Here is a 57671-nt window from a genome sequence, read left to right on the forward strand (position 1 = left end):
CCATTGGGACCCCCTTTCAATTCTTAATTAACTCTTGCAGTTGCCAGACCACAAGACGTTTTTATCAAATTGAAAGGGGTTATATAACTGACTTATAGCTGTAAGCTTTACGGAACCCCCAGCCTAGCTGGGGGTTTTCTCTATACAATAAAAAACCGGTGCTCAATAGCACCGGTTTTCATTTATATCGTTTAATCGGCTACGCGATTAGATATTGATGAAGTTCGCTTCAACTAATGGATTCACATCAGCTTCATAGTCAACGCCATCTACACCAAAACCAAACAGTTTTAGGAATTCTTCTTTATATTCAACGTAGTCAGTTAACTCTTTCAAATTTTCAGAAGTAATTTGCGGCCACAATTCACGACAATGCTGTTGAATATCATCACGTAGTTCCCAGTCGTCAAGACGTAGACGATTTGATTCATCCACTTCTGCGACACTGCCATCTTCTTTATATAAGCGTTGGCTAAACATACGGAAGATTTGCTCCATACAGCCTTCGTGAACGCCTTGCTCACGCATTTTCTTGAAGACCATTGCGATGTACAAAGGCATAACAGGAATGGCTGAACTTGCTTGAGTCACAACTGATTTAAGAACAGCAACGTTTGCACTACCACCAGTAGCGGCTAGTTTTTCGTTCAAAACAGACGCTGCACGGTCAAGGTCCATCTTCGCTTTACCAAGCGCGCCATCCCAATAGATTGGCCACGTTAGTTCAGTACCGATGTAGCTGTAAGCTACTGTTTTACAACCGTCAGCTAATACACCAGCTTCAGATAGAGCGTTAATCCAAAGCTCCCAATCTTCACCACCCATAACGGTAATGGTGTCTTTGATTTCTTCTTCTGTCGCAGGCTCTACGCTTGCTTCAATAATAACGTCTTTGTTGGTATCAACCGCTGTAGAAGTATAAGTTTCACCAATCGGTTTTAGTGAAGAACGGATAACTTCACCTGTTTCTGGCATCTTACGCACTGGTGAAGCCAGTGAATAAACAACCATGTCAATCTGACCAAGATCTTCTTTAATCAAATCAATCGTTTTCTGTTTCGCTTCATTAGAGAACGCGTCACCATTTAGGCTTTTCGCATATAACCCTTCTTCATGAGCTAATTTCTCGAAAGCAACTGAATTATAAAAACCGGCTGTACCTGGTTTCTTTTCAGTTGCTTCTTTTTCAAAGAAAACACCGATCGTTGATGCACCGCCACCGAAAGCTGCTGCAATGCGAGAAGAAAGACCGTAGCCACTTGAAGCGCCAACAACAAGTACACGCTTAGGTGCATTTTTAATTGGGCCTTGTGCTTTAGTGTAAGCAATTTGTTCTTTTACGTTCGCTTCACAACCCACTGGGTGCGTAGTGGTACAGATAAATCCACGAATTCGAGGTTTGATGATCATATTCAACTTCCTTTAAAAATCTTCGCTAGGATAAAAGGTTCATTCGAAAATCGCATCTAATTTCTTTAAAAATGCGTGATAAATGCAAGTGGTTGGAGCTGTTTTGTAATTTTAAGCCATAAAAACAACAAAAGCTCCCCGAGGGGAGCTTAGACAAAATAAATACTTTAAGTGAGATTGTTAATCTTACGCGACACTATTAAGTTTAGGTTTAGCGCTATTTGATGTTCTAACTTCGCTAAAATCATGACTAAAATCATCTACCTGTATTGCTTGATAGCGAAGTTTGTCCGCAGCCATTACTTGTTCGCATTCTTGCTCGGTTATCACGCCTTCCTTAATTGCTTGCGCTAAACGTTCAGACAGAATGCCTTTGCGGGCCACTTTCCCCTCTTTTGCTGCTCGCATAAGTTTACGCTCAATCCCTTTCACACCATACATGGCGAGAAATGCACGCTCCATCAAACCGACACAATCATCCTCTTGGTCGCCGATATAACACAAGTGAGTTAATCGATCTCGATGTGCTCCTGGCGTCATTAAACTTTCCGCCAAACGCACGCTAAGATCATCGCTTGGTTTATCAAAATGATTACCCAATGGGAACACCAACACTTTCAAAATACGTCCAACTGATTTGTGTGGATAATTGGTAAACGCTTCTTGAAGAGATTTTGAACCTTGATGTAGACAGTGCTGAACAGCGTAATGCACATAATCTAAATCTTGTTGTTGACGGCCCTCATCCTCGTACTTTTTCAATGCCGCAGACGCCATGTAAAGATACGCAAGCACATCACCTAAACGCGCTGAGATCATCTCTTTTCGTTTCAAATCCCCGCCTAAAGTCAACATGGCAACATCTGCACTTACTGCCAACGCTCTGCTCAAACGCGTCATATCTTTATAGTAACGCTTCGTTGGGCCACTCATATCAGCTTTAACGAAATAAGAACCGGTTAATGCCGCGCCCATCGCACCAAAAGTATTTTTAGTGGCGTGAGAAATATGCTTAAACAGTAATTGATCAAACTCTTTCGCACCTTGCTTTGAATCTGGATTTGCCGCGGCTTCCATCTCTTTTAAGACATATGGATGACAACGCGTTGCCCCTTGGCCAAAAATCATCAAGTTCCGAGTCAGAATGTTTGCGCCTTCAACGGTAATCGCAACAGGAATGCCTAGGTAATGTGATGCTAAGTAGTTCATCGGACCATCTTGAATCGCTCTTCCTGAATGAATATCCATTGAGTCGTTTAAGATAGTTCGCGCCATTTCAGTCATGTGGTATTTTGCAATGGCGGTAACAATGCCTGGCTTTTCTTTCAAATCAAGTGAAGTCGTTGTCAGAGTTCTTGTTGCTTCGAGAAGATATGTCATGCCTCCGATTCGGCCTAAAGCTTCTGCAACACCCTCAAACTTACCAATAGACATACCAAACTGTTTACGAACATACGCATATGCGCCTGTCGTTCTTGATGTTAAATGGCCGATAGCCGTACCTAATGCAGGAAGAGAGATACCACGACCTGCTGATAGGCATTCAACTAGCATTCGCCAACCTTTACCTGCGTACTTTTGTCCACCAATTAGCCAATCCATCGGAATAAAGACATCTTTACCTCGAGTCGGGCCATTCATAAAGGCAAGGCCAAGTGGGTCGTGTCGCTCGCCAATCTCAACACCTTTGTGATCAGCGGGGATTAATGCACAGGTGATGCCAATATCTTTTTCGTCACCAAGCAAACCATCTGGATCATGCATTTTAAACGCCAATCCAAGTACTGTTGCTACAGGGGCTAGTGTGATATATCGCTTGTTCCAATTCAGACGAATACCTAATACTTGTTCGCCATCGTGTTCACCGTAACAAACAATACCTTGATCGGGAATACCACCAGCATCCGAGCCAGCTTCAGGCCCCGTCAAAGCAAAACACGGAATCTCTGTGCCATCGGCAAGACGAGGAAGCCAGTAATCTTTTTGTTCTTGAGTACCATAGTGAGAAAGCAACTCTCCCGGCCCCAATGAGTTTGGAACCATAACCGTGACCGCTGTACTGATACTGCGCGTGGCAATACGAGACACAATTGTCGAATTAGCCAATGCAGAAAACTCTCTACCACCATATTCTTTAGAAATGATTAAAGAGAAAAAGCGCTCTTGACGTAAATAAGCCCAAACTTCTGCGGGTAGATCACGATCTTGTTTAACAATTTTGTGATCATCAAGCATTTCAAGGAGCGTCTCTAACTCGTTATCCATAAACGCTTGCTCTTCTTTCGTAAGCGTTGGTTTCGGATACTGGTGCAGCTTTGAGAAATCAGGCTTACCAGAAAATAACTCGCCATCCCACCAAACACTCCCCGCTTCCATCGCTTCCTTTTCCGTTTCAGAAAGAGGTGGCAGCACTTTTTTAAACATTTTAAAAGCAGGATCGCTAATCCATTTTTGTCTTAGAGAGCTCATATTCAGATCCTTTTGTTCACATATGTAGCTTATTCACTATACGACTTCTGTCGCTAACTCGATCTCGGGGTTAACCCGTTGTCGTTGTAATTTAGTTCACTGGTTTCAATTCATAGCCAATCAAGGCTGTCGTTACGCAGATGAGCGAACGTCAACACCGGCAGACAGATATGGAATCAGTTGACTTATCAACCCATTCGCATCCACCTTGCTGCCGTAATCACTTTCCGCGATATCGGCTAATGCTTGGCTTGAAGCCATGGTGAAGACACAGGCGCCCAAGGTAAAATGAAGACGCCAAAACAAATCTTGTTGGGTTAGTGAGGGATTGGCTTTCATCACCGAATCAGTAAATAACCCCAATACATCTTGATAACGAGTGGTAATGAACCAACGTAAATGCCCTTGAACGTCGGTATACCCTCGACCAATCAGCAACATAAAAAGATGTGCTCCATTTGGACGGATTTTATTCAAACCAATAAGCGGTTCACGTAACGCCTCAAACACCTCTTCCATCTGATAATTTTGATTCATATTTAAATTGATCAGTGCATCCTGCACTGCGGGCATAAATGCCTCGAGGTAACGATTCAGAACCGCTCTTACCAGCGTTTTTTTGTCACCAAAGTGATAATTCACAGAGGCAAGGTTAACACCAGCTCGACTCGTGATGGCCCGTAGAGAAGTATCGTTAAAGCCATGCTCCGCAAACAGAGTTTCTGCCACATCGAGAATCTTATTCTTGGTACTACTCTTGGTCAGCATTTTAATCGCCCGTATTAAACACCTGTTTGAAAATATACATCTAGCACAACAAATTAACAACCGCGCAACATCACACTTCTTAACCTCGGTTAGAAATCGCACAATCTATGGGCATCAACTCTTTGTTTTTTAGGATATTTAAAAAAATAATGAAAATATTGGGAACTGTTTTGAAATTCATGAGTCTGAATTATTGTAGTTACAGAGCTTTAAGAGTTTTTCGGGCCGTCAAACTTGTTTCCCACTGTTACTACAGCAATGCTGCTTTTTCTTATTAACTCCTATATTTGTATCCGCCCAGAGCGCCACTTTGCTCTGGGCTTTTTTATGTGTGTACTATTTGTTTGTGCGTATGTTATGCGCATGATTGTTTACGTACGCAATAATTGATGATCTAGTTTTTTGGTAAGTGGTTATCAGGGAACACCCAATAACAACTCAGTGCATAGTTGCTCAACATCCCAACCCCAACCCCTAATATCAAAGCGATAAAGATGAAAATCCCCTCTGTGCCTAAAATGCTGGTTGTAAACTTGAACACAACAAAATTTGGGAATCCTGACAGCATTGCACTGCACATCGATTTTCCCCACTGACGCAGCTTGGCCTGTTGAACCTCTAGCACAGCAAACGTCAAAATACGATTTCCATACCACGTTGTTGTTGCTGCGCAAAGAAAGGCCACGATGCGTGAAAACATCAATGGTCCTTCCATTCCATAATAAACAGCACTAAATACGCAAGCATCGATGACAAACCCGATTCCACCAATCAATGCGAAATGAGCCAAATGAGTAAAACGTCTGTTTATGGCGAGTCGATTCATAGCGAATGATGACAACGGTATAAAGAACGCTGACTCTGAGCGGTATATTCAATAACACAGCTTAATTTATTTTGTTCTACTAAGCTGTTTACTTCTTGGCGAACACCTACGAGTTGGAACTGCTCAAATTGCGAAAGCACCTGTTGATCCACTAATGGCGTCGCTTTACCATAACTGTAGAATTGCCCAGAAAATGGTCGGTGTCCTACATAGTAAGTGGGTAAATTTTGATTCGCATGACTGAAGATCACCCTATCACTTTTGCGATCAGCAGTACCAAATTGCAGATATATGACGGCACCAATCAATAGAACGGGAACGACTGAAGATGCGACCTTAAACCACTTTTGATTTTGTGAACTTCCTGGCATCAATAAACTGATCAATCCCCCAAGCGCTGGAATTCCTGGCAACACATAGGCTGGTAAAATATTACCCGACAAAGTAAAGAGAACTAAGGGAGAAAGCATCCACAAAAATAGTAAGCTAAGTACACCTTTAGGCGCTTCATTTTGTGACCCATTTGTCTCTCTATCTAAGGTACTTTTTTGAATCAAGGAACCTTTTCGAATGTCATGACGTTTTTTCCACAACAGAACAGGCAGTACAACCGACCAAGGTAACGCTGAATACAGCCAAAATAGCCAGATGGTGCCACGCGGTTCATTATGAGCTGAACCATATAAGTCCCCCTCCCAACCACTGACTAAAAAGCGATTAATATGTTCACCAACCAGAAAATAATCTAAAAAACCTGGTGTCGCGTGTTCAGCCATGATGTACCAAGGAGCTGCAATCATCAGCATCAACGCTGAACCTGAGATTAAGGGGAAACGGCTCCAAAGCACTTTAAAACTCGTTATAAAGCCATGTTGTATGATCAGCCACGGCATAACGACCAGGCCTACTAAAACGATAATTAGCGGGCCTTTGGCAAGTAAACCAACAGCTAGGCCGATAAATCCAACATACCCCCATATTCGAGAGCCTTGCCAACAGAAATAAAACCCTATGATTGCCAAAGTCATCCCTAGCGTAAGAGCCATATCTGTCATAACGGCACCTGACGATATAGAAAAAATTCCACATGTTGCGAGTACTAGCGCTGTAATGAGCGCGTTCATCGCCAATTTTCGCGAGAAATAGCTCATCAACCCTATGACGATAACGCCTGCTAACCAGTGTGGCACGCGCACCGCAAATTCATTGATACCAAATGATTCAATTCCTAGCGCGCTCATCCAAGTAAACAGTGGTGGCTTCCCCCAAAATGGGATTCCATAGTCAAATTGCGGCGTCAACCAATTTGATGTTTCAACCATTAAGCGTGCCATTTCACCATATCGCGCTTCTGTCGTGTCCATCAGAGGATAGGCGCTTAAAGACAACAACCGAATCAACAGTGCAGCACCGAGGATTGCCCACAGATACATACGATGACCATTCATGCTCGTTTCTCCATTGGACGTTGTGTTCCATAGTCTCTACGATGAAGATTGGTAGCTTGAACGGCTCCTTGTTCGGTGTATTGAAATCTACCCCGTTCTTTTTCGCTAATAGATTGCACTAAATAAAGGGGACGCTTCTTCGTTTCAATAAAAATTCGACCAATATATTCACCTAACAAGCCAATACTGAGCAGTTGAATACCCCCCAAAGCCAGTAGAACCACCATCATCGATGGATACCCTGATACTGATTCACCAAATAACACGGTTTTTATCACGACGAACACACCAAACCCAAACGATCCTGCTGCAATAAGTGCACCAAATAGCGTTGCTAGTCGTAGTGGTCGAATGGAAAATGAAGTAATTCCGTCTACCGCCAAACCAAGTAGCTTTAAGTAATTCCATTTCGTCTCTCCGCAGAAACGCGCATCACGATCAAATTGAACAATCGCTTGTTTATATCCCGGCCAAGAAAATATCCCTTTCATATAACGATTACGCTCAGGTAAGCGATTAATATGATCGACAACTTCACGGCTAATTAACCGAAAATCACCGACATTCTCTGGAATATCGGTTTGCGCCATTGCGTTCATTAAGCGATAAAAACAAGCCGCTGATTGTCGTTTAAACCAAGTTTCACCATGCCTATGACGACGTTGCATATTGACGACATCAAATCCCTCACGCCATTTATCGAGCATTTGGGGAATAAGTTCCGGGGGATCTTGAAGATCCGCATCAATGAGGATCACAGCCAGACCTCGGCTGTATTCAAGCCCCGCCGACATCGCCGATTCCTTGCCGAAATTGCGGCTTAATTGAACACTTCGTATTGAGCTCGAACTTTGTCGGAAAGCAGCCACGACAGAGAGGCTGTCGTCTTGACTACCATCATCAACATAAATGATTTCGCTGCTATCAGGTAAACGATCAAGCACTGCTGCCAACCGGCGATGCAACTCAGGTAACACATCTGCTTCATTAAAATAAGGAACAATAACGGACAATGTCACAACAGGCAGTGCTTCACCAAACAACGGCTCTTTGATTCCAGATTCTTGAGATACGACTTCTTTAGAGAATGCTTGTGTCGAAAAAAGACGACTTTGGGTGGAATGATGGCGATTGATTAAATGATCTTTGCTAGTTAAAGGGCTCACTCGGTTCATAAGATACTTCTCTATTTTGAGTGTCTGGTTCCCGATGGTTATCCATCGAGAACAAAAAACGAATATCTGAACCTTATCGCCCTCGATGTGAAATCTCTGTTGTCGACATTTTTTTCACACGATTTCTGTTGCTATTGACCTCATGTTAAACTGCTCACCAACCAATACCGATTCGATATCGCAGTGTAATTCGTTGCCATCAGATATCCCCTGCGCTTCTTCTTAAGCACTCATTGAGTTAAGTGTTAAACAGCTGAAATGCAAGCTGGATTATTGGATCGCACTATTGTTGAGAGAAAAATACGCGTCATGAATAAAATATTACTGATTGAAGATAACCGGGAAGTAGCTGGTATTCTGTTTGACTACTTTGAGTGCTTAGGCATGGAACTGGATTACGCTGACAATGGTGAATTGGGGCTGCAATTGGCGCTTGCTGGAAATTTCGATCTTATTTTGCTCGATCTCATGCTACCGCGCATGGATGGCTTAACCGTCTGTAACAAACTTAGAGCAGCAGGCAAGGTTACACCCATTTTAATGCTAACCGCATTAGACAATCGTGAAGATATGTTGAATGGCTTTCAACACGGTGCTGACGACTATCTTACTAAGCCTTTTGACCTCGATATCCTAGAAGCTCGGATGCGTGCACTTATCAAACGTTATCGTGGACAAACCGCTGAGACCATTTTGACTTTTGGTAGCTTAAGCATCGAACAAAAAACTCGCCAAGCTCATCGTCATGGCAAAAAACTGGCTCTCAACCCCACCACTTATACCATTTTAGAGCTGCTTTGCATGCGTGCTCCAGACATCGTTACACGTCAAGAACTAGCCGAAAAGTTATGGCAGGAAGATGAACCCAATAATGATGTGTTACGTAGCCATATCTACCAACTGCGCAACCAGCTCGATAAGCCATTTGCTTTCCCTATGCTTAAAACCATACCGAAAATTGGATTTCGTTTAGAGGAAGAAGCGTGATCAATCGATATTTGGCTAAAACCCCATCACTCACAGGGCGACTCGCTGTTTTCTTTACATTCGTTTCCTGCATCGTTGGTATCGTGACATTTTTGATTTTCTATACCGCAATACAGTGGTCTGAAGATCGTGTGGGTGAAAGGCGGATTTTAATCGACAAAGACACAGCGATAGAGCGCTTTAGTCAAGGAGAACAAGGTGAAATTCGAATCGATGCTCTCACCGTCGCTTATAACGACCTTTCTTTAGTCCCTAAGCAATATCAGCCTCTTATTGCAAAGCACGACCATTATTTAGGGGAAGTTGGACTTGCGTTTGATCCTTTATCCCACATGGTGTTTAAAGGTCAATATACCGATCAAGGGATCATTCATGATCTTGTCTTGCTCTCTTTGATCGATAAAGTCGAATTCAATAATGAAGAGATTGTTTACTCCGGAGTGATTGTCATCGGCTTTGTGTCGATACTGATGTTTATTTTTGGCACCGTCCTCCATCGCCTGTCCAAACGACTTATTGAGCCATTAAATAGCGTTGCAAAACAACTTGAAGATCAAAGTGGAGATACGGTAACCGAATTTACAATATCCCCTCAGGCATCAGAAGAGTTCCAAATCTTAACGCAGCGATTAAATACCTATCGTCACGATGCATGTCTTTCTCTCAAACGAGAGCAAGCCTTTGCTCGTTACGCCAGTCACGAATTGAGAACACCACTCACCATTGTAAAAGGGGCGAGTAAACTGTTATCAAGAGGTGAGCGCTCTGAATTTCAATCACGACAAATCAATAGAATTGATGACGCAACACGACAAATGGTAACCATGGTTGATACCCTCATGAGTATTGTTCGTTATGAACGCAATGTAGACGATGCGCCGCTACGCACGATTCATCACCATGAAATCTCCCAGATTATCGCTGCGAACGCCCAACAAGCTCAGGATAAACAGATTGATATTGAACTGATTGTTCAGAGCGAACCACAACTTCGCGCGACACAATCCGTACTCAATATGATCGTCGGTAACCTCATCCGTAATGCAATTGCAGCAACATCTCAAGGCAAGATTACCGTTCAAGTAACGCAATACAGCATTGAAGTCATCGATGATGGTTGCGGAGTCAATCTCCACCAGCAAGATCATCAACTCACTAGTCAAGGACACGGGCTAGGATTACTCATTGTTGATGACTTAAGCCAACGCTATGGTTGGTCATTTACACTGACTAATCATCAGGAACGTGGCGGTTATGCCAAAATATCATTCGATAACCAAGAGTCTTGAAACGACCGTTATGCGGCAATTTTAGTTAACCACGACAAAGCGATATGACGGTATGAGTAATAAGTATAGATGGCAGGTATAACCGTTAAAGAAAATCAGGATATAATCAAGAGCTAAAAGCTCACTCTATTCTGACTCAATCCTAATGAAATTGACCAATACACCAGTGACAGAGCATCAATTTGACGACATCGCTTTCTTTTTAAAAAGAGATGACCAAATGCACCCTCAGTTTTCAGGTAATAAAGCGCGTAAATTTATGGCGTTACTTGATCATGATGATCCTAAGATCACAACCTTAATCGGTTATGGCAGCCCTCAAGCCAACTCTCTATATTCGATGGCAGCACTTGCCTCACTGAAAGGCTGGCAATTGGAATTTTACGTTGACCACATCCCAACTTGGCTCAAAAGTAATCCCATTGGTAACTATCGCGCTGCATTAGAGCTTGGCGCGGACATCATTGCTGTCAGCGAGTCAGGGCTGCATCCACACGAATACATTCACACCATTCGAAAACCTAATGAAGATTCTCTTTTCGTACCTGAGGGTGGACGATGTGGGTTAGCTGAAGCGGGCGTCAAACAACTCGCACAAGAACTGATTGACTGGATTACTCAGCAAACTAATTCACAAAGTAACCTCAATTTTGTGGTTGCCTTACCCTCAGGGACCGGCACCACGGCACTATATCTCAATAAGTATCTTGCTCCATTAGGTATTGAAGTCCTAACATGTGCGTGCGTGGGAGGTAGTGACTATTTACGTCATCAATTTGCTGAGTTAAACGAGCCTAATCTACCAACAATATTAGAACTGGAATATAAACATCACTTTGGCAAGTTGTATTCACAAGATTTCATTATTTGGCAGCAGATACTTAACGAGACCAATATCGAATTCGATCTGCTTTATGATCCTATGATGTGGCAATGCTTACAAAGTTGGAAAATTAACAATCCAGACAAGCAAATCTTATATGTACATCAAGGCGGTTTGTTAGGCAATGAAAGTATGCTGCCACGATACCAACGTAAATATTCGCCACAATAGGAGTTTTCATGCCTACGCTATTAAAGCTATTCTCGATCACTGCGATGGTTTTTAGTACCAACGTTGTGCAAGCTAAAACAATTTCAACACCATCAAAGTCCATTGTTGCGACGACGACAGATAGCATTAAGCGCGTTTGTTACTATCAAGATCAAGCTTATTCAGAGGGCGCTATTTTACAGGTGGGCGATTATCTACTTCGTTGCTCTGTGAGTCATGATTATGAATTAAATGGTGCGCTAAAATGGCAAACGCTACCCTCTGAAAATTCAGCGAAGAGTACCAACTAAAAATCAATGCAACAACACACTTATCACAACTGGCATTGACATTGGATTCCTCTTCGTAATATCCAATGTCAATGTCGTCTCTGTTATTCATTACGCGTTCTTAGCTATGATCGCAGCAACAATAGGACTTTCCATCTTCAGCGGGCTTTATACATCGCTTACCGGAATCATTAACGCCTTTACATCGTTTAATCGTCACTTCGCCGGAGTAATCATACAAGATATCCTCAGGTTCAGTTTGCTTATTCGATCTGACATAAACATTACGTGTAAATGAGTGCCAATTAGCGGGCAAATGCTGGCGTCTTCGTTCGATCTGTACCCCTTTCAAGTCACGCAGGTCACGGACATAAACCTTTTGACTATCATAATGCAACTTTGATGGCAGCGAATGCTGGCTCACATTCGGGATCTGTGTTCCATTCAAATCACCACCCGAAAGACGTATGGTTATATTATTGCTGTTCATAAATACTCCTAACTGTGACGCTATCAAATCAGGAGTAGCTAAACCTATCAATCCCCTCTTGCTATAAGTTGGGCACGAGATCAAATGCTTTGATTGATAAATTTCATGAATATGTAAAATCTTATTACTTAGTTTGAAGTGCGTCCCTACAACTAATTAATGACTAAAGTTGCTCATCTGTGGCGATTAAAACCACAGTATTTACGAGGAAAATAGTGAAAATATCTAAACAACACATCATGGCCAGCTAAACTTTTTGAGCAATTTTATAGTAGACATACTATCAAAATCATTAAGTCATAAAGCAAGCCCTAAGACTTACAAATGATGCTGCCTTGCTCGAATATCGTGATAACTGCCAATAGTTTAGCACCAATGTTAAAAATGATTTTTTGTGACGAAACTAGCATATTAGTACCAGTTAGGTATATTCTTGTGGTTCAAGATATTGAATTGGTCGAATGCATTGGCAACCACCTCTGAAGCGAAAGCTCATCAACTAATCTCCTGTGAAGAGTGCGGCATCGTCGTCTCGATTCCCCCGATGGTGGCGGGACAACGAGCACAATGTCCGCGCTGCGCGCACGTCATCACTAAGCTCAATCATCGGCCTTATCAAAGTATTATCGCTATCGCGATTGCTTGTTTAACCATGTTAGTTTTAAGTATTTCATTTCCATTTATGTCATTCAGTGTACAAGGGCTATCCCAAGAAATTACCCTGCTACACGCTGCGAAAATGTTGGCCGAATTTAAAAATGTATCCCTCGGGCTTCTATTACTTGGAACTGTGATCATTCTACCGATGATTTATATCAGCTCTATTTTGTACTTGTACAGCCACGCAGCAAAATATGACAAGCTCCCCCCTACTGCGCATCAAGCTAAAATAGCAAAACTGATTTGCCGAATCATATTTCGCATCGAACCCTGGTTAATGGTGGATGTTTTTCTTATCGGTGTGCTTGTTAGCCTAATTAAAATTGCCTCTCTCGCTGATGTCGGAATGGGAAAATCTTTTTGGGCTTTTTGCCTCTACACCGTATTATTCGTGAAATGCATGTCAATGGTAGACCGATTCTGGCTATGGGAACGATTCATTCCTGTTATTGCCGTTGAGGGTATTAAAGAGGGAGATACTCATCTCACAGGCAATCATATTGGCTGTCATGTTTGCCACCAACTAAATCCCTATTCCAAAACCCGTTGTATTCGCTGCGGTAGCCCTATACATCCCTACGATCCAAAACAGAGCTTACAAAAAGCGTGGGCTTTGCTCTTTGCATCGATCATTTTTTATTTACCCGCCAATCTTTACCCCATGATGTATACGGTAAGTTTAGGTAAGAGCGAGGGTTCGACAATTTTAGAGGGCGTCGTTCTACTTTGGAACTTAGGATCGTACCCCATCGCAATGGTGATATTCTTCGCCAGTATTTTCATTCCTGTCGCGAAGATGTTTGCTCTTGCATGGCTATTTTCGCAAGCAAAGAAATATCAAGACTTACCTCCACAAGAGAGCATTGCGAAGTTAAAAATCTACCGCATGACAGAGTTTATCGGTCGCTGGTCAATGATCGATATTTTCGTAGTCGCGATCTTAGTCGCCTTAGTTCAGTTGCAAAATTTGATGGCGATCTATCCCGGCCCTGCTGCTCTCTATTTTGCAGCAGTGGTGGTTTCGACCATGTTATCAGCAATGAGTTTTGACCCTAAGATTCTATGGTCTATGCCAACAGAAAATAATCACTTAACCCCTAAACGAGAACCGCAATTATGAGTGATGAGAATAAGGTAACCGCCCAACTCACACAACAAAAGCAGATTTCAGCCATTTGGATCATTCCACTGATTGCTCTAGCAATGGGTGCATGGATGCTATTTCAATATATGACCAGCACAGGGCCAGAAATTACGTTAAAAATGCCTACTGCAGAGGGGGTTGAAGTCGGAAAAACCGAGATCAAGTCACTCAATGTAAAGGTGGGTGTCGTCACTGACGTGAAGTTAAGTGAAAACTACGACCACATCATCGTGAAAGCGAGAATGAACAAAGATGCTGAACGTATGTTGCGCGATGACACCCTATTTTGGGTCGTAAAACCTAGAATCGGCAAAGAAGGCGTTTCGGGTTTAGAAACTCTTTTATCTGGGGCTTATATTGAGTTACAACCAGGTAAATCAAAAACCGAAAAAACACGATTTGAAGTGCTCGATATCCCACCTGTTGCGCCGCCAGATGCAAAAGGGTTAAGAGTGGTGTTAACACACCGTTCAGCCGGAAAACTCAGCGTTGGCGACCCAGTTATCTACAAAGGTTTTACGGTTGGCCGAGTTGAAAAGACCAGTTTTGACGTTGAAAAACGACGTGCGCTTTACCAACTATTTGTGTTCGAACCTTATGACAGTTTGATCCGAAGTAAAACCAATTTCTGGCTGACCTCAGGGGTCGATTTACAATTATCAACTGAGGGATTTAATCTTCAGTTTGGTTCACTAGAAAGTATGATTACTGGCGGTGTCACTTTTGGTGATATTGGTGAAAGCGACCATGCTCGTCCGATCACTGAACAAATGAAACGCTTTAGACTTTATAATAACGCCAAACAAGTACGCGAGGGAATGTACGATAACTACCTCGAATTCGTGATGTTGTTTGATGAATCCGTTCGTGGGCTTAAAGCCAAAGCACCGGTTGAATATAGAGGACTACGAATCGGAACCGTCATGCGAGTACCGATGAGAATGCCAACCCCAACAGCTAATTTCTCCGCAACCCAAATTCCTGTATTGGTACGTATTGAGCTAGGCCGAGTCTATGATGATTTCGAAAGTACTTCGCTAGAACCATTGCATAAGAAGCTTGAACTTGAGTTTACTAGAGGCATGCGAGCGACACTCAAAACCGGTAATTTACTCACAGGGGCCCTTTACATCGACACCGATTTTTACCCTGATGCAACACCAATGGTGACGAAAAAATTTGAGCAATATGATGTCTTCCCGACTCGTCAAGGTGGCTTTGCTGAGGTTCAAAAACAGGTGACTGATCTACTACGTAAGCTCAATAAGCTACCAGTAGAGGATACCATCGCGTCTTTAAACCAAACGCTACAAACCTCCGAACGCACTTTAGCGGCAGCGGAACGTGTTGCAAACAGCATTGACCAGCTTATGCAGCATGAAGATACAAAAATGATCCCAACCGACATTCGCCAAAGCTTGCAACAGATCCAAAATACGCTCACTGGGTACGGGCCAAATTCGACAATGTATCAAGATATGTCGCAAACATTACAGCAGTTGGAACAAGTGATGGCTGAATTCCAACCGGTTTTACGTCAGCTTAATCAAAAGCCGAACTCGCTCATCTTTGGTGACGATAATGCCAACGACCCAATTCCGGTGAAAGGAGAACAACAATGAAAAAGTGGCTAGTTATCGCGTTATTGGCTCTTGGTGGATGCAGTAGTGCCAATCAAAGCAGTCAGTTATATTTACTGCCAGACTCACAGACACTGACAGAACAAGCACCAAAAGGTTTACCCACTCTCGTAGTGCGTCCTGTCGAATTTGCCACTTACCTAAATGACAGCAGTTTAGTGTATCGCACATCTGAAACACAATTGATTCAAGCTAAGCAAAACTTGTGGGCACAAAGCTTATCCAAACAAGTAACCTTACGAGTTATCGAACAACTAAGAGCAAAGCAACATCAATACTGGCCAGTCATGATGAACCCTGCCCTATCTCAGGCACAGCAGCCTAAGTTGCAGATCCAGATCGACCGATTTAATGGGGTATATACGGGCAACGCAGAGATCAGTGGCGAATGGATGCTCATTGATAAACAAGGGGCGATTCAAAAAAGTGCTTCATTTGCTCTATTGGTACCGTTGCAAGATGAGGGCTACCCTGCTCTCGTCGATGCATTGGCAAAAGGGGTTAACCAAATGACCAATCAAATAGTAGAACAGTTGTAACTTCATTTAATAGTAAGGCCAAAGAGCAACACTCTTTGGCCTTATTGATTCCACTGTCCCGTCCTGAAATGTGTTTACACATTGAGGACGAATTATACGTTTTCGTTCGTAGCCAATTCTGAGTTTACGAGCTATTAGACTCAGGACGCTGTAAACAAAATTGTCGCAGAAAAACTTCCTTGTGAATCTTGGGTAGAGAACGACCAATGCATTCGCTCGCAAATCCGCTGAACAATCACCAAACCACAACCATAACCCGCATTATAAGTTTCATTGCCCTCATGTCGGTTAACAATAACCAAACGATGCCCCTCAAGAAGAATGTTGATGTCTCCAACACTATAGCTAAACGCATTTTTGATGAGATTATTAATCACAATACTGACAAAACTATCAGGCGCTTGAATCACCACCGGATCAGAAGTCGAGCATTGATAACTTGAATCTTGCTTTGCAAACAAAGGGGCCATCTCGTGTAACTGATTTTCCAACGCACTTTGCAGGCAGCAGTCGACGATATGATGCTCATCGATACGCTCTTTACCCAATAATAAAAACGCCTCAGTTAACACGCGCATCTGTTCGCTTGCGTGTTGTATTCGGTTTATTGCTTTGATGGCGACCGGAGGTTGTTCTGGCACTTTAGCTAACAGTTCAACCGAGCCACTGATCACCATAATAGGTGTCCTCAATTCATGAGAGGCAAAACGACTGAACTCTTTTTCTCGCTGAAAGAATCCTAAAATATCGCTCTTACTATCGAGTAAGGCTTGTTCAATATGGCGAGTTTCCGAATAAGCGGTTTCAACATCAAACATCGGTTGATCCGGTGGCATTTGACTGATTTTTTGCTCAATTTTAGTCAAAGGACGCGAAAGTGAACGTACCACGTAAAGCCCATATAGCACCATGATGAGTGAAATCAACCCACCGAATATAAACGTATAGTTGTGCAAGCTAAATTCATAGGCGTCGAGGTAATCATCCGCATCATCTTGAAAAACGATATACATCAATCCTCGACCAGAGGGATGTTCGATAACCAAAAAATGTTTATCTTCATCACCGAGTACATGCTCATAAAACCCAGGTGTGTTGTAACTATTTAGCCATGTAGGATGAGAGTTCTCACTCCAATAGGTAGAAAACTCTGATTTATGAGGCAACATGGTTTGCTCACCATACTCTTGATAATCGGCAATATAACGACTTGCTTCCGTATCAAGCCAATGATGCAAACTGATGATCTCAATTTGATTTTCAGCAAAATAAATCACCGTCCAAAAAGAACTAAACATCACAAAAATCATGATGGCAAAACTACGACGTATTTTGCGGTAAATACTCGGATAGTCCTTATGCTTTAATTCGGTAGCCTTGTCCATGAATGGTCTCTAATCGTGATTGTTCAAACCCTTTGTTTAACGCTGAACGTAACCCATAGATATGGCTACGAAGTGCATCACTACTTGGCGATTCATCCCCCCAAACCGCTTCAATCACCTCTTGGCGTGAAACAACCGCGGGGGCTTGGCGTAGTAATACTTTCAATATTTTCTTTTGTATTCGACTCAATTTAATCGGCTGACCACCTCGTTGAACCTCATTGGTTTGTACGTCGACACTAATATCCGCAAAAATCAGTTTGCCAATATCTTGACGAGGCCCTCGACTCGCTAACGCGCGAATGCGCAAACTCAACTCTTGCATTGCAAAAGGTTTCATTAAGTAGTCATCGCCACCAGCCTCAAACGCAGCAATTTTATCTTCTAAACCATCTTTAGCAGTAAGAAAGAGGATTGGCGTATTACAAAATAACTCTTTGCGTAGCTTAGTCACGGCGGAAATTCCGTCCATTTTCGGCATCATGATATCCATGATAATCACATCATAGTGATGTTCACTCACCAGTTTTAGTGCTGATTCACCATGATAAGCACTGTCAATCGTCATACCTTCTAGTTCCAGGTAGTCCGCAATGGTTTCCGCCACGTTGTGGCTATCGTCAACGATTAGAACTTTGATCATTTTTCCCTTTCTTCACGAGTACTTCACACTTCTCGCGCTAGCATACACGCAGATTAAATAATTGTAGTTAGGAAAATCATTAGAATGAAAAAGTTAGCTCTCGTTTCAATATTAGGTTTGGCTCTAGCTGGTTGTGGCGGTGGTGGCGGTGATGACGCACCGGTTGTACAAAGAAAGCCAACTTCACAACAGGGTACTATTGATGCTATCTCTGGCAATACTATCACGGTAAATGGCTTTAACTATGATGTTGCGGACGTAGTGTACCGTGCTGCTAACTTACAATCATCAGATCTTCGTCGTGGAATGATGGTGGCTATCACACCAACCAATGCTCGTTCAGAAAGTCACATCCAGTCAAGAAACCAAGGTATGCAAGTCACTTTGGAACCAACAATGACCGGCCTGATTACCGACATCAATTATGAAGTAGGGTCATTCAAAGTGAATGGTATCCCGCTCACTTTTTCTGGCTTATCGAGAGAGATTCTTCAAGGCAACTGGGTGATGGTTTCTTCTCTTCCAGCCATTATTGATGGCAAACCAAGCTATAAAGTATTGTCTGTCGTCAAGTTCGAAAACAATGACATGACAAACTACATCGAAGTTGAAGGCATCATTAACCATCTCAACAAAGATACCCACATATTCAAACTTGGCGCTGCACTGAACGTGGACTATAGCAATGCAAATGAGCTTCCACTACAAGGATTGAGCAACGGTCAATGGGTGGAAGTTGAGGGTAGTCTTGTTGATAACGGTTTTAAGGCTGATGAAATCGAAATCGAGAATTACGATGAAATTAATAACGATACGGAGATTGAAGGCTTAGTAACCCTAGTAGCCAATGATTTCTCATGGTTTGAACTGAACTACAAAGGTCAATTCATTATCAATGCTAACACTCGTTTTGAAGATGGTAGTAAAACTCAATTAAAACCGGGTGTTGCTGTTGAAGTTACCTCACTAAGCCAAAACAACCAACAGATTGCTGCTGAAGTAGAATTTGATGATGGTGACAGCGACACTGGCGATTGGGCAGGCTCGGATATTGATCTTGAGGGCCGTATTAGCTTTGTCGATGAAAATCAAAACAGCTTCACCGTTGCAACCATCCATCAAGGTAACCAAGTTATTTATGTTAATCGTCAAACCCGCTATGAAGATGGACTGAAATTCGGCACCATGTTAAATGCCAATGTTGAAGTAGAAGCTTACAAAGTTAACGGGCAGCTCATTGCTAGCGAAATCGAGCGTGAAGACTAATCCCCTACCCTCCAAAAGCACTTAAATCGATACACCTTACGAGAGGTGTATCGGTTAGCAAAGCAACAAGTTATTAAATGGAAAATAGGTGATACCAATATGATAACCATCATTTTCGCAATGATAGTTACCACTCCTTTTTTTCATATTTTGAGGAGTAATATTCTCATTCTAGGCAGTCAAATTTTGATTACCCATTAGAACAGTTCGAACAAGAACAATTCAAAAAAATAATTCGAGAAATGACCATGAAAAAACTGACTATAGCATTACTTCTTTCTGCCTTTGCCGCGACAGCATCTGCTGCATACACTGGCCCTCAAGATATCAATATCATTACCGTTTCTGCGATGGAAAATACTCAAGATGAAGCAGTTGTGAGCCTACAAGGCTATATTACTGAGTCTCTAGGTAACGAAATGTACACGTTCAAAGACCAATCTGGCACGATCAGCGTCGAAATCGATCAAGATGTGCTAAACAATATTGATATCAATGAAAATGATCTTGTCATCATCACTGGTGAAGCCGATAAAAATTGGGGCGATGTCACTATCGACGTTGATACTATCCAAAAATCTGCTGCGAAATAGTCGCAGATTTATAGTCGCTCAAACCTGATACGACCAAGTTTCCATTTAACCAGTGCTCATTTAGCACTGGTTTTTTATATTTATACCTCACTCAAGATCACAATTTCAAAAGTCCCACGACGCTACTTCTGTCTCCTCTCTCCTGGCTCCTCTCGCCACAAAAAGCATAGTTATTCGACGCAACCTTAGCGTATTTCAATTTCACCATGTTTAATGAATCATTCAGCTCTATACAATCTCATCAAACCAGTTATTCGCACCAATTATGCGATTAATATTTATACGAAAACTTAACAAAGTAAATTTTTATACATTTTTATTGCATAAAACATCATTCGTAGTAGTATAAACCACAGATGATAATTAATGCAGTATATGAGCATGAGTATTCAAGTAAGCGGTATCAATAAATCTTATGGCGACACGCAAGTTCTTCATAATGTGAGCTTCCATTGTGAGAACGGTGAAACGCTAGTATTGCTTGGCCCAAGTGGTGCCGGCAAAAGCTCTTTACTACGTGTTCTTAACTTACTTGAGAACGCTGACAACGGTTCGCTCAATATTGCTAACCAACAATTCGATTTTTCTGTCGAAGTGCAGGAAAAACAAGGGTTACAGTTGCGTCGTAAAGTTGGCATGGTATTCCAGCAATATAATCTTTGGCCACACATGACGGTCATGGAAAACCTGATTGAAGCGCCTATCGCAGTTTCAGGAATGAATAAAGCTGAAGCGCAGCAGCAAGCAATGCAAATTTTAGCCACATTGCATTTGGCTGATAAAGCCGATGCATGGCCAATGCAACTTTCTGGTGGTCAACAACAGCGTGTTGCGATTGCTCGTGCATTAATGATGAAGCCAGATGTACTGCTTTTTGATGAACCTACGGCAGCACTTGACCCTGAAATAACCAATCAGATCGTTAAGATTATTAATGAACTCAGTGAAACTGGCATCACTCAAGTCGTGGTGACACACGAAGTGGAATTTGCAAAGAAAATTGCCAGCCACGTTCTGTATTTAGAAAAAGGTCATATTGTCGAGCATGGCACGAGTGACGCTTTTTCCAATCCACAAACTCAAGAGTTTGCGGACTATTTAAAACACTAACCCCAGAAATTATTAGTTAACGCTGTCCATTGCTTGTGTCAGCCCAAAATAGAACACATGGAGTATTGCAATGAAAAAGATCCTTTTGGCATCCCTTATCGGCCTAGCTTCTGCGAATGCAGTAGCGCAAGAAGAAATCAAATTCGTAATGGAGGCAACCTATGCACCATTCGAATACATGGATGAAAACAACCAGATCCAAGGTTTTGATGTCGATTTGGCGAAAGCATTGTGTGAAGAAATGGAAGCGAAATGTACTTTCCATAACCAAGCATTTGACAGCTTAATTCCAGCGCTAAAATTCAAACGTTATGATGCGGCTATTTCAGCAATGGATATTACTGATGCACGTTTAGAGCAAGTGAACTTCTCTAACGCGTACTACGATAACTCCGCAGCTTTCGTTTCTATTCTAAATAAAGTGGCAGACCAAGCGGCGTTAGAGGGTAAACGTGTTGGTGTTCAAAATGGATCAACACACCAAAGTTTCTTAATGGATCAAATGCCAGGTGTCACCGCCGTTCCTTACTCTAGCTATCAAGATGCGTTTATTGATATGAAAAATGGCCGTATCGACTCAGTGTTTGGTGACACTGCCGTGGTCGCTGAGTGGTTCAAAAAAGAAGACAACTTAGGCTATGTAGGTAAACATGTCACCAATCCAAAATACTTTGGTAATGGCTTTGGGATTGCAGTAAACAAGGATAACCAAGCCTTAGTTGAAAAACTAAATACTGCACTAAAAACTGTAAAAACGAACGGCGAATACGACGTTATCTACACTAAGTACTTCGGAAAATAATATGGTCTTAACGGGTTATTCTCTATCACTAGTAGAAGCAAGTTGGATGACTATTCAACTCGCTTTCACTAGCCTACTGGTCGGTTTAATTTTAGCCGTGGTTTTTGCCTCTGGGGAAATGTCGCGTCGTGTCGCGATTAAGTGGCCAACGATAGGCTTTGTCACCATTATTCGTGGCTTACCCGAGCTGTTAGTGGTGTTATTCATCTATTTTGGTTCAACACAAGTGTTGTTCCTTATCACCGGTGAATTTATTGAGATTAGCCCGTTTCTATCCGGTGTGATTGCGCTATCGCTCATTTTTGCTTCTTATGCTTCACAAACTATACGTGGTGCATTAAAAGCGGTGGGTCGAGGTCAACGTGAATCAGCAAGCGCCTTAGGCATCAGCCAAGCTCATGCATTTTTCAAAATCGTGTTACCACAAGCGGTAAGACATGCCCTACCGGGATTGACTAACCAATGGCTGGTACTGTTAAAAGATACCGCTCTTGTTTCTTTGATTGGGGTCACCGATCTACTAAAACAAGCACAACTGACATCAGCAGCAACCCATGAAGCTTTTACATGGTATGCCACCGCTGCGGGTATCTATTTGGTCATTACACTGATTACTCAACGTGCCGTTAAAGTTATTGATAAAAAATTCTCTGTTCAAGGGATGAGCATGGGCCAAGGAGTTACCGCATGAACCAACAACATATTTTTCAGTTGCTTGAAGGCTTAGGTACCAGTTTGCAACTAACCGCCGCTTCATTGCTGGTTGGCTGCATCTTGTCACTATTAATGACCACGAGTTTGATCTTAAGAACGCCAGCTCTCCATTGGCTGAGTCGTGGGATCATTACCTTGTTTACGGGCACACCGCTATTGGTGCAGATCTTTTTAGTCTATTACGGCCCTGGACAATTTGAGTGGATTCGTGAAAGCATTTTATGGGTATGGTTAAGCCAGCCTTGGTTCTGCGCTATGCTCGCACTGGCTCTTAATACTGCAGCTTACAGTACTCAACTATTTAAAGGCGCGTTTAACGCTATTCCATCAGGGCAGTGGCAAGCCTGTCGTGCATTAGGAATGAATAAACTCACCACATTAAAAGTGCTACTGCCTTATGCGTTACGTCGTGCTGTTCCTGCTTATTCGAACGAAGTCATCTTAGTGTTTAAAGGGACCTCTCTAGCAAGCACAATTACGATTATGGATTTGATGGGATACGCTCAGCGTATTAACGCACAAACCTATGACACTCTCACAGTATTTGGTATTGCTGGCGCTTTCTACCTTACTGTTAATGGTATTTTAACTTTGCTCTTCCGTCAGGTAGAGAAAAAAGCACTCGCATTCGAAGCGGCCTAATCTATACGACTTTATTTCGATGTATTTTTGCTATACCCGTTAAAACTTGAACTGACACCTCAAGTTTTAACTACTCTTTATCTTCTTTCCAAATAACGATAGCACTCGCATCGGTACGCTGAAAAAACTCACACAGCTCTTCCATAAATACCCGAAATCGAGTGGGTAGATATTGTCGAGAACGATACACGGCATGCATCTGCCCCCATTGACCAAATGCCCCATCAAAAACGTCAACCAAATAACCCGCGCTTATGTGAGCTTTTACCTGATTCTGCGGCAAGAGTGCGATCCCTAACCCAGACATAGCCAAATTCGTCGCCACATCGACAGAATCCGTAGACATCACCCCTTTAACATCAACAACACCATTGGTCCCATCCTCGCCTTGCCAATACCAGTTCAACTCTGGCTTAGGTGCGTTTGTATTAGTAATGCATTGATAGGTCGAAAGTTCTTTAGGGTGATACGGTCGATTACAACGATCAAGGTAGTCTGGAGAGGCACAAAAAATCCGTCTAAATTTAAATAATGGCTTGGCGACTAAAGAAAGATCATCTGGTAATAGCGGGGAAATCATAATGTCACTATTGCCTATACCACGTAATAATGACGGGTGCAAAGTGGTTAAATGCAAACGAATATTTGGATGCCGCTGGCAAAACTCACGGAAAAAACTTTGGCTCAACCAACGCGCCATAGGATGCAGTAAGCCAATCGAAATATCACCACGAATGAAATCCGACGTATCGTGTAAACCATCCACGGTATCATCAAGCTCTTGTAACATTCGCTGGCAAGTTTCACGAAAAATCACACCTTGTGGAGTGAGGTGAATTTGACTTCCCCCGCGATGGAATAGACGTAATTTAACCGACTGTTCAAGCTGACTAATTTTACGACTCAATGTTGGCTGACTAATATTTAGCTGATCGGCCGCTTCAGTGAAGCTCAATTTATCTGCTAACAAACAAAACATGCGCAAGGTATCAATCTGTAATGACATAACTGCATCAGACGAAAAGGAAAATTCCTACAATTTTATCAGAACAACTAATTTAAGTACGTAAAATTGATAGGTTACACAAATGAAAACAACAACCACACATTAAGTTAAATTCATTTATATCAATTACTTAAATTCTATTTCTATGCATTTACATCGCTATTATTGCTAGCGTGCTCACCTTATTTACTTTCTGTATAACAGCAATACAAAAAGCGTCATTTCCTTAATAGGCGCTATTCATATACTCGCACGTAAAGAATTATTTCAATTTATGACTAGAGTATGAAGATTAATAAATACACCACTGCCCTTTTGGGTCTTTTTGCTGTAAACGCTGTTGCTCAAACTGCTGTTCAAGATATCGAATTATCTATACCTGATTTTTATGGCTCAATTCGTGCTCAAGCCGCATTCCAAGAAAACACTGATTACACTACTGATATCTACCAAGCCAAAGCAGGCTTAATGGGTTTTGTACCTGTCTATGACTTTCGTCTGCGCTATAAACTCGAAGCTGAATATTCAGAGTCTATGGTCGGTAGTGCTTCAGATAACGATCTGATCATACGTGAAGCCAACATCATTATGATGAGCAAAAAGTGGGGTGGTACTTACATCGGGTCTGGCACAACGGGTACGTGGGCCGATCTCTATAGCAAAGTAGACATTTTTGAGAGCAACAATATGGAGCGCCACAGCAACAACATGCTATTCGGCGGTCAACGTTATGCTACCAACCAACTGGCAGTAACTACTCCCCATTTTGGTCCTTTTTACTTCAAAGCCGCTGTCATCTCACCTAAAGATGATAATGACAATGACGCTGATATTCTTGGCCTGCGCGCGCTCTACAACCAGGGTAACTTCAGCTTAGTGGTTAACCAATCTCTGACATCAAAAGAGATGATAGTTAATGCAACAGGAAAATACGCCAAAGAAGATAGCCAACGCACGATCGTGGCTACCAGTTACCAATGGGAAAACTTCTATCTGGGTGGTGTTGCTGAGTTTGACTACGATGCGCCTTACAACAAACGTAACGTGTATGGACTTTCAGGGGAATACACCTACAACGACACCTCATTCCGTCTTGGCTATCAATATGCTGACTGGCAAAACGCCCACGACAATGAATCACTAGTGCTTGCTAATGTCAGTCACATCATCAACAAGTACTTTACAGTGTTTGCCGAGGGCGCACTTTTCAGTGAAGAGCCGGAGCAAAATCCAAACGTCAAATCTATGTCTAAAAGCGACAACATCAATCTTGGTTTGATCGTCTCTTTCTAGAACGTCTTTTCTAATTTGAACGAACAGTAGGAACCCCACTATGAAACGTACAATAAGTACCTTGGTATTAGGTCTGAGTTGTTGTTCTGCCTATGCTGCCGTCACGGTCACCGATTGTGTCATCCGCGAGCCCGCTCCGGGAACAGACAAAACCGGGCTTTACTTCACTGTAACTTACCAGCCTAACGCTCAAACTCAGTCGCTGCGTTTGCCAGCGCCGGAGGCGCTCTACGGCGCGAACATTCCAGCGTTAACGAATTATACCGAATTGCATGATATGACCCACGTTGAAGGTGTGATGACCATGACTCGTATCCCTCAAATTCAACTGAAGCCACAAGTCGCCGCCGAGCTAAAACCCGGTGGCAAGCATGTGATGCTGTTTAACCTTAAAAAACGCCCTGTTGCTGGTGAAACATACCCAGTGGAACTTTTGCTTGCATTTGATCCAGAAGTTAAATGCGATGCGATCGTGAAAACATCCGCGGAACTTAAACAAGTAGGTCAGCATTAATGAAAGCCTTATTGAAATCCATTCGCAGCGTCAAAAGCGCTGTGATCGCGGTATTACTCACGGTTGGCGCGGGCATAGGTCTACTAGCAGCATTACCAGCTAGCGAAGTGATGCATGCCTTTAGCACCAATGAGTATTGTGGTACTTGCCACACGATGAAACCCGCCTCAGAAACGTTCGCCAACAGTGTCCACGGTGGTAATAATTCACAAGGCTTTGTTGCCGACTGCGTCTCTTGTCACTTGCCCGAGTCTAACGTGGTCGATGAACTTTGGGTGAAAGGCACCTCTGGTATGCGCCATCTATTTGGTGAGTATGTCCTGCAGATGGAATCGTTGGATTACGACGAGTTACATCCAAAACGTACCGAGTACGTGTTCGATTCTGGCTGTGTGAACTGTCACCGCGCACTCGAAGAGCGTGCAAAAATTGCCACCGAAGCATCACCAATCTCGGACCAAACACACCAACTCGCCTTTGCTCGTAAAGATAGCGACCCAAGTTGGAAATGCTCTAGCTGTCACTATGACATCGCTCACCCAGACCTCAAACGCAACATGCGAATTAAAGATGAGCAAAGAATGCGTGACCTGATGGTTCAATTAGGAGTGGAAAACAATGGATAAGCCGATAAAGTACCACGCTCTCACCGCCGCATTACTTACGTTCGGTCTCGTTACTACACCGAGCTTCGCAGCAGATACGACGGTAAGAAAAGACATTAATAATGGCTATGAAGATTATATTATCAATCGTACTCCTGCAGACTTAACACCACAGGAGCGCCAAATTGCTAACCGAAATATTTATGGTTGTTATCTAGGTTGTCATAGACCAGCACAAGAAGAAGTTCCAGAGACGTTAAGTCCACGCCTTGAAGGTTTTGATGCTCAATATTTCTATAACCAATTCGTAGATATGGACATGGAACGCCAAGCCGGTGTTTCATCTCAGATGAAAGAAAAGGTTTATGTTCTTCCTCCACAACAAATCGCAGATCTGTCACTAGTTTTAAGCGAACGTAAAATGAAGTGGAACCCTCGCCCAGAGGTGGTTGCCAGTGAAGCCTATACTCGAGGCAAAACCAAATACGACGCAAGCTGTAAGATGTGCCATGGTGAACAAGGCGCGAGTACCAATCCCGCATACCCACCTTTAAAAGGCCAAATGCCCGCTTACATCTTTGAGCAAATGACCGCTTATCGCGACGGAAAACGGACTAACCGCCAAGCGGCAACCATGGTGCCTTTTGCCAAAATGCACAGTGAAGAAGACTACGCTGATATTGTCGCTTACGTAACGGGCATGTTCTATACGCCAATTGAAAGACGTGAATTTATTTCAGGTGAAGGCATGCCGCCCGTTGATGGATTTGTCCTACCAGATACGGGGCAAATTCAAAACTTTATCGACATGCATGGTGAAGACAATGACTACCCGAAAAACCCGATGAGTTTCACCATCAGTAAATCAGGAAAAACCGTAGTCGATGACAACACTAAATTGATGTGGGAACGCGACTCATCCCGAATTTGGATGACAGCTGTTGAAGGTGAGCAATACTGCGAGAACTTAGAGATTGATGGGTACGACGATTGGCGTTACCCGTTAATGAAAGAGCTACAGAGTATTGCCGATTTAGGAGAATTCCGCCCTGCAATCAACATTGAGGCGTTCCTAAACATGCCACGCTTAAGCTCTGGCGTGTGGGGTTTCCCTGTGAGTGACCACCCTGATCACGCTTGGCACATTGGTTTTCCAGAAGGTCATATCATGGGTCAGCACACGGCATCAACCAAACTGGTTCGTTGTGTACGTGCCGCTAATGGCGCGGCTTATCACAACATGAACTACGTCGATAACAACGATGGCACCGTCACGGAAAAAGTCACTGACCGCATGTGGCAGCAGAAGATTGACTACAAACGCCGCAACTGGCTCGATTCAATCGAATACTGTGAAAACTTGAACTACGCAAACTATGACGATTGGCGTTTACCAAACATCAAAGAGCTAGTCTCGATTGTGAACTACAACAAAACTTCACCAGCAATTGATGAAGAGTATTTCCCTAATACACCTGTGAAATATTTCTTCTGGAGTAGTTCAAGCGATTTACCGGGGCCAACGCTATTTGTTCGACCGCTACCACCACGTAAGAAAGATCAAACACCTGAAATGCTTGATCACCGCCAAGACAAAGGCAACAAAGGTTGGGCGCAAGGTTATCAAATCGGCTCAGGCTTGGGCATGAGCAAAGATGTAGAATTCTACGCTCGCTGCATCCGTAACCCTTAACCTCACTTCATCACTTTGCCCCCAATACTATTTGGGGGCATTGGAGTTTCTATGCGTTTAAAATTATTACTTTGTACCGCTATCACTAGCCTTTCTTGCTGGGTACACGCTGACGAACCGGGTCGATACGACGATGGTGCACGTTGGGCGTTTATTACCGATAAATCGACTCCCAAGGTTGCCGTCATCGACACCTTTCAACATCAACATGTTGATACTCTTAAGATGCAAACTATTCCAACCATGATGGAAGTGTCTGATGTTCAAGATATGTTGATCTACATTGATGGGAAAACCCCGCAGGTCTACATCTACGATCTTGTTGAGAAAACCCACTGGAGCATGGCTGTAGAATCGATTCCCTATTCCATTGCTGTCGCACCGGATGGTGCTCGTGTCGCGGTCGCGCTAAAAGACAAAATCACCATGATCGCACCACTTCAAAAACAACAGCTGGAAACGATTCCCAACTTAGCGCAGCCATACAGCCTCAATTTTGATACAGGTGGATACAACCTTTACATCACAGAACAAGACTCTGGCCGAACCCATATTTGGCGCATTCATGATGCAGCCTTAAAAACATTGCAACTGGGTAGCGGCGGACCAGTCTCAGAAGTGACATTGTCACCAGATGCGCGTTTAGTGTTAGTCGGCGATCTGACTAAAAACAGCGTCAGTATTTGGGACCTATTTATGGAGCAACCTTTTGCAAACATCTCCTTGCAATCAAAACCTTGGCGTCCATATGTTAGTTCAGACAGCGAACATATGATTTTAGCAGCCGATAATGGTCAAGGCTTAGTCGTCAACACATGGACGGGGCAGACTGTAAAATCCGTTGATTTCAAAGATAAAACCAGCGAAATACGTACCGGTTGGCTCGAAAGTATTGGGGTCGTTGCCACTGAAACGGGACTAAACGTCTTCAATTTAACCAACAATGAACCCGCGATCCGCTTCCCTTTAAGCGCCTCTCTTGGCGATGTTGTCGTCGTTTCAGATTCAAAAACCTTATTCGCGACTCAAGGCGACTCTTCTCAGCTATTGGTAGTCGATTTGCGTAAAGAACGCCTACTACCATCCTTAGAGACGGGTCTTGCTGCGCCCAATTTAATTGCGATGGGTTTAACCAATACCATCTGTCACTAGGAGTGAAACCATGTCTCAACGCTCTTTTAAACGCTTCATCCGCTCTACGCTACTGCTTATAGGTACAATTTTTTGCATCAGCACGACTGCCAATGCAGCCCCCCTCATTTTTAACTTAAGTGAGGCAACGTTAGGAGCCGTTAGTGAAAAAAACTGGCCGGATCAATACCTATTTATCGCCATAGGTTACACCTCTTGTCCTGAAATATGCCCAACAACGGCAATGGACATGGCTGGGGTTATTAACAAATTAGGTGACCAAGCGAAACACGTTACCCCCTTGTTTATCTCTATCGATCCACATCGAGATAGTGCACAAGGTCTTGCTCAATACGTTAACTACTTCCACCCAGAGCTTATAGGGTTAGTGGGTACTCAGCAACAAACCAAAGCGGCGGTTAAAGCACTTAAAGGAACTTATGGTTATGCCCGTGATGGTAAACCTGTCTATCCACCGTTACCGGATCTCTATGAAGTGTTCCATTCAACCTACCTCTACCTGTATGGCCCGGATCGTGAACTGATTGATGTTTACGGCTATGGCGATGGCGCAGACAAAATCGCCGCATCGATGAAACGCGACCTGCCAACATCTTCAGGGCAATGATGATGCAAACACAGCAATTTCGAACAAGGGTACAGTTTATGACACTTGGTATAGTATTAGCGACAGCAAGCTTCAACGCCGTTGCACAGTGTCCTATACCTGCACCTTTTCAACCCATCACCACACAGGTTCAAATCGAGACCTTACCAAAAGGAGTACAACAAACTTTGGGTCACTCTCCTGCTCCAGCCGTTGCTGTTGGAGAAAAAAAACTGCCACACAACAGCATTCAGATGGTGAACTTCTGGGCAATCTGGTGCGCACCATGTCGTAAAGAATTACCCATGTTGGCTAAATTAAAAGCTCAACAGCAAGCTAATAGCTCAATTTCCATCAACACAATTCACATAGGCAATACCCCGGCAGAGAAGCTACGCGCCATACAAACGCCTCTCGGCGCAGAGTCTCTTGGTCAGGTGTCGATTGATGACTTTGCTTCACTGCAGGATCTCGGCGTCATGGGACTACCAGCGACCTTTATCGCCATCAATGGTGAAGTTCGCTACCAAGCATTGGGCTATCTCGGAGAAGAAAGTGCACCATTGGTACAATGGATGTCTTGCTTAGCACAAGCTGAACGTAAAGAGACAACTCAAAAAATCATTCAAAAAACGCGCAACGCAAAGGAATAATAAAACAATGAAACAAACCACAATTCGTTCGCTGAGATTGAGTGCCTATTTAGGACTGACATTGATACTGCCAGTACAAGCACAAGCACAAGCAAATGAAACCTCGCCCAATGGAGAAAGCACACCTCAAATCACGATGCTTCAATTAGGCGAAAATCTCTATATCAATCCAGGTCGAGGGGGTTGTACTCAATGTCATGGCGAAGCCGGCAATGCACCTGTAATGCCGCTTTACCCCAAAATTGGCGGACAATCTGAAATCTATTTGTACAATCAACTGATCGACTATCGAGAAAAGCGTCGTAAGAATGGTTTATTTTTCCCAATGGAAGTGGCAATGGAACCATTTAGCGATGACGAAATAAAAGCCATGGCACATTACCTTGCTGCTCAAACAGCATTTTAAAAGAGCAATTCATTCTTTGAATGTCACACCACGCTTCCAAACCATATTGTGAATTTTATTTTGAATCGACATAAAAAAACGCCTCAGCAATTTGCTCAGGCGTTATTGTCACTAATCGTTGTCAGAAGCTGTTGTTAGTAATTACCAAATTCTCAATTAAAACTCAGCCATCCATTTTTTGTATTCCACATCATCTTGATACATCTTGTGGAAGATTTTGTATTTCGCATCATAGAAATGCTTAATTCTCTCAGCTTGAGGCATCACACTTTTGCTAATACGGCTCATGGCGTTCATCGCATCTGGAATATCACTGTAGAAATTCGCAGCAACAGAACCTAGCATCGCAGAACCTAACAACACCGCTTCACTCTCTTCCGGCAATAAAATCATACAACCTGTTGCGTTCGCATGTTCTTGTAAAAAAACCGTATTCTTGGTCCCACCACCACAAGCCATGATGGTATCAATTTCATAACCAGCATCGTTCATCACTTCAATAATATGGCGGGTTCCTAATGCGATACCTTGCACGGTTGCCAAATATTGCAATGCCATATCATCTAATGTCTTCGACATTTTTAAGCCTGTCATGGTACCGGTTAAGTGGGCGTTAGCTCTAGGTGAACGATTACCATGAAAATAAGGTAGGACGTGAACATCTTTAGTTAAGAACGCGATGTCTTCCTTGCTACCCGCTAATGCCAACAAGTGGTCATTCAACAATTGGTAGATCGTTTGTCCTTGCGCTTTCGCCTGTTCATTCGCACTCTCATACAAAGGATGCGACGTAATAATATGATCAATCAAGGCACCGGTAGCGGACTGGCCACCTTCGTTTAACCAATAACCTGGCAACATCGCACTATAGTAAGCACCCCATACACCATCAATAAAACGCGCGGTTTTCGATGCCGCCATATGGCAAGAAGAAGTACCGCCAATCAAAGCTAAGCGTTTATTAAAATCGGCTTTTTCTCCGGTCATGCCGGCTGCACCCAGCACGCCAATACCACCAGCGTGGGCATCAATGATTGAGGTACCTACCGCAGTTCCCGGTAGTAAGCCAAGATCATGCGCAGCATGATCCGTTAAGCCATCACCCACGGGTTGCCCCATTGGTAAAATGCGATTTCCGATCACTTGTGCGTTGTCGTCCATCAAGTCTTCTAAACCAATCAGTTCAAAGAACTCTTTGTCCCACTTATTTTCATGGCCTAAATAGGTCCATTTACACACGGTTGAACACAGTGAACGGCTGTCATCAAATGTCGCTTTCCAAGTAAGAAAATCTGGCAGATCGAAGAAGTAACCCGCTTTTGACCACGTATTGGGCATATTTTGCTTCAACCAAAGTAGTTTTGGTGTCTGCATTTCAGGTGAGATGCGATTGCCTACATAGGTTAAAACCGGATGCTCAGTGGCATTAATTCGATCCGCTTGCATGATCGCACGGTGATCCATCCACATGATGATATTTTGCTCACTGCGACCGGTTGGGCTCACTGTTAACGGAAGGCCTTGCTTATCCAGCACAACCAAAGAACAGGTTGCGTCAAAGCCAATACCCTTAACTTGAATAGGCTCAATATTCGCTTGAGAAACCGCATCTTTTACCGCTAGGCAAACACATTGCCAAATATTTTCTGAAGATTGCTCAACAAAGTCCGCCTGTGGTTTATACATCTGAGTGTCGCGTTTTGCTTCACCCACTTTACGCCCAAAAGCATCAAAAACCCCAGCGCGTGCACTACCACTGCCTACGTCAACGCCGATAAAATAAATACTCATGCCGTTCTCCGTTAAGACTTATTTTTTTGTAAGAAGATAAACAAGATCAAAATGCCGCCCCACAATGCCATGGTTAAGTAACTGCTTACTCCAAGTAAGTTCAGGCCACTTTCTAACGTTTGCAGAACAATCAAAGCCAAACCAATGCCGATAATACGTCCGAAGCCACCATCAGGGTTAATTCCCCCCAATACTGAAGCTAAGATTGCCGTTAATAAATAAGACTCACCGTAACCAGCTTTTGCCGAGTTGAATTTAGCCATCATAACAATCGCCGCAACCCAACATAGCATTGATGAAATGATGTAAACGTATAGCGTCGCTTTTTGTGTATTAATGCCTGAGAAGCGGGTTGCTTTTTCATTTGAGCCCATTAAATAAATGGTGCGTCCTAAACTGGTGTGTTCAAGTAACGCCCACAGAGCGATCGCAAAAGCAACAAACAATACCAATGGCATTGGGATTCCAAAAATAGAACCATTACCTAATACAAGTAAAGCGTTAGGGAAACCTGAAATAACACTACCGCCAGACATTAACACGTTTAATCCATTGATTAATGTCATCATTCCAAGAGTGGCCAAGATTGGCGAAACACCAACATAAGCAATTAACGCACCATTAAGCAGGCCAATAATCACTGCGGTCACTAAACCACCAAACAATGCCATAACAAGCATCATACTGCTATCTGGTGCCATTGTGACGATACTCGCCATCACTAAGCCACAGGCGTTAGTCGTTGCGATAATGGAAAGGTTTATCCCTCCCGTCAACATACAAACCGCCATTGCCAGCGCAAGTAACCCCAACAATGGCATTTGTGATGACATTGATTGAAGATTATCTAAAGAGAAGAATGCTTGGCCACTCGTGACTCCCATAACCACTAAAATGCCTACTAGGATCACCAATAAATAACGAATATTCTTATCGGTCGGCAATCTTAAACTACTCATTATCTGTTCCATTATGCCCCCTGCAGCGCTTGTTTTTTCTCGTTGATTGCGGTCATACTGATACTGCAGACAATAATCAAACCTGTTGCAACGGTGTGCCAATATGATGGTACACCAAGAAGAGTTAGGCCGTTTTTGACTACCGCGAGAAGAATTACACCCAAAACCACACCAAACAATGTTCCTTTACCACCGGTCATGCTCGTACCGCCTAACACAACCGCCGCCAACACCATTAACTCAAATCCCATTAATGAGTTCGGTGCCACCGATTGAGTTATTTGCGTTTGTACGACAGAAGCAATACCTGCCAAAGCGCCCATGTAGCCGTAGACAAACAAGTTGATGCCAAACAAGTTAATACCAATACGGCTTGCTGCGTCTGCATTTCCACCAACTGCATAAATCTGACGGCCTAAACGTGTTTTAGACATTAAAAATGACGTCAGAACAATTGTGGCAACAAGGGTCAAAATTGGCAGCGATAAACCATAGTCATAGCCATCCGAACCAGTAAATGTAAATAGCTCAATACCATCCATAAACCAATCTGGGAATCCGTATAACCACTCACCGTTACTAAAGTAAATCAGCAAACCAAAGTAGACGTTTAACATCGAAATCGTAATGATGATTGCTGGAACTTTTAGCTTGTATACCAATACTGCGTTAATCAGTCCAAGTAACATACCCACCACGGCTGCAATAGCAAACGCGACAATGAAGTTACCCCCAATAGTCAGGATATAAGTCGCGGTAACATATTGAGCAATCGCTGCGGTTGCTGGAAATGAGATATCAATTCCCCCAGCAATCAAGACGACAAATAAGCCACATGCCATAATTCCCAACAAGGCAGAACTCACTGACATGTCGAAGATATTACCGAGTGTCAAAAAGTCTTCTGACAACACTCCAAGTGTGGCTACGATTAGCACAATCATCATCGCCAAATAAAATTCATGGCGTTTAACCATGGAAGCAGAAAATCCACGAAATTGGTTAAGCATTGACGGCCTCCATAATTTCTTGCTCTGAAGAGTTAGTCGGTTGGAAGTCATGAGTAAAGCGTCCTTCTTTCATTACAATCACGCGGTGACTGTTATAAAAAACTTCTGGGATTTCATCACTGACCATGATGATTGCGATACCTTGCGCTGCGAGATCTTTTGCGATGTTGTAAATCGCTTCTTTGTTTGCCACGTCAACGCCGACTGTTGGCGAATCGAGGATCAATACATCCGGCTCAGCGGCAATCCACTTAGCAATTGAGATTCGTTGCGCATTACCACCAGAGAGACTCGTTACCGGCAACTTAGGATCAGCGACCTTGATAGCCAAAGATGAGATCAAGGTATTAACTAGACGGTTGGCCTTAATGTGGTCAAGAAAGCCCGTTGGTTTGGTTAAGCGCGGTAATACCGAGGCAGTGATATTGTCCTGAATCGCTTGCTCCATCACCAAACCAGTGCTCATGCGGTCTTCTGACACGTACCCAATTCCATGAGCTATCGCTTCACGGTTCGATTTAAACGATACGGTTTCACCATTGATGATGATCTGACCGCTATCTGGCTGAGTCATCCCAAACAACGCCATACAGAGCTCGGTACGCCCAGCGCCCAATAAGCCAGTAATTGAGACGATTTCACCCGCTCTCACAGCAAAAGAGACATCGTTAAATTGGCCCTGTTTCGTGAGGTTTTTTACTTCAAGTTTTACGTCGCCTTTTTCATGGTATGGAGCCAAGGGTTTGAATTCAAAACGCTGCCCTGTCATAAGGAATGCAAGCTCGTCACTGTCCACATCCGCAGCTTGATATGTACCGATAGTGCGTCCATCTCGAATAACGGTGATGCGATCAGAAATCTCCATCACTTCGTCCAGTTTATGACTCACAAACACCACTGTGACGCCTTTGGCTTTAAGATCCGCCACGACTTCAATTAAATGGTTAACTTCAGTACGCGTCAGGGATGCCGTTGGTTCATCCATGATCATTAACTTAGCGTCGGATGCCATAGCTCGACATATCGCCACAAGTTGGCACTCAGCGATAGAAAGCTGTTCAACACGCTTAGTCAGCGGCAACTTCACCCCGACTCTCGCCATCGCGCTAAGTGCAATTTCTTCAATACGTTTGGCTTGAACAAGTCCTTTCGTCCAATCAACATGATCTTGAATAGCGATGTTCTCTGCCACAGTCAAATTAGGAAACAGAGACAAATCTTGATAGATAACTTGAATACCCTGTTCGATGGATTGCTGTGGCGTTAAACGTGCGTAAGTTTTGCCAGATAGAGTAATTTCCGCGCCACTTTCAGGTGCATGAACACCGGAAATCACCTTAAATAGAGTACTTTTTCCACAGCCATTTTTGCCAGCCAAACAGTGTACTTCACCTTGGTTGAAAGTAAGGTTAATTCCATCCAATGCTTTTACTGAACCAAAATGTTTGGATACGTGTTTGAGAGTAATAAAAGGAGTATCAGACATGAGTATTTCCAACAATTAGGGCAGCATTGCACTGCCCAAAAATCAAAGAGGAATAAAAGCCGTGTAGATTAGAAACCTAGTTGGCGAGCGTTTGTTTTGTCGACTTCAAGAATCTTATTGAACTTAATCACTCGGTTTTCTTGGTCAATCTCAGCATCGCCCAAACCTTGAACATTTACACCTTTTGCCACATCTTTACCGTCAAGCATTTGCTTAGCAACAGCAACCATTGCATAACCTGCATCGGCTGGATTCCACAAGAAACCACGGTCAATTTCACCACGGGCTAAATAAGGGGCAGCTTGACTCGGCATCATAATGCCAACCACGCTAATCTTGTCTCGTGCGCGTTTTTTCTTGATCGCTTCACCCGCACCAATACCACCTAACGAACCATAAGAAACGATACCCGCCATGTCTGAGTGCGCTTTCATCAAGTCATTGGTCGCCGCGTAAGATTGGTCAATGCTTTCTGCAACAGGCATACGGCTAGTTACTTCATACATCTCTGGGTAAGTTTTCTTTTGGTAATCGATTGCTAAGTTTGCCCAGTTATTGTGAAGTGGTACGGTAAGAGAACCGACGTATACTGCGTATCCGCCTTTCTCACCCATGTTTTTCGCCAATGAATCCATCGTTGCTTTGGCATACGCTTGGTTATCAATGGTTTCCACATCCCAATCCGCACCATGGCCATCTGGAGATTCATGAGTCAGAACAATGATGCCTTTTTCACGTGCTTTTTTGAAAACAGGTTCAAGTACCGTTACATCATTCGGTACCACCGTAATCGCATCAACACCTTTGGCTATCAAGTCTTCGATGATTTTTACTTGTTGCGCTGGATCCGGAGTCGATGGCCCCAATTGACGCGCATCTACGCCAAAATCAGTTGCTGCTTGTTCAATCCCTTTATTCATTTGGTTGAACCAAGGAATACCTGACACTTTAACCACGTTTACGATTTCGTAATCTTGTGCGTTAACGCCAGCGGCGCATAAAGCAGCAGAAAGAGCTGCCACTTTAAATAAGACCTTTTTCATCTTCATCAATCCTTTTATTTATGTGTAGGGGTAAGGTGAATCGATGAGGTGATGGTAAGACCTAAAACAATGGAAAATTCAACCAACACGCAGAGAGTGTGACCCCTGCACGTTTATGTTAATTTATATAATAAATCACATAACAGCACCGTTAATAAATGCATAAGTCGTAATTTAATTACAGCCAAACTCAGCAAGCGCACCAAAAAACGTTACATTTTACAAACAATCAATGATCATTTCGCATTTTATAAACCGCTTTGTAGTCGAGATAAAAATTGAGATAGATAAACAATACTTGAACACTTTCGAGCAATTGATAGATTTATGACTATGATCACTTCTTTACCTCGCTCTCATTATTCTTCCTGATGAGCACATGCTTTATTGTTATTGAGTAAAGTAATACGAATCCAGTGGTGCACCAGCCACATCAACATAGCGGTTAATACCACGGCGACAAATATCGAACTAAATCGGTATACGATAGAAAAGAATGCATCTTGCTGCTCAGGTACTAAAGAGGTGGTCAACGGCACACTCAATGCCGCCATCGCCGAAAAGGCAATCGCTCCCTTTACTGCTCCTTTTGTTAACCAATAGCAAAATGGCCCCATCGCAATGGTAAACGCTAGCCAAAACAGCACACCATGACCAAACCAGCTACCCAATATTAACTGCACAGTTAACCCAGCTAAGCAACCTAACCCCGTCCCAAGGATTCGAATTTTTGCCATGGCGAGCGAGCCTGCTAACGTCATAGGTGTTAACACAATCAAAATGGATGCTTGAGCCGAAAGTGAGTCATAGAGATCGGCAACCTGAAATAGGACAAACGCGGTCATTGCGACAACCCACCCCATAGCCACTTGACTGATATAATCAATATCTCTTTTTACGGGCGTGTTCAATGTCGTAGATTGCGATGATGACGAAGCCGATGATAATTCCGTCGATTCGGTCAATAACGTCGTTGTTCGAGGTTCAGGAAAGAACCAATATGCCAACGCACATACCGGAATATTCACTAACGCGATCACCCACAAATTGACATTAAACTCCTCAATATCAATAAAATCATAACTGGCAAAGTTCAAAACAATAGAACCCACCAGCAACCCCATGTAGCCAAACATATAGGTACTCGGTCGCATCATCGCAATACATTTCCCCAACATCATGACTCCTACTGCGACCACTAATAACACGGGGTGAAACTGTAAATACTCCAGAATAAATGTCGCTTGCAGCGTCGACCATATGGCAGAAAACAGCAAAATGAATAGTGTCGGCAAGTGAAAAAAATCTGCGCGGCTGAGAATAAATAGAGGTAGCATGATGGCAAAAAAACCATAGGACCACCCAAATAAAATACTTAAACCCAGCCCTAAGGAACATCCAAACCAAATACGTTGTGTCTTCATGATCGCTACTCTAATAAATAACGTGAAGCCAACTCGCAAGCTGGATCTGTATGTTGGCCATAAGCGTCCAAAATGTACTTTGTTGCGGATAAAGAACGATAGAGGCGCGCGACCCGACAAACAACGATGGCGGCAACATCTCATCGCTAGTGAGGTTGATTCGAGTGCGCTGAGCATCGCGTACCCAACGATTATTCGTCTCTACTTTAGTCAATGCACCATTCGGAAGTTGCTGAGCGGCAGCGACACCATAATCTCTGCTGGCAATAACAAAGTCATAAACTTTACCTGGCTCTGCATCAAACGCGACTAAAGCGTGATAATCCGACGTCACTTTCGCCACCGATTTCTCACGAAAGTCGGCAGCTACCCACATAGATGTTGTAGGTACAAAAGTAAGCAACGGCATATTGGCATTTGCCATAGCTCCGACATCAAGTTGTAAGTTAGTCACGACACCATCACTAGGCGCTATAACTTGCGTATTCATAAGATCAAGTTGAGCTTTCTCTATCCCATTTTTTGCTATTCGAACCGGCGTACTCTGACCTTTAGTTTTACCTAGTTGAGCATCAATGACATTCAGCGCTTGCTGCTCTGCTTTCAATGTCGCAAGAGAGACTTGTTTTTTAGCCAATGCAGCATCTAGGTTCGACTGCGAAATAACTTTCTGTTTTGATAAGGTCGCTAAACGTTGATATTCCCGATGTGCATTATCATACGTTGCTTTCGCACGAGTGATATTGGCTAGAGCCGCCTCGCGTTGTGAATAGAGCGTCGCTTCTTTTTCATAGGCGGACTGCAATGCCAATTGCGCTTGCTCGAGTGCTATTTGATATTTTCGGTCATCAATACCAAACAAGAGATCCCCTTTCTTAACCTTTTGATTGTTATCAACAGCAACCGACATAACTTTGCCAGAAACTTCTGGCGCGACTTGAACCACATAGCCTTGCACTCGCCCCTCGGTTGTAAAAGGCGCATGGCGATCCGCCACAATAATGTACAAAAATAGGACAACAAACAAAATAACTAGGCTGCGCATCCAGTGCTTAAATTGATGTTCGGCGGGCATAACGGATTCCGATTAGTAACTAGAATCGGAATTATAGAGATATCGATCACATTTATGTAGAATGTAAAAACGGCCACAAATGAGCTAAAAATAGGACAATGAAAGCAAACCTCGATGATATTTATCTGTTTACTCAAACGGTACTACATGGCGGGATCAGTGCGGCTGCCCAAGCAAACCATTTACAACGTTCGAAAGTCAGTCGCAGGTTACAAGAATTAGAGAAAGCGCTTGGTTATCAACTATTGATTAGAACCACACGAACCATCGAGCTCACGGATCATGGACAACGCCTATTTTCACTGGTATCCCAACCTATTGAGCAAATCGCGCAAGGGCTTTCTTCCATGAGAGAGCAGCAGCATGAGCTGTCAGGAAAAGTGAGAATAGCGATCCCATCTGCTCTTATGTCTTCTGCTGCTTTCAATACCATCATCAGTGAATACACCACTAACTTTCCAGAGATCAGTGTTGAAATCGAAAATCACCAAGAAAGCGTTGATTTAAAACGCCAAGCTTTTGATTTACAACTTCTTCCTAGCTCAGCCAAAGTTAGTGACGATAGCTACATTCAATTTAGCCTATTACCATACCGCAGCCATCTTGTAGCTTCACAAACGTATCTAGATAGCCACTCCCCCATCATCACTTTAGATGATCTTCATGATCATCGCGTTCTCACAAATCGATACAATGCCAATTTACTCGATACGCACATCAATATAGCTTTAAGATCCGACGACCTTAGTTTATTACGTTCAATGGCCATTGCTGGTGCTGGCGTCGCATTTATCCCGCAAGTACACTCAAAGCCAGCCCTAGATGGCGGACAACTTGTCGAGGTTTTACCGCAAGTCGTTCACCCACAACAACACCTCACTCTTATTTATCCATCGGCACAATTTCTTCCCCATCGAGTCAAAATTTTGATCGACTTATTCCGCGAGCGGTTTCAGTAAAATTGAATTCTGGTAATGTCGATTCATTACCTTGATATAATTTTATTTGATTAAAATCGGGCTAAACATGCTGTAAAATAAAATCAATGCAAGTTTTTATCTTGGGAATCTGATATTTAGCTTGCTGATAAACAACATAGATATCTAAATTCGCGCCCTTACCGTTTGAAATGATTTTTTGTGTAGGTACATCAACTAAGCGCCCGTCACGAAGGTAAGTCTCGACCCACCACTGCGGGAAAAGGGCAATCCCTTCACCGGCAAGAGCCGCATGGATCAAAGCCTCTCCACTATTACAACTGAATATTGGCATATGCTGCACTTGTTGCCATACACCGTCACACTCTATCCACCAAGTTAAAGGAACTCGCCCATGCAGATACTGTAATGTCGGACTCTGTTGTATATTTTCCAGAGAAAGAACGGTTGTTTGGAATTTCGATTGCAAATTCAGCAATAATTCCGGTGTTGCAACCAACTTAAAAGCGGCACTAGACAGTGATTTAGCGACAATACGCTCTTCATGGAGTTGGCCTGCACGGATAGCAATATCCACTGAATCTTGATTGAAATTAACCACACGATCGGAAAAATCCACGTCTAACGTAATATTGGGATATTGTTGCCGAAACTTATACAAAATAGGTAATAGTACCCGCTCGCCAAAACTGACGGAACAACTGATACTAAGTCGCCCTGCCATTGCCGCTTTGCGTTGCGATACTAACTCATCAGCCTCATCAAGTTTTTGTAGCAATGGATATATTTGCTGGTAATAAAGCAGCCCTAACTCGGTCGCTTTTACTCGTCGTGTAGTTCGCTGAATCAGTTCAATTCCAAGTTCTGATTCCAGATCTTTTACTCTGCGTGAAATCGAAGATAGTGGGAGGTTTAGTTCAGCCGCAACTTGGCTAAAGCTATTGAGCTCAACCGTGCGAGCAAAATAACGCAATGCTCTTATTTTATCCATAATCCCTCAAAAATCATCCATGTCAGTACAAAAATCTACCTGTTTATTGTCGTAAAGACAAAGGTGATTTTCATTTTGTTTACTATTTCCCCCCATAGAGCTTCGCTATTGTGAAAGCATTACAACGATAAAGTCACGTAACGACCGGACTCTTGGTCATGTATAGATTAAATAGGAAAAACTATTATGGACAAAAACGTAAAGAAGAAAAAAATTCTCATTTTGGGCGGGTCAGGTGGCGTAGGACAATGGTTGACTCAATTAGCGAATGAACAACAATACCAAGTTACCGTTTTACTTCGCTCAACAAGCCAATATCAACCGCCCCAAGGCGTTCATATCATTCGAGGCAATGTCCTTGACTCACAAGTTATTGATAATGCGGTACAAGGCCAAGATGCGATTATCTCTACAATTGGGATCATGAGATCTCAAGCAAACAACCCTTGGTCTAAACTAATTTCGCCTGTTGATCTAAATTCAAGTCTGTCGAACTCTTTAGTTACCGCAATGAAAAAACATAATATAGAGCGAATTATTGCAATTAGTGCAGCTGGTGTGGCTGAAAGTGAAGCGAGCATGAGCTTAGCGATGAAACTATTAGTCAAACTTAGCAATATTCGTAAAACGTTCAGCGACTTTGCCAACATGGAAACCACATTTTCGCAAAGTGGATTAGATACATTGTGCGTTCGCCCAGTTGGCCTCGTTGATAATCAAGCTCAACGTCTCTCATCCATCGTGGATAAATTTCAGCTAAGTTCTCAAATATCAAAAAAAGATGTAGCGCTATGGATGCTTAATGCAGTTGAAAGACCCGCTAAATTTAGTCATCCCACTGAAATGATTGGTTGGAGATAAGCTGTCCTATCAAAATTATGAGCTGACATATGTGTAAATAACACAGCGCAATGTAAAGCAGGAAAAATAGAGGTTATCGATATAAAAATAGGCAGAAAGCTGCCTATTTTTTTTAGAATCGTTCAATACGGACCCAAGGATTATAAACCTTGTGCTTTAACGTATTTTTTTACCTTTTTCATTGCCATTTGACGCTTCAAAGGCGATAAGTAATCAATGAATAGATTACCTGATAGATGGTCGATTTCATGTTGCATTGCGATCGCTAAGAAACCGTCATTTTCGATCGTTAATGGCTCACCATTGCGATCTAGCGCTGTAACCGTCACTGAAGTGTAACGTTCAACGTCAGCGTAATAATCAGGTACAGAAAGGCATCCTTCTTGACCCATTGCTTTATCGCTACCGCTCACCACTTCAGGGTTAATCAGTACCAAAGGTTCATTACGCTCTTCCGACAAATCGATTACTACAACAGCTTCTTTGCGACCAACTTGAGTTGAAGCAAGGCCAATACCATTATCTGTGTCGTACATGGTTTCAATCATGTCGTCGATCAGTGTTTGAACTGAAGCCACATCGGTGACTTTCTCTGCCGTGATTTTTAATCGTGGATCCGGCGCAGTAAGAATTTCTAAAACAGCCATAATACCTATTTCACTTACAAAAGGGATGCCCTAACAATAGGGAAGCGCGTCACCCTACCTTAAACAACCCCTGTTGACCAGTTCAAAAACACCGCAACTGTGTCACACTCTGAATATATCAAGGAGGAGAATATCAGCAATGAGATACTATTCATGCTATTCCTAAGGCGCAAGCGGCGGTAAAACATCGGAAATTGTCTAACACGCAAACGATGCTGACCAAAAAACCGACAATACAGACCTTAAACGGAGAGGCGAACCTGTGCTGAGCGACGATGAAATTGACGCTATAGAATATTTCATGGACCCAAGTTCCTATGAAATGAAACTGCTCACACCTAGAGGGGTATTGGGTAGCACTATCATTTTAGATGAAGCATTTCGCTCCTCGTTTCAAAGCCGCTTTCTGTGTACCAATGAGATAACCTTAATTAAGGCTCTTCGTGACCATTTGGGCTACCATCAGGTTTACGCGCGATGCACAGATGTGCCGATGCTCACCCAAGGAGCACTAGCCAGTGTATTGATCGTCTGCAACTCAATCGGGCAAAGCCTAAATCAGGGGCTCGAGCACATTTCAAATACTGAAGACGTTCTCTATAATCGCCAAACACCTCCGACTAACTCAGTCGACACGATTCAAATCGGTCACGCATATAACGTCATTACCAACTTTGGTGTTCACACTATTATCATCTGTGAAGCAGATGAGTTGTACTTTCGTGGGGTTATTATCAGTCATGGCGAATTTGCAATTCCCCACCTAGATGAATGCTTACAGCAGTTTTCTATTATCGAGGGGAAAAAACATTATTTGGTCCCTATTGGTCAATATCAATTCCATTAGATTGGGTCTCATTCAATAAAAAATGAAACGGCGCATTGCTGCACCGTTTCTATTAAAAGTCGTTATATTGCTATAACTTCATTTATCTTACTTTGACTTTGCTAGGTAAGAGGCCATTTCCGCTTCAGGTACCATACCGCCACCGGTCGCCCAAACAAGATGAACTGCATTTTGCATCTTCAAATCATCAAATTGCATACGCGTTTGGTATGGCTGATCTTGCGAAACAACAACTGGGCCAACCATACCTGCGAGTGCCGATGGCTCAAGTTTGATACCCTCATGTTGATTCAATAAACCTAGTTGTTGATACATTGCTTCATCTGTCATGGTGTAATAACCATCCAGCAAACGCTCCATAGCACGCCCTACAAAACCAGAAGCTCGGCCAACAGCTAGACCATCAGCTGCTGTAATATTATCAATACCAATTTCCTGAACAGAAACTTCATCATGCAAGCCAGTGTGAACGCCCAACAACATACATGGTGAATGCGTTGGTTCAGCAAAGATACAATGGACATGGTCACCAAAAGCCATCTTCAAACCAAACGCAACACCACCAGGACCACCACCGACACCGCATGGTAAGTAGACAAATAGCGGATGGTTTTCGTCAACGATAATCCCTTGCTCTTCAAACTGCTTCTTCAAACGTTGACCAGCAACCGAGTAACCAAGGAACAATGTTTGAGAGTTTTCATCATCGATGAAAAAGCACATTGGATCTTTTTCAGCTTCTTTACGACCTTGCTCAACTGCAACACCGTAGTCTTGCTCATATTCCACAACATTCACACCATGTTCACGCAGCTTATTTTTCTTCCACTGGCGAGCGTCAGCTGACATGTGAACTGAGACAGCAAAACCCAATTTTGCGCTCATGATACCAATCGACATACCAAGATTACCCGTAGAACCGACTGCGATGCTGTACTGGCTGAAAAACTGCTTAAACTCTTCACTGAATAACTTGCTGTAATCATCCGATTCACTCAGCAAACCCGCTTGTATTGCCAGTTTCTCCGCATGGGTAAGTACTTCATAGATACCACCACGAGCTTTGATTGAACCTGAAATAGGTAGATGACTGTCCTTTTTCAACATCAAACGACCAGTAATTGGCGTATCAAATTGCTGCTCTAAGCTTGTTTTCATCAAATTGATATCAACCAATTCAGACTCAATAATTCCGTTCGTCACTGCTGTTTCAGGGAATGCTTTCACTAAGTAAGGCGCAAAACGGCTTAAACGTTGACTGGCGTCCTCAATGTCATTTTCTCCTAAGCCGACATAAGGTAGTGCTTCTTCCAAACTCGTGATATTTGGGTTAAACCAGCTCAATTCTTCAAGCGCAATCATTTTGTTGAGTAGTGGAAAATCAGTAGTCAGTTTTTGTATATCTAGTGTAGTCATTTTAAGTACCTTCGTTTAAACCATGTACGACAGAATGAATGTACCTGTCAGGGCAACAAATGAAGCGATGAATGTCGCTGTCGTATAATATTTGAATGTTTCTGTCATCGTGGCGCCGCAATACTGCTTCACCAACCAAAATAGAGAATCAGTCACAATGGTGCAACCGATAGCACCAGAACCAATAGCGAGTGTAATAATCTCAGGACTAACGTCTGGGTATAGTGACATTAGCGGTGCAACAATCGCAGTTGCGCCCATCATTGCTACAGTGGCTGAACCTACTGCCGCGTGCAAAATAATAGCGACAGCCCAAGCAAGTAGAATTGGATGCATATCAAGGTTAGAGAGAAGTTGAGCGAGTACATCAGCCAGACCACTGCCCTTTAGCACACCGTTAAACGCCCCACCCGCACCAATAATCAATAGAATGTTAGCAATCGAAGCAAACGCACCTTCCGTTTTCTCTAACAGAGTTTGCATGCCCATATTTTGCTTAATGCCCAGCATGTAATACGCAACGAAGGCAGCAATGAACATTGCGATAATTGGGTTACCAATAAATTCCAAAGCGGTATACAGCGCCGTGCCATTATCCATATTCAGTTCAGCAACGGTTTTCACTAGCATTAAAGCAATCGGTAATAATACCGTGAACAATGTCGCCGCTAAGGATGGCAATTCACTTTCATCTTTTACTTCTAGTGACGTGAATTCACTCGGTACAGATTTAAATGGCAAACGTGAGCCAAGCACTTTAAGGAATAGAGGACCACCAATAAGAGAAGCAACTAAGCCAATCAGCAAGCCATAAACGATCACAGAGCCAATATCAGCACCCAATTCATTGGTCACGAATAAAGCTGCAGGATGTGGAGGAACAATACAATGCACAGCCATCAACGCAGTACAAAGTGGAATAGCAAGATTTAAAAGTGAGGTATTGGTTTTCTTTGCGATAGAAAAAGCGAGTGGAATCAGCAATACAACACCGACTTCAACAAATAGAGTGATACCACAGACCAAGCCAATCAAAACCATGATGACTTCAGGCGATAACCAACGAATTTTTTGTAACGTAATACCGATACGCTCCGCGGCCCCTGAGATTTCCATCATCTTGCCTAGAATGGTACCTAGCCCGATAACAACCGCGAGAAAACCGAGGGTACCACCAATACCGTTTTCAATGGCACTCACCATCTCTAACGGTTGCATACCCATCATGCCGCCAACGTAAAAGCTCGCCATCAAAAGAGCTAAAAATGGGTGTAGTTTAAATTTAACGATCGAAAATACGATCAGCAGGATACTGGAAAGAAGGGTCATGATGACCCAGATTTGTGACTCCATGTTCAAACCTAATTTTGTTGTTGTAATTGCGGTCAATTAAACGTTGATTCTGTTCTGCTGACAAACGATCAATCCTCACTTTCACATGAGCCAAATTCAAACAAGTACGTGATCTAGTCGTGATTTTTCAAATAACTCAACCCATGGTTAATTATTTTTCACCTCAAACACTATAATGCGTAATTCCGGTATTCGGTGATTTCAGTAGGAACATGAAAAATGATGTATACAAAAGACAATATTTTCACTCGAAACCAACGAATCAATAGTTTTCAGTTGTCAAAGCTGCATACGTTTGAAGTAGCAGCTCGTCATGCCTCTTTCTCATTGGCGGCCGAAGAACTGGCAATGACGCCTAGCGCCATCTCACACAGAATCAATAAGCTCGAACAAGAACTAGGCATTGCACTATTCCACCGAACACACAGAAAGATCGCACTGACGGAGGAAGGGGAACGTATCTACCATTCTCTCACTCGTAGCTTAAATGAACTCAATCAAGAGATTTTGGATGTAAAGAGTGGTGATGTGTCAGGTGGTTTAACGATTTATTCTCGCCCATCATTCGCTCAGTGTTGGCTGGTGCCGCGACTGTACGAGTTTAATCAGCGTTATCCATTGATCGAATTAAAACTGCTAACTGGTAACGAAAATATTAATTTCCAAGGTTATGGTATTGATGCTGCGATCTATTTTGACGAGGGTTTACCAGATAAAGTTTGGCGACAAGAGATCATGTCTGAAACGATTATTCCTGTATGCACACAGCAATATGCTCAGCAACATCAGCTTTTCAACACCCCTGAAAACTTAGCTAAAGCCACTCTGTTACACGACAATCAGGCTTGGGACTATAATTCTCATCATGATGAGTGGACAGTGTGGGCTACAGCGAATCAATTACCCTCCATTGATCATATTTCTAGCATAGCATTTGACCGTTCTGACTTAGCGGTTATCGCAGCAATGAACCATGCTGGTGTGGCGATGGGACGATATAATTTGATAAAAAAACGTCTCGACTCAGGAGAGCTTGTTACTCCCTTTCCAAATAGTGAAGTCACTTGCCAACAAAAATACTACTTAGTCACTCCTAGCAAGAAACACTCGCGCAAGCTCGCTTTATTTATTGAATGGTTGATGGAACCTTTACGCGACAATACCCCCAAAAACACGCCAAAATTCTAATGAGAACAATATCTAGATCGGTAAATCTTAGCTAAAGTAATAAGCAGTTTTTTCATAAAAAAAGCTCTCATTAAGTGAGAGCTTTGTTCTATCGGGTGTCATATTGACAGAGAAGTTGAGCTAACATTGATGTCGTTCAACGAGAAAAACGACACCTTGTTAGCTCATATGGTTATTAGCCACGAAACGCCATTACTTCGATTTCAACTTTTGCATCCATTGGCAAACGAGCCACTTCTACACAAGAACGTGCAGGGAATGGTGCATTGTGCGCAGTAAAGAACGCTTCATATGCTTTGTTTACAACAGCAAAATCATTTAGATCTTTAACAAAAACTGTCGTTTTCACGATGTTGTTTGCTTCTAGGCCCGCTTCTTTAATGATAGCTAAAGCATTGTTTAGTGATTGAGTTGCTTGCTCAGCAACATCTTCAACCATTTGCTTTGTTTCAGGGTTGATAGGTAACTGACCAGAGGTAATAACTAGGTTACCTAGATTCACACCTTGTACGTATGGACCGATTGCTGCTGGTGCGCCCTCTGTTTTAACTTCAAACATATCTTTTCCTTATTAAATGATGATATCGCCCTGGCTCATTCATGCACTACGACAATATCGATTAAAACTAAAATATAAAACCTGGCGAATGCCTGTGGCTATTAAATATAAAATAACTCGCAGATAAATTATAACCATTTAACCTGGAGTAATATTAATACCTAGAAATTATCAACGAATAACGCCTAGGTATTAATTTGTTAAAATAATTAGTGCAATCGTTTTATCGGTCTCGAACGATTGCTTTTAAAACAATGCAACAGCCCACGATCATCTAAGTATACACTTTCAAGTTTTGACTGACTCTACTTAGCAAAACCTCTTGACCGTAAAGGTTCTCCCAACAAATCACCTACTTCAATACAAAGGCTAGACAGTTGAAATGAGCGACGTGTAAAAGAAAACTTCAGTTCAGTCGTGTTTTAATCCACCAAAACACTATATACAGAATAAAATATTAAATGCGTTCAGTGTATAAATGCTGCCTATTTTTGTATAACGTATCACACTTTATTATTGCAAAAAAATCAACACACCCATCAGCACAAAATAACATTTCAATAATAGAAAACTAATAACAGCCATTATTTACATTAAAACAAATGTGGGTAATAAACATACAAATATAGCCCAACTGTTTATTAACTTTATTTACCAACATTGAAAGCAAACACAAAAAAGGCTCTTAATTAAGAGCCTTTTAAATATTCAAATCACAACGTTATCGAAATAATAACAATGATATCCGTATGTTGTGCTCGTTAAATTAGCCGGTAAATACTGGCAACATACCAAGCATAGACATGATGTGGAACAGTGCTGTAAAGATACCAAATACCATTACAAGACCAATCATTGCATTGCCACCTGGTGCTTTAAAGCCTTTGTCGTTATCTTCACGTTGACGAGCTTTTCTCACCAATAGGGCTGGGATAATACAAGTCCAAACTGTCGCTGCCGCACCTGCATAACCAATCGCGATAACAAAGCCGAATGGGAATAGGATTGATAGAATCAACGGTGGTAAGAACGTTGCAGCCCAAGTTTTTGCACGACCTTCTTTAGTATCTTCAAACTTGAAGAAGTCAGCTAGGAAATCGAACAAGCCAAGTCCAACACCAATAAACGATGATAGAATTGCAGCCATAGAGAATGTGTTGATTGCGCTCTTCACTTCTTCAGAAGCAATTACTGAGCCTAGCGTAGCTAAAAGTACATCTACGTTACCGCCTTGTGCAATGACAGGGCCAAACTCATTACGTGATAGGTTTCCGTAGATGGCAACTAGCCAAATCAAGTACAAGCTAAGAGCAATAACAGTACCACCAAGAATCGCATATTTAGCGCGGCGCTCTTCACCGTAGTATGCACGCATACTTGATACAGAGTGGTGGTAACCAAATGACGTTAGCGCGACTGGCAACATAGCCATAGCATAAGGAGCGTAGCTTGTTTCCTTATTCATCGTGTCGAATAGAATGCTAGTATCAACGTTAAGTGCTAGTCCAGATACGCCAAACACGAAGCTTAAGACCATGAATACAATAAGAACAACTGAGATTCGGTCAACTGCTCGAGTTGAATGCCATACAAAGCCAGAAAAAAGTAGTACAAAAAGGACAGAGGCGATCTTGCTGTTAATATTAAACATGCCTTCCAAAATAATACCGGAAGAAGTCACGTAGGCATAAAGCAGAATACCACCTACAAAATAAACAGCTAAGTTGTTTATTCTATTTACGTTGTCACCAAGCATATCCTTGGTAACCGTATCAAACGAAACTTTAAGATCGTAATGCTTAAATGCTTCTAAAAGCATCCAGCCAGATATAGTCATAACGGCCATAGTTAATGAGATTGCAATAACTGACCAAGTCGTCCATGCACCAGCACCAGCACTAGGTAAACCCAACATCCCTGCACCCACGCAGACACTGGCTATAATACAGGCACCACCAAATAATGACGGTTTTCCTTTCATAGATTATTCTCTTATGTTGATTCACGTTATTAGATTAGGTTCTTAAGCGATTAGTAATTTTATAAGTATGTTTGCTTAAGAAAAACGCGCCGGGTTGGCGGCGCGTTTTGTGAAGTGATTAAGCTTCCGCTACTGCTTCTTTTTGTGTAGCAGCAACTTCTACAGCTTCAACTTCTTTTAGACGAGCAGTGAAGTGACGAAGTACTGCAGGCTCGTAAGTGAAATCTAAGCCTTTAACATTCTTCGCGTTTTCTTTCACTTTTTGGAACGCTTCAATTACGAAATCCATGTGTGTTTGAGTGTAAGTCGCACGAGGAATCGTTAGACGTAGCAACTCAGCTGGACATGGGTGTTGTTCGCCAGTCGCAGGATCGCGACCTAGTAACAATGAACCGATTTCAACAGCACGGATACCTGCAACTTTGTATAGCTCACAAGCTAGAGCGTGCGCTGGGAATTGACCTGCTGGGATATGTGGAAGCAGTTTACCTGCGTCTACGAATGCAGCGTGACCACCCGCTTGTTGACATACAACACCAATTGCTTCTAGGCCATCAACTAGGTATTGAACTTGACCGATACGGTAAGCCAACCACTCTTGACGCATACCGTCGTAAAGACCAACAGCTAGACGCTCCATTGCGCCGCCTTCTAGGCCACCGTAAGTAGGGAAACCTTCTTGAACCACACAAAGGGTACGACAATCAGTGTAAACATCCATGAATGATTCATCTTTGAAACAAAGTAGACCACCCATTTGTACCATTGCATCTTTCTTCGCAGACATCGCTAGGCCGTCAGCGTATTTGTAAGACTCAAGAGTAATTTGTGCGATTGTCCAATCTTGGTAACCTTCTTCACGTTGTTGAATGAAGTAAGCGTTTTCAGCAAAACGAGCTGAGTCCATGATTACTGGAATGTTGTATTTTTGACCGATTTCGTATACTGCTTTCAAGTTAGCAATAGAAACTGGCTGACCACCTGCAGAGTTACAAGTAATTGTGCTGATGATGTAAGGTACGTTTTGTGGACCTGCAGCTTGGATGCCTTCTTCTAGTTTAACTAGGTCAAAATCACCTTTAAAGTCTGCATTTACAGAAGTATCAAACGCTTCTTCTGTGTACACGTTTTTAGCTACACAGCAGTTTACTTGTGTGTGACCTTGAGTTGTATCGAAGAAGTAGTTTGAGAACGCAACCATCTTAGTGCGATCTAGGCCTCTTTCTTTCTCAGCTTTTTTGATCAGTACAGGGATGTAGATTTGCTCTGCACCACGACCTTGGTGAGTCGGGATAGTTAGGTCGTAACCAAAGATATCTTTCACTGCGTTTGATAGAGCGTAGTAGCTGCGGCTGCCGCTGTATGCTTCATCGCCACGTAGCATTGCTGCTTGCATGTCTTGAGTGATAGCACCAGTACCACTATCTGTTAGCAGGTCAATAAATACATCTTCGCTGTCTAGTAGGAATGGGTTCATACCCGCTTTTAAGATAGCTTCTTCACGGTATTCACGAGTAGTACGTTTTACAGGCTCGATTACACGAATACGGAATGGTTCAGGTAGATGTTTAAAGTTTTCCATGATAAGACCTTTATTATATATAGTGCTTATTCGCACATTAAATTAATTTATTTTATTTAACCCAATCAGTGGAATATTAATTCCAATATAAATCACTCATATGAGAATATAATTCATGGGCTTTTAATTTTTATTTAAACCATAATTTGGTTTATTAATTACTTATAACAAATTCAATAAACAGAAAACAAATAGATACAACATTGATATATATTAATAACAATAATTTAGCATTATTTGTGAGTGCACTTGGGCAATGTTTATTGTGATTCCTCATAAGTTTAAGTAAAGCTCTAGGCTTTACCCGGCGTGGGGTGCCTAAGAGGTTACTCAGAAGATAGTAGGAATGATAATTGGTAATCGCGTGTATACCAAGCTAACGATGTTAGCCATATATTAGATTGCGATTTAAGGTACATGTTCATTGTATGTTCCTATTTCCAACTGCAATGATTTATCCGATGAAGCTATTATTCTCCAAACGGCCTAATTAATATATAGGGTAAATCGTTAAGTGTGATCAGTATAAAAATAAAATAAAGGTCAAAAATATTTATGTCGACAGTATCACAAATAGTACGGCGTTCATATGAACCAGGTTTCTATCGTGTTTTTTTAACCATTAAAATTTTTATAAATTTTCACTCAAATAATAACCCGTTATTGATAATAATAGTTTTAAAGGGAGAAATGAAAAGGTCCGCAACACGTTTTTTTTCGAAATCAACATAAAAAAACAGCACCATAATCGTGCTGTTTTTTATCTTTGAATCATTCTTTTCGAATAAGACTAAATCTTAAACTTATTGAGTTCTCTATCCAGTTCTGCTGAACTTGCCAAAATATCGTCACTAATGTTGACTGATGCCGTCATGCTATCCATCACATCGACCGCGGTATCATTAATCACCACCACATTACGGTTAATTTCTTCCGCCACTGAACTCTGCTCTTCCGCCGCAGAAGCAATTTGGTTATTCATATCGTTAATCACCTCAATTGCTTGATTGATCTCAGCGAGTGCTACTTGTGCAGCATTTGCTTCATCTTTCGTCTCTATCGCCTGCAATTGGCTTTGCTGCATGAGATTAACAATTGATTGGGTATCTTGCTCTAACAAACCAATCATCACACGAATTTCTTCTGTAGAGGTTTGGGTGCGCGTTGCTAGGTTACGGACCTCATCAGCAACAACCGCAAAACCGCGCCCCGCTTCACCCGCACGTGCCGCTTCAATTGCTGCATTCAAAGCCAATAAGTTGGTTTGTTCCGCGATCCCTCCTATCTCCGTAAGGATCCCTTGAATATTAACACTCGACTTTACAAGGCTAATTGTCTGATCTTGAGCTCTGTTTACTTGTTGCGCTAGATTTTCAACAGCAAGTGTCGCATTCGCCATACGCGCCATTCCATCAAGGCTATTCGTTTGAACTTGATTCGCAGCGGTAGCAGCTTGTACAGCTGAACTTGCCACTTCTTGCGCTGTCGCACTCATCTCATTAATCGCCGTCGCCAATGAATTCACTTCATTTAGCTGTGAGTTAAGTTTGAATTTCGATTCTTCAGCGCGAACTTGCCCCTCATTTGCGCGACGGTCAACTTGTACAGCAGTATCTTTCGCTGAACCGAGCATTTCCTGCATGCGCGCTAAGAAAGCATTAAACCAATAAGCAAGCTGAGCCGTTTCATCTTTACCTTTAATATCTAATCGCAGTGTTAGGTCTCCCTCCCCTTGTGCAACGTCTTTGAAACGCTCAACAAGGTTCGTCAATACTCGCCCTAATGACTGCGCGATCATCGTCATTACTCCAAGACCGACAATCATTGCGATTAAACCCGCGAAAATACCCTGCTCTAATGCGCGACCATTCTGTTCTGAGCTCCAGTTTTTAAACGAATCAACACTCGCTTTCAGTTTACTCGTTGGAACAGAAACAACCACAATCCAGGCCGCTCCGGACGTATCGACCGATGTGACTGCATATTCATGGCCGTTAATCGTGATCATGCCAATTTCATTTTGAGTGGCTAGGCTTTGAATACGCGACCATTGAGTCGCCAACGCGCTCGGTACTTTTTTACCCACCGACTTAGCATCACGGCTATTTGCCAATGTAGCCCCTTTCCATGAGGCAATCAAAATACTGCCCTCACCATCAAATAGACCGTTTGCTAACGTTTCGCTTTGCTCTTGTAACTCGTTCAATGCCAAATCAAAGCCCAAAGAACCAATGATTTTTCCGTTAAGTTTTAGCGGTTGACTAATAGTAGTGATCAACTCTTGCTTACCACGTACAGGATACATGTACGGTTCCATCACGAAGGTACGCCCAGTCTCATATGGCATCAGGTGCCACTCATCTTTACGTTCGCCATTACTATTAAGTTCGCTATTAGTAAAGCTTTCCATTGCGACGGCATCAAAACTATTGTTGCTATTTGGTGAGAAAAACGGAGCCAAATAACCTTGGCTATTGATTGCAACAGCGGCATTGCTTTCCGATTCCAAAGGCCAGGTTTTTTCTTCCCATACCATATAACCAGCAAATACAGCTTCATCTTGTGATTCTAGAGAGGCAATAAACTGCTTAACAATAAGATCGGCACCAATGCCACTTTCTGCACTGAGCTCAAGGATAGAACGCGCTTGTGAAAGATTAGCTAATACTGGAAACAATTGGTTAGCGACACTTTTTCCTTGCTCTGATGCGGTATAACGTAAACTAGATAGGGTCGCATCCGTCAATTGTGTGGTGACTTTATCTGTAACGGCTTGGCTTACCTTAGTGAATGCATTCGTAGTCATCCCCATCGCGATGATGAGAGTAAATGCCATTGCTACCCCTGCGCTAGTTGCAATGCGCATCCGTATGCTGTTAAACATGCTTGATTACCTTACTTAACACACTAACTAGTGTGAAATTTAATAAAAGAAAAACAAAGGGTGGCGATTATATAGAACAAAAATGAATGCAGTTCGCAGTAAAATGAAAGATTATGTACAGAATAAAATGCAATATATACAGAGCAACATTCCATATGATTATCTAGCCGAGTGAAAGCACGATATCGATACCGCACATTAAAATTAAGCCACTGATATATTTAGATTTTATTTAATTTTTACTTAAGAATTTACTCGATATGTTATTAGTATAAAAGATGAGGATTAGGATCAGCGATATAATTTTTCTTTAAAATTAGCGACTTGAATCAAATTTCAAAAGGAACACTGCCCATCTCTATCAAAGAATGCTGATAGTGAAAAAACCCCTTAGATAAACTCCATAATACACGTTAAAATCACCCACTATTCAAAAAACAAATACAGAGCATCTTGTGTCAATCACTTCTCCCGCTAATACCGTCATCGTACTCGACTTCGAAACTACTGGCCTTTCACCTAATCAAGGTGATCGCGCAATCGAAATTGGTGCTGTGAAACTCGAAAATGGTGTCATCATCGATCGCTTTCAGAGCTTAATGAACCCTGGATTCCGTGTTAGCAGCTTTATCGAAAGTTACACGGGCATAACGAATAGCATGCTAGCAACTGCACCGAGTTGTGAAACAGTGATGAACGAGTTTGCTGATTTTATTCAAGACCATAATTTAGTGGCACATAACGCTTCTTTTGATCAACGCTTCTTAGATGCTGAATTGAACAATATTCGCCGCGAATACAATGGCACATTTGGTTGTTCATTATTGGTTTCGCGTCGATTAACTCAACAAGCTCCATCACACAAATTGGGTGATCTTGTTCGATATCATCAAATTGAAAACGATGGGGTGTTTCACAGAGCGTTAGCAGATGCTGAGGTCACGGCCTCATTATGGTTGGTCTTACTCGATACGCTTAAGCAAAACCATTCGATCAGTAACCCTAGTTTTTCTTTGATGAACGGTATTGCTAAAACGCCAAAAGGGACAATTAATACATTTCTCAAAAAACACGCTTGATGTATTTATATAGATGTATATGCGAATTTAAGTGAACCCTGACTCTCCTAGATACTTATCGACGCTTAAAAGCTAATAGCACATACATGGTAAAATAAGTATCGAATTCATCGTTGGAAAGGAAGCCAAAGAAAAATTTAAACTATTCACTCTAATTTGCTATGTTCTTAACTCGGTTAAGGAGAGCTAGACAAGAATCATGGACAATATTGGACAAAGAGCCCTCATCGTTGAGGGTGGAGCAATGCGAGGTATATTCTCGTGCGGTATTTTGGATCACTTCCTTGCGCAGGAATTTTCTCCTTTTGACAGTTTTTGGGGAGTTTCCGCCGGAGCGAGCAATTTAGCCGCTTATTTAGCAAAAATGCCGGGACGTAATTTAAAAATCTACCTTGATTACAGTCGTCGTAAAGAATTCATTAAACCACATAAGTTTCTGTTGGGCGGGAATGTGATGAATTTAGATTGGATGTGGCAGATCACATTGGTTGAATTAGGCATAGACAAAACCGTGCTACAAGCCGATCACCGCCCTTTCTTTCTTGGGGTCACGCGACAAGATACTGGAATGGCTGAATACCACACTCCAACCACAGATATACTTGTTGAAACAATGAAAGCCAGCAGTGCACTACCTATTTTGTACCCACGCGGTGTCAAACTGAACCAACATTATTATGTTGATGGTGGAGTAGCAGATGCCATTCCGGTCGCGGAAGCCATCCGACGTGGCGCCCGTAAAATAATGGTGCTGCGTAGTCGCCCAGCCAGCTATAGAAAACCCACCCCTCAACTGACTTTTCTACTCAAACGCCTATTAAAAGATCACCCGAGTCTTATCTCGCCAATGCTCACTCGTTATCAACGTTACAATGAAGCCATTGAGCTAATGAACAACCCGCCTGAGGGCGTCGAGATCATTCATATCTGTCCACCTGAAAATTTCCAGCTCAAACGATTAAGCCAAGATGAATCATCGCTTAAACAAGCGTATTCACTAGGTAAAGAAATGGGTAAAAAGGCCATTTCTCTCTGGGAAAAGGCACATTAAGTCAGATGAAAAAAATAGTCGCACATAAAAAACTAAAATCAATAAAGTAGCTTTATCATAAATGTGCGCCATATTAAGCTAGCTCTAATTCATATTAAGCTAGCTTTAATTCATATTAATATTTTGGTCTCGTTCATCGTACATGTCAGGCGTAGTATGTAACCCTCCGGTATAGCCTGCTTTTTCAAGTGCTTCGCGCACTTCTTTCACTTGTTGCGCCGTAACAGGTTCAACTCTGTCTCCTAAATATTTGCGTACAAATGAAATCAAATCTG

General features: G+C 42.5%; 53 protein-coding genes (1 of these 53 running past the window's edge). 27 read left to right on the forward strand and 26 right to left on the reverse strand.

Annotated features, from left to right (window positions below):
• Nucleotides 1-207 precede the first annotated feature (207 nt).
• The 6 genes from fabV to DZ860_RS05065 form a co-directional block, all read right to left on the reverse strand.
• Nucleotides 208-1410, reverse strand: a complete 1203-nt coding sequence (gene fabV / locus DZ860_RS05040) for an enoyl-ACP reductase FabV (protein WP_120029842.1) — start codon at nt 1408-1410, stop codon at nt 208-210.
• Between the two features lie 186 nt (nt 1411-1596).
• On the reverse strand, nt 1597-3879 hold the full coding sequence (locus DZ860_RS05045; protein WP_120029843.1) for an acyl-CoA dehydrogenase: 2283 nt from the start codon (nt 3877-3879) through the stop codon (nt 1597-1599).
• A 132-nt stretch (nt 3880-4011) separates the two neighbouring features.
• On the reverse strand, nt 4012-4647 hold the full coding sequence (gene psrA, locus DZ860_RS05050) for a TetR family transcriptional repressor PsrA (RefSeq protein ID WP_120029844.1): 636 nt from the start codon (nt 4645-4647) through the stop codon (nt 4012-4014).
• Between the two features lie 394 nt (nt 4648-5041).
• Nucleotides 5042-5473 carry a GtrA family protein gene (locus DZ860_RS05055; protein ID WP_120029845.1) on the reverse strand — a complete coding sequence of 144 codons (432 nt, stop codon included), beginning with the start codon at nt 5471-5473 and terminating at the stop codon, nt 5042-5044.
• A complete protein-coding gene (locus tag DZ860_RS05060) occupies nt 5470-6921 on the reverse strand; it encodes an ArnT family glycosyltransferase (RefSeq protein WP_120029846.1) in 1452 nt (483 codons plus the stop codon). The genes DZ860_RS05055 and DZ860_RS05060 overlap by 4 nt, the downstream gene beginning before the upstream one ends.
• Nucleotides 6918-8096: a glycosyltransferase family 2 protein gene (locus DZ860_RS05065; protein WP_120029847.1), complete on the reverse strand. Its 1179-nt coding sequence runs from the start codon at nt 8094-8096 to the stop codon at nt 6918-6920. Before DZ860_RS05065 ends, DZ860_RS05060 begins: the two co-directional genes overlap by 4 nt.
• A 309-nt stretch (nt 8097-8405) precedes the next feature.
• Here DZ860_RS05065 and DZ860_RS05070 point away from each other — a divergent pair, with 309 nt between their 5' ends.
• From DZ860_RS05070 to DZ860_RS05085, 4 genes are all read left to right on the forward strand, one after another.
• Nucleotides 8406-9083 carry a response regulator transcription factor gene (locus tag DZ860_RS05070; RefSeq protein WP_120030081.1) on the forward strand — a complete coding sequence of 226 codons (678 nt, stop codon included), beginning with the start codon at nt 8406-8408 and terminating at the stop codon, nt 9081-9083.
• Entirely contained in the window at nt 9080-10372 is a 1293-nt protein-coding gene (locus DZ860_RS05075; protein WP_120029848.1) for a sensor histidine kinase, read from the forward strand. Before DZ860_RS05070 ends, DZ860_RS05075 begins: the two co-directional genes overlap by 4 nt.
• Nucleotides 10373-10517: 145 nt before the next feature.
• Nucleotides 10518-11426, forward strand: a complete 909-nt coding sequence (locus DZ860_RS05080; RefSeq protein ID WP_120029849.1) for a 1-aminocyclopropane-1-carboxylate deaminase/D-cysteine desulfhydrase — start codon at nt 10518-10520, stop codon at nt 11424-11426.
• Between the two features lie 8 nt (nt 11427-11434).
• A complete protein-coding gene (locus tag DZ860_RS05085) occupies nt 11435-11716 on the forward strand; it encodes a DUF1496 domain-containing protein (RefSeq protein ID WP_120029850.1) in 282 nt (93 codons plus the stop codon).
• Nucleotides 11717-11816: 100 nt separating this feature from the next.
• Here the strand turns inward: DZ860_RS05085 and DZ860_RS05090 are convergent, their stop codons facing one another.
• A complete protein-coding gene (locus DZ860_RS05090) occupies nt 11817-12185 on the reverse strand; it encodes a hypothetical protein (RefSeq protein ID WP_120029851.1) in 369 nt (122 codons plus the stop codon).
• 433 nt (nt 12186-12618) lie between these two features.
• Here DZ860_RS05090 and DZ860_RS05095 point away from each other — a divergent pair, with 433 nt between their 5' ends.
• Genes DZ860_RS05095 through DZ860_RS05105 form a run of 3 tightly spaced genes read left to right on the forward strand, consistent with a single transcriptional unit; the run spans nt 12619 to nt 16168 of the window.
• The gene (locus tag DZ860_RS05095) at nt 12619-13965 is read left to right on the forward strand and encodes a paraquat-inducible protein A (RefSeq protein WP_243641809.1); all 1347 of its coding nucleotides are present in this window, start codon (nt 12619-12621) and stop codon (nt 13963-13965) included.
• A complete protein-coding gene (pqiB, locus tag DZ860_RS05100; protein WP_120029852.1) occupies nt 13962-15611 on the forward strand; it encodes an intermembrane transport protein PqiB in 1650 nt (549 codons plus the stop codon). Before DZ860_RS05095 ends, pqiB begins: the two co-directional genes overlap by 4 nt.
• Entirely contained in the window at nt 15608-16168 is a 561-nt protein-coding gene (locus DZ860_RS05105; protein ID WP_120029853.1) for a PqiC family protein, read from the forward strand. Before pqiB ends, DZ860_RS05105 begins: the two co-directional genes overlap by 4 nt.
• A 140-nt stretch (nt 16169-16308) precedes the next feature.
• On the opposite strand, the gene DZ860_RS05110 is transcribed toward DZ860_RS05105, so the two are convergent.
• Both DZ860_RS05110 and DZ860_RS05115 read right to left on the reverse strand, forming a co-directional pair.
• Nucleotides 16309-17553, reverse strand: a complete 1245-nt coding sequence (locus DZ860_RS05110; RefSeq protein ID WP_120029854.1) for a sensor histidine kinase — start codon at nt 17551-17553, stop codon at nt 16309-16311.
• Nucleotides 17525-18193, reverse strand: a complete 669-nt coding sequence (locus tag DZ860_RS05115; RefSeq protein WP_120030083.1) for a response regulator transcription factor — start codon at nt 18191-18193, stop codon at nt 17525-17527. Before DZ860_RS05115 ends, DZ860_RS05110 begins: the two co-directional genes overlap by 29 nt.
• An 87-nt stretch (nt 18194-18280) precedes the next feature.
• On the opposite strand from DZ860_RS05115, the gene DZ860_RS05120 reads away from it, so the two are divergent.
• The 6 genes from DZ860_RS05120 to artM all read left to right on the forward strand — a co-directional run bounded on the left by DZ860_RS05120 (nt 18281) and on the right by artM (nt 23323).
• Entirely contained in the window at nt 18281-19462 is a 1182-nt protein-coding gene (locus DZ860_RS05120; protein WP_120029855.1) for a DUF5666 domain-containing protein, read from the forward strand.
• A gap of 248 nt (nt 19463-19710) precedes the next feature.
• Entirely contained in the window at nt 19711-20055 is a 345-nt protein-coding gene (locus tag DZ860_RS05125; protein ID WP_165862849.1) for a YgiW/YdeI family stress tolerance OB fold protein, read from the forward strand.
• Between the two features lie 381 nt (nt 20056-20436).
• On the forward strand, nt 20437-21165 hold the full coding sequence (artP, locus tag DZ860_RS05130; RefSeq protein ID WP_120029857.1) for an arginine ABC transporter ATP-binding protein ArtP: 729 nt from the start codon (nt 20437-20439) through the stop codon (nt 21163-21165).
• A 70-nt stretch (nt 21166-21235) separates the two neighbouring features.
• Nucleotides 21236-21967, forward strand: coding sequence for an arginine ABC transporter substrate-binding protein (locus tag DZ860_RS05135; RefSeq protein ID WP_120029858.1), 732 nt, complete (start codon nt 21236-21238; stop codon nt 21965-21967).
• Nucleotide 21968: 1 nt separating this feature from the next.
• A complete protein-coding gene (artQ, locus tag DZ860_RS05140; protein ID WP_120029859.1) occupies nt 21969-22658 on the forward strand; it encodes an arginine ABC transporter permease ArtQ in 690 nt (229 codons plus the stop codon).
• Nucleotides 22655-23323, forward strand: a complete 669-nt coding sequence (artM, locus tag DZ860_RS05145) for an arginine ABC transporter permease ArtM (protein ID WP_120029860.1) — start codon at nt 22655-22657, stop codon at nt 23321-23323. Before artQ ends, artM begins: the two co-directional genes overlap by 4 nt.
• 70 nt (nt 23324-23393) lie before the next feature.
• Here the strand turns inward: artM and DZ860_RS05150 are convergent, their stop codons facing one another.
• Nucleotides 23394-24329 (reverse strand): LysR family transcriptional regulator, encoded by a 936-nt coding sequence (locus DZ860_RS05150; RefSeq protein WP_120029861.1) that lies wholly within the window; start codon nt 24327-24329, stop codon nt 23394-23396.
• Nucleotides 24330-24614: 285 nt separating this feature from the next.
• On the opposite strand from DZ860_RS05150, the gene DZ860_RS05155 reads away from it, so the two are divergent.
• The 8 genes from DZ860_RS05155 to DZ860_RS05190 are packed head-to-tail and all read left to right on the forward strand — an operon-like array spanning nt 24615 to nt 31231.
• Nucleotides 24615-25622, forward strand: coding sequence for a porin (locus DZ860_RS05155; protein ID WP_120029862.1), 1008 nt, complete (start codon nt 24615-24617; stop codon nt 25620-25622).
• 40 nt (nt 25623-25662) lie between these two features.
• The gene (locus DZ860_RS05160; protein ID WP_120029863.1) at nt 25663-26136 is read left to right on the forward strand and encodes a copper chaperone PCu(A)C; all 474 of its coding nucleotides are present in this window, start codon (nt 25663-25665) and stop codon (nt 26134-26136) included.
• Entirely contained in the window at nt 26136-26762 is a 627-nt protein-coding gene (locus DZ860_RS05165) for a cytochrome c3 family protein (protein ID WP_120029864.1), read from the forward strand. Before DZ860_RS05160 ends, DZ860_RS05165 begins: the two co-directional genes overlap by 1 nt.
• Nucleotides 26755-28434 (forward strand): Lcl domain-containing protein, encoded by a 1680-nt coding sequence (locus tag DZ860_RS05170; protein WP_120029865.1) that lies wholly within the window; start codon nt 26755-26757, stop codon nt 28432-28434. Before DZ860_RS05165 ends, DZ860_RS05170 begins: the two co-directional genes overlap by 8 nt.
• A gap of 51 nt (nt 28435-28485) precedes the next feature.
• Nucleotides 28486-29586, forward strand: a complete 1101-nt coding sequence (locus tag DZ860_RS05175) for a YncE family protein (protein ID WP_120029866.1) — start codon at nt 28486-28488, stop codon at nt 29584-29586.
• A gap of 10 nt (nt 29587-29596) precedes the next feature.
• A complete protein-coding gene (locus tag DZ860_RS05180; RefSeq protein WP_120029867.1) occupies nt 29597-30193 on the forward strand; it encodes an SCO family protein in 597 nt (198 codons plus the stop codon).
• Nucleotides 30194-30231: 38 nt separating this feature from the next.
• Entirely contained in the window at nt 30232-30825 is a 594-nt protein-coding gene (locus DZ860_RS05185; protein ID WP_165862851.1) for a TlpA disulfide reductase family protein, read from the forward strand.
• Between the two features lie 7 nt (nt 30826-30832).
• Nucleotides 30833-31231 (forward strand): c-type cytochrome, encoded by a 399-nt coding sequence (locus tag DZ860_RS05190; RefSeq protein WP_243641810.1) that lies wholly within the window; start codon nt 30833-30835, stop codon nt 31229-31231.
• A gap of 156 nt (nt 31232-31387) precedes the next feature.
• Here DZ860_RS05190 and DZ860_RS05195 read toward each other — a convergent pair whose 3' ends face one another.
• From DZ860_RS05195 to DZ860_RS05225, 7 genes are all read right to left on the reverse strand, one after another.
• Entirely contained in the window at nt 31388-33022 is a 1635-nt protein-coding gene (locus DZ860_RS05195) for an FGGY-family carbohydrate kinase (protein ID WP_120029869.1), read from the reverse strand.
• Nucleotides 33023-33033: 11 nt separating this feature from the next.
• Entirely contained in the window at nt 33034-33993 is a 960-nt protein-coding gene (locus DZ860_RS05200; protein ID WP_120029870.1) for an ABC transporter permease, read from the reverse strand.
• Complete coding sequence (locus DZ860_RS05205; protein ID WP_120029871.1) at nt 33993-34991, reverse strand: ABC transporter permease; 999 nt, start codon at nt 34989-34991, stop codon at nt 33993-33995. The genes DZ860_RS05200 and DZ860_RS05205 overlap by 1 nt, the downstream gene beginning before the upstream one ends.
• Nucleotides 34984-36477, reverse strand: a complete 1494-nt coding sequence (locus tag DZ860_RS05210; protein WP_120029872.1) for a sugar ABC transporter ATP-binding protein — start codon at nt 36475-36477, stop codon at nt 34984-34986. The genes DZ860_RS05205 and DZ860_RS05210 overlap by 8 nt, the downstream gene beginning before the upstream one ends.
• 68 nt (nt 36478-36545) lie before the next feature.
• Nucleotides 36546-37520: an autoinducer 2 ABC transporter substrate-binding protein gene (locus tag DZ860_RS05215; RefSeq protein WP_120029873.1), complete on the reverse strand. Its 975-nt coding sequence runs from the start codon at nt 37518-37520 to the stop codon at nt 36546-36548.
• 359 nt (nt 37521-37879) lie between these two features.
• Nucleotides 37880-38944 (reverse strand): DUF2955 domain-containing protein, encoded by a 1065-nt coding sequence (locus DZ860_RS05220; protein WP_120029874.1) that lies wholly within the window; start codon nt 38942-38944, stop codon nt 37880-37882.
• A gap of 10 nt (nt 38945-38954) precedes the next feature.
• Entirely contained in the window at nt 38955-40019 is a 1065-nt protein-coding gene (locus DZ860_RS05225) for an HlyD family secretion protein (RefSeq protein ID WP_120029875.1), read from the reverse strand.
• A gap of 98 nt (nt 40020-40117) precedes the next feature.
• Here DZ860_RS05225 and DZ860_RS05230 point away from each other — a divergent pair, with 98 nt between their 5' ends.
• A complete protein-coding gene (locus DZ860_RS05230; RefSeq protein WP_120029876.1) occupies nt 40118-40978 on the forward strand; it encodes a LysR family transcriptional regulator in 861 nt (286 codons plus the stop codon).
• Nucleotides 40979-41039: 61 nt separating this feature from the next.
• On the opposite strand, the gene DZ860_RS05235 is transcribed toward DZ860_RS05230, so the two are convergent.
• Nucleotides 41040-41948: a LysR family transcriptional regulator gene (locus DZ860_RS05235; protein ID WP_120029877.1), complete on the reverse strand. Its 909-nt coding sequence runs from the start codon at nt 41946-41948 to the stop codon at nt 41040-41042.
• 186 nt (nt 41949-42134) lie between these two features.
• On the opposite strand from DZ860_RS05235, the gene DZ860_RS05240 reads away from it, so the two are divergent.
• Nucleotides 42135-42809, forward strand: a complete 675-nt coding sequence (locus tag DZ860_RS05240) for an NAD(P)-dependent oxidoreductase (RefSeq protein WP_120029878.1) — start codon at nt 42135-42137, stop codon at nt 42807-42809.
• A gap of 140 nt (nt 42810-42949) precedes the next feature.
• Here DZ860_RS05240 and def read toward each other — a convergent pair whose 3' ends face one another.
• Nucleotides 42950-43456, reverse strand: coding sequence for a peptide deformylase (gene def, locus DZ860_RS05245; protein WP_120029879.1), 507 nt, complete (start codon nt 43454-43456; stop codon nt 42950-42952).
• Between the two features lie 301 nt (nt 43457-43757).
• Between def and DZ860_RS05250 the strand changes: the two genes are divergently transcribed.
• Complete coding sequence (locus tag DZ860_RS05250; RefSeq protein ID WP_120029880.1) at nt 43758-44303, forward strand: hypothetical protein; 546 nt, start codon at nt 43758-43760, stop codon at nt 44301-44303.
• A gap of 87 nt (nt 44304-44390) precedes the next feature.
• Here the strand turns inward: DZ860_RS05250 and dsdA are convergent, their stop codons facing one another.
• Together dsdA and dsdX are read right to left on the reverse strand one after the other, a co-directional pair.
• On the reverse strand, nt 44391-45719 hold the full coding sequence (dsdA, locus tag DZ860_RS05255) for a D-serine ammonia-lyase (RefSeq protein ID WP_120029881.1): 1329 nt from the start codon (nt 45717-45719) through the stop codon (nt 44391-44393).
• Nucleotides 45720-45734: 15 nt separating this feature from the next.
• Nucleotides 45735-47072 carry a D-serine transporter DsdX gene (gene dsdX, locus DZ860_RS05260; protein ID WP_120029882.1) on the reverse strand — a complete coding sequence of 446 codons (1338 nt, stop codon included), beginning with the start codon at nt 47070-47072 and terminating at the stop codon, nt 45735-45737.
• A gap of 222 nt (nt 47073-47294) precedes the next feature.
• Here dsdX and dsdC point away from each other — a divergent pair, with 222 nt between their 5' ends.
• Complete coding sequence (gene dsdC / locus DZ860_RS05265) at nt 47295-48260, forward strand: DNA-binding transcriptional regulator DsdC (RefSeq protein WP_120030085.1); 966 nt, start codon at nt 47295-47297, stop codon at nt 48258-48260.
• A 175-nt stretch (nt 48261-48435) separates the two neighbouring features.
• Here dsdC and DZ860_RS05270 read toward each other — a convergent pair whose 3' ends face one another.
• The 4 genes from DZ860_RS05270 to DZ860_RS05285 all read right to left on the reverse strand — a co-directional run bounded on the left by DZ860_RS05270 (nt 48436) and on the right by DZ860_RS05285 (nt 55266).
• Complete coding sequence (locus DZ860_RS05270; RefSeq protein WP_120029883.1) at nt 48436-48819, reverse strand: Rid family detoxifying hydrolase; 384 nt, start codon at nt 48817-48819, stop codon at nt 48436-48438.
• 766 nt (nt 48820-49585) lie between these two features.
• Nucleotides 49586-50800 (reverse strand): aromatic amino acid transporter, encoded by a 1215-nt coding sequence (locus DZ860_RS05275; RefSeq protein ID WP_120029884.1) that lies wholly within the window; start codon nt 50798-50800, stop codon nt 49586-49588.
• A 118-nt stretch (nt 50801-50918) separates the two neighbouring features.
• Nucleotides 50919-52382 (reverse strand): tryptophanase, encoded by a 1464-nt coding sequence (gene tnaA, locus DZ860_RS05280; protein ID WP_120029885.1) that lies wholly within the window; start codon nt 52380-52382, stop codon nt 50919-50921.
• A 790-nt stretch (nt 52383-53172) separates the two neighbouring features.
• A complete protein-coding gene (locus DZ860_RS05285; RefSeq protein ID WP_120029886.1) occupies nt 53173-55266 on the reverse strand; it encodes a methyl-accepting chemotaxis protein in 2094 nt (697 codons plus the stop codon).
• A gap of 455 nt (nt 55267-55721) precedes the next feature.
• Here DZ860_RS05285 and DZ860_RS05290 point away from each other — a divergent pair, with 455 nt between their 5' ends.
• Both DZ860_RS05290 and DZ860_RS05295 read left to right on the forward strand, forming a co-directional pair.
• On the forward strand, nt 55722-56345 hold the full coding sequence (locus DZ860_RS05290) for a 3'-5' exonuclease (RefSeq protein WP_120029887.1): 624 nt from the start codon (nt 55722-55724) through the stop codon (nt 56343-56345).
• Between the two features lie 199 nt (nt 56346-56544).
• Nucleotides 56545-57396, forward strand: a complete 852-nt coding sequence (locus tag DZ860_RS05295) for a patatin-like phospholipase family protein (RefSeq protein ID WP_120029888.1) — start codon at nt 56545-56547, stop codon at nt 57394-57396.
• A 105-nt stretch (nt 57397-57501) separates the two neighbouring features.
• Here the strand turns inward: DZ860_RS05295 and ccoP are convergent, their stop codons facing one another.
• Nucleotides 57502-57671, reverse strand: partial view of a cytochrome-c oxidase, cbb3-type subunit III gene (ccoP, locus tag DZ860_RS05300; RefSeq protein ID WP_120029889.1) — the final stretch only. The gene runs 1987 nt beyond the window's last position; only the last 170 of its 2157 coding nucleotides appear in the window; the start codon falls outside the window, past its right edge; its stop codon occupies nt 57502-57504.

This window comes from Vibrio sinensis (assembly GCF_003605645.1).
Classification (GTDB): Bacteria; Pseudomonadota; Gammaproteobacteria; order Enterobacterales; family Vibrionaceae; genus Vibrio; species Vibrio sinensis.

What these genes read in the sequence shown, in the direction of transcription:
- DZ860_RS05225 (WP_120029875.1), bottom strand. Translation starts at nt 40,019, where the DNA reads ATGCCCGCCGAACATCAATTTAAGCACTGGATGCGCAGCCTAGTTATT.
- DZ860_RS05065 (WP_120029847.1), bottom strand. Translation starts at nt 8,096, where the DNA reads ATGAACCGAGTGAGCCCTTTAACTAGCAAAGATCATTTAATCAATCGC.
- DZ860_RS05270 (WP_120029883.1), bottom strand. Translation starts at nt 48,819, where the DNA reads ATGTTTGAAGTTAAAACAGAGGGCGCACCAGCAGCAATCGGTCCATAC.
- DZ860_RS05125 (WP_165862849.1), top strand. Translation starts at nt 19,711, where the DNA reads ATGAAAAAACTGACTATAGCATTACTTCTTTCTGCCTTTGCCGCGACA.
- DZ860_RS05220 (WP_120029874.1), bottom strand. Translation starts at nt 38,944, where the DNA reads ATGAAGACACAACGTATTTGGTTTGGATGTTCCTTAGGGCTGGGTTTA.
- DZ860_RS05240 (WP_120029878.1), top strand. Translation starts at nt 42,135, where the DNA reads ATGGACAAAAACGTAAAGAAGAAAAAAATTCTCATTTTGGGCGGGTCA.
- dsdA (WP_120029881.1), bottom strand. Translation starts at nt 45,719, where the DNA reads ATGACTACACTAGATATACAAAAACTGACTACTGATTTTCCACTACTC.
- DZ860_RS05180 (WP_120029867.1), top strand. Translation starts at nt 29,597, where the DNA reads ATGTCTCAACGCTCTTTTAAACGCTTCATCCGCTCTACGCTACTGCTT.
- DZ860_RS05215 (WP_120029873.1), bottom strand. Translation starts at nt 37,520, where the DNA reads ATGAAAAAGGTCTTATTTAAAGTGGCAGCTCTTTCTGCTGCTTTATGC.
- DZ860_RS05295 (WP_120029888.1), top strand. Translation starts at nt 56,545, where the DNA reads ATGGACAATATTGGACAAAGAGCCCTCATCGTTGAGGGTGGAGCAATG.
- DZ860_RS05085 (WP_120029850.1), top strand. Translation starts at nt 11,435, where the DNA reads ATGCCTACGCTATTAAAGCTATTCTCGATCACTGCGATGGTTTTTAGT.
- DZ860_RS05120 (WP_120029855.1), top strand. Translation starts at nt 18,281, where the DNA reads ATGAAAAAGTTAGCTCTCGTTTCAATATTAGGTTTGGCTCTAGCTGGT.
- DZ860_RS05210 (WP_120029872.1), bottom strand. Translation starts at nt 36,477, where the DNA reads ATGTCTGATACTCCTTTTATTACTCTCAAACACGTATCCAAACATTTT.
- DZ860_RS05275 (WP_120029884.1), bottom strand. Translation starts at nt 50,800, where the DNA reads ATGAAAGGAAAACCGTCATTATTTGGTGGTGCCTGTATTATAGCCAGT.
- dsdX (WP_120029882.1), bottom strand. Translation starts at nt 47,072, where the DNA reads ATGGAGTCACAAATCTGGGTCATCATGACCCTTCTTTCCAGTATCCTG.
- DZ860_RS05185 (WP_165862851.1), top strand. Translation starts at nt 30,232, where the DNA reads ATGACACTTGGTATAGTATTAGCGACAGCAAGCTTCAACGCCGTTGCA.
- DZ860_RS05230 (WP_120029876.1), top strand. Translation starts at nt 40,118, where the DNA reads ATGAAAGCAAACCTCGATGATATTTATCTGTTTACTCAAACGGTACTA.
- DZ860_RS05285 (WP_120029886.1), bottom strand. Translation starts at nt 55,266, where the DNA reads ATGTTTAACAGCATACGGATGCGCATTGCAACTAGCGCAGGGGTAGCA.
- DZ860_RS05200 (WP_120029870.1), bottom strand. Translation starts at nt 33,993, where the DNA reads ATGGAACAGATAATGAGTAGTTTAAGATTGCCGACCGATAAGAATATT.
- dsdC (WP_120030085.1), top strand. Translation starts at nt 47,295, where the DNA reads ATGTATACAAAAGACAATATTTTCACTCGAAACCAACGAATCAATAGT.
- DZ860_RS05165 (WP_120029864.1), top strand. Translation starts at nt 26,136, where the DNA reads ATGAAAGCCTTATTGAAATCCATTCGCAGCGTCAAAAGCGCTGTGATC.
- DZ860_RS05070 (WP_120030081.1), top strand. Translation starts at nt 8,406, where the DNA reads ATGAATAAAATATTACTGATTGAAGATAACCGGGAAGTAGCTGGTATT.
- DZ860_RS05205 (WP_120029871.1), bottom strand. Translation starts at nt 34,991, where the DNA reads ATGCTTAACCAATTTCGTGGATTTTCTGCTTCCATGGTTAAACGCCAT.
- DZ860_RS05135 (WP_120029858.1), top strand. Translation starts at nt 21,236, where the DNA reads ATGAAAAAGATCCTTTTGGCATCCCTTATCGGCCTAGCTTCTGCGAAT.
- pqiB (WP_120029852.1), top strand. Translation starts at nt 13,962, where the DNA reads ATGAGTGATGAGAATAAGGTAACCGCCCAACTCACACAACAAAAGCAG.
- artP (WP_120029857.1), top strand. Translation starts at nt 20,437, where the DNA reads ATGAGTATTCAAGTAAGCGGTATCAATAAATCTTATGGCGACACGCAA.
- psrA (WP_120029844.1), bottom strand. Translation starts at nt 4,647, where the DNA reads ATGCTGACCAAGAGTAGTACCAAGAATAAGATTCTCGATGTGGCAGAA.
- DZ860_RS05250 (WP_120029880.1), top strand. Translation starts at nt 43,758, where the DNA reads ATGGACCCAAGTTCCTATGAAATGAAACTGCTCACACCTAGAGGGGTA.
- DZ860_RS05150 (WP_120029861.1), bottom strand. Translation starts at nt 24,329, where the DNA reads ATGTCATTACAGATTGATACCTTGCGCATGTTTTGTTTGTTAGCAGAT.
- DZ860_RS05090 (WP_120029851.1), bottom strand. Translation starts at nt 12,185, where the DNA reads ATGAACAGCAATAATATAACCATACGTCTTTCGGGTGGTGATTTGAAT.
- DZ860_RS05080 (WP_120029849.1), top strand. Translation starts at nt 10,518, where the DNA reads ATGAAATTGACCAATACACCAGTGACAGAGCATCAATTTGACGACATC.
- DZ860_RS05110 (WP_120029854.1), bottom strand. Translation starts at nt 17,553, where the DNA reads ATGGACAAGGCTACCGAATTAAAGCATAAGGACTATCCGAGTATTTAC.
- artM (WP_120029860.1), top strand. Translation starts at nt 22,655, where the DNA reads ATGAACCAACAACATATTTTTCAGTTGCTTGAAGGCTTAGGTACCAGT.
- DZ860_RS05175 (WP_120029866.1), top strand. Translation starts at nt 28,486, where the DNA reads ATGCGTTTAAAATTATTACTTTGTACCGCTATCACTAGCCTTTCTTGC.
- DZ860_RS05105 (WP_120029853.1), top strand. Translation starts at nt 15,608, where the DNA reads ATGAAAAAGTGGCTAGTTATCGCGTTATTGGCTCTTGGTGGATGCAGT.
- DZ860_RS05235 (WP_120029877.1), bottom strand. Translation starts at nt 41,948, where the DNA reads ATGGATAAAATAAGAGCATTGCGTTATTTTGCTCGCACGGTTGAGCTC.
- DZ860_RS05195 (WP_120029869.1), bottom strand. Translation starts at nt 33,022, where the DNA reads ATGAGTATTTATTTTATCGGCGTTGACGTAGGCAGTGGTAGTGCACGC.
- tnaA (WP_120029885.1), bottom strand. Translation starts at nt 52,382, where the DNA reads ATGGAAAACTTTAAACATCTACCTGAACCATTCCGTATTCGTGTAATC.
- def (WP_120029879.1), bottom strand. Translation starts at nt 43,456, where the DNA reads ATGGCTGTTTTAGAAATTCTTACTGCGCCGGATCCACGATTAAAAATC.
- DZ860_RS05055 (WP_120029845.1), bottom strand. Translation starts at nt 5,473, where the DNA reads ATGAATCGACTCGCCATAAACAGACGTTTTACTCATTTGGCTCATTTC.
- artQ (WP_120029859.1), top strand. Translation starts at nt 21,969, where the DNA reads ATGGTCTTAACGGGTTATTCTCTATCACTAGTAGAAGCAAGTTGGATG.
- DZ860_RS05060 (WP_120029846.1), bottom strand. Translation starts at nt 6,921, where the DNA reads ATGAATGGTCATCGTATGTATCTGTGGGCAATCCTCGGTGCTGCACTG.
- fabV (WP_120029842.1), bottom strand. Translation starts at nt 1,410, where the DNA reads ATGATCATCAAACCTCGAATTCGTGGATTTATCTGTACCACTACGCAC.
- DZ860_RS05160 (WP_120029863.1), top strand. Translation starts at nt 25,663, where the DNA reads ATGAAACGTACAATAAGTACCTTGGTATTAGGTCTGAGTTGTTGTTCT.
- DZ860_RS05190 (WP_243641810.1), top strand. Translation starts at nt 30,833, where the DNA reads ATGAAACAAACCACAATTCGTTCGCTGAGATTGAGTGCCTATTTAGGA.
- DZ860_RS05155 (WP_120029862.1), top strand. Translation starts at nt 24,615, where the DNA reads ATGAAGATTAATAAATACACCACTGCCCTTTTGGGTCTTTTTGCTGTA.
- DZ860_RS05045 (WP_120029843.1), bottom strand. Translation starts at nt 3,879, where the DNA reads ATGAGCTCTCTAAGACAAAAATGGATTAGCGATCCTGCTTTTAAAATG.
- DZ860_RS05170 (WP_120029865.1), top strand. Translation starts at nt 26,755, where the DNA reads ATGGATAAGCCGATAAAGTACCACGCTCTCACCGCCGCATTACTTACG.